This is a genomic window from Muricoccus vinaceus (genome assembly GCF_042433125.1).
GTDB lineage: Bacteria > Pseudomonadota > Alphaproteobacteria > Acetobacterales > Acetobacteraceae > Roseomonas > Roseomonas vinacea.
This window is the reverse complement of sequence record NZ_JBHLVZ010000094.1, coordinates 1-43,026: the sequence shown is the minus strand read 5'-3', so window position 1 is coordinate 43,026 and position 43,026 is coordinate 1. Positions and strand designations below refer to the sequence as shown.

Sequence of the window (43,026 nt, the reverse complement as noted above, 5' to 3'; positions counted from 1 at the left end):
AAGGTCACGCAAACTCCGCCTCGCGGTCAAACTTGCTCGGTCCCCAAACAACGTGACAATGCCCTGCCCCTGATTACGCCATAAGCATTGTAGAAGATGTCCGAGGCGCCAAAAACCGGCGCCTCTTTCCAGCCCCACTCATCCGATCGGGCAGCGGCAACAGGCACGTCAGCGCACGGTGCTGTCCTCGTGAGTCGCACCTCACCTAGCGTGACGAGGGCAGAACTGGGCCGTTGGCTCCGTCGCATGTCACTTGAAAGGACCCTGGATCGACGCTGGTTCTCAGCCTCGTCCACGCCAGTCCATCCGAGGCCGCCAGGGGTGCTATGGCTTAAATCGCGCGGATCCGCGGCTGAACCGAAGACATGGCCGGTCCAATCGAAGACGACGCCTGCAGGTATGCGGATAGGACCACGAGCGAAAGCGTCGCGAAAGTCGATCTCTCCGACGGGCGTCCGAACACGCTGAACGCAGATCTGAAAGATTGGGGCGGCATTGGGTGTTGCTGCTGCAACAGCAACGCCACTGGCAAGCAGCAAACCAGCGAGTACTGTTCTCATGGTTCGGTACCTTGCTTCGCGCTTGAACGCGCTGTGGGCGCCTGGAGCGAGCTCTCCCGGGGCTGCCGGATCAACCCGCCAGCCGCACCAGCCTATCCTGCCACTCAGCCAGCATCGATGCTTCACCCCGAACGTCTGAACACAAAAAACCCAGCCTCTGTAGAGACTGGGTTCCATGTCGTGCCGCTTAATCAAGCGCCAAAACGTTAAAATCCGCACCCGCAGAGGGTGAGTGTTGAAAACGCCTATTCGGCGTCAACACCCCTTTTATTGTAGATTTCAGCGCTCTGAGCAAGTAACGAAACGATACCAAGCCATTTGAATTGGCATGCTCGGAAAGCACAGTCCGCAACATGCCCTAGGTTTAGCCGGAGCGCCGGTGGATGGTGCGCGGGTGTGCGTCCAGATAGTCGGCAAAATCCTTGGCGACGGCCGCGAACAGCTTGGGGGGCACCAGCCCGTAGTCGAACGTTCCGGCGGCTCCTCCAGGCACCGTCTCCAGATCAAACGGCCAGTCATCCTCAACCGCGTATGAGGTGTAGAGATAGGACGTCTGGTACGTCAGGCCTAAATGCTGGGCGACGCGTGGCGGGATCGCGATAGCCGTCTCGCCGGCGCCGGGCGCCACGTGTGAGATCGGCAGATAGGTCACGCGCTGCACGACGCGGTTTGCGGGCGATGGCTCGGCCACCTCTTGCACGTCGACGACTAGGCACGGCCGGGATTTGTCGGCATCCGGCGGAGGCCGCCGGTTAGCCCCAGCCCAAACGAAGCCATACTGCACGACCAGACCCAGTTCGAGTTTTGGCAGCGGCAAAGGCTAGTCGTCCATCAGAGCATCGAGATCCGCATGCTCGGCCGACATCTTGTTGGCCGCGATTCGCTCGATCTTGGCCATAGGCATGTCCTGCCGCTGAAGGGACAGCCGTCGATTGGTACGCAGCAGGGCGTAGTCCTCGACGGACATCATCACCAGTTCGGCCCGGCCGTGATAGGTAATCTCGACCGGCGCCCGGCGGGCTTCGGCACGCACCTCACCACTAGCCCGCTGCAGGCGCTCACCTGTTACAGTGACCATGGCAGTGGTATCCTCCGTAATCTCTGTAGAATGCGTAATTTAGCTAGTCCGGCCCGAGCGGACAAGCATTGTTTCACCCCATGGCCAATGGGCATCTCCGCTCTACAATTGCTCCACACGTGGCGAATCGTTCGGCTTTTGTTCTACGAAGCGGGCCGGGGGAGCCACGCATGGCGGCAAATTACGGCAGGCCAAAGCCGGTTGACCCGCTCTGGTACCGCCGACGTCACTCAATCCGGGCTGTTTGCGGCTGCGGCCGAACCGTGTTCATTCCTGTTGAGGCGCTGATCCAGCAAGGCATCCCGGCCGGCACATACCTCTACCAGGTGATTTCTCGCCTCCGATGCTCAGAGTGTGGTGCTAGACCGTCGGCGTCTGTGTCGTAATGCTCACGCTCCCGCCACGAGGATGAGCCCCGCTCGTGTGGGGACAAGCGCCCCACCGGGCGTTGGTACGGTTCAGGTCAGCACCCGGACCGTGGTGCGCGAAGGGAAAACGCTGGGGCAGCAGAACTACACGACACCTCTCATGGAGCACCCTTCGCTTCAACCAGCAGCATCTCCAGCGTGGGCAACTGCTCGTAATTCAGCAACAGTGTTCCCGTTGCACTGGCGAGCGAGCGAGCAGCTGCGGTGTATGCACCAGTACTGACAACAACCTTTGCGTTCGCTCCATAGAAGGCTGCCCCAGCCTCTACCTCCTGAACTGCCGAGTTTGGAACAGAGCCCGAGTACCTCTTGCACTGTATGGCCACACGCCAAGCTCCCAGCGTGGCGACCAGATCGACCCCCTGATCACCAGTGACCTTGGTCCCGGTCACCAGCCAACCAGCGTCCCGGAGAGCGGCAGCGCAGAACTCTTCGTAGTCAATGCCAGTCATGGTGAGCGGATCCCCAAACTCAGGGGTCGCCATCGCTTCATCGATCAACACGGGCACTCGTTCGACAATACGAAAGTAGGCTGCCCCCAGAGCTGGCATGAGAATGGCCCGTGAAAAATCGGACTTTTCTGCCTCCCACTTCGCCAAGTCCAACTCGCCCCACTTTCCGACAGCCGCCGACCGCGCGCGCCTCAGTTCAGGAAGTTTGTTCAGCACCAACTCCCGTACGCGCTTTACATGAGCGTCGACATCGGCGAGGCGCCTCTTCTCCTCACTAGCGGCAGCCTTCTTCTCGAGTTTTGCCGCACTCGTTTTGCGCCGCTCCGAAGCGGCCCAATCCATGTACGCTTGGCTGGTATTCAGCCAGGGACCTACAACGGCCGCGGCTGCGATGGTCCAGAAAACGACGGCTCCCCAATTCGCCATGTCTTCGTACCAAAGCCAGTAGACCAAGGCAGCGATTGCCGCCGCCACACTCATCCCGGCGAAGGCTTGGCCGATGGTCAAAGCTTTGTTGGCGCCGAGATCGGGGGGCACTTGGCGCTCATCCGTCATAGACATCTCAGTCTGAACCCTTCCGCAAAACGCTCCCAACGGATTCGTCCCAGGCCAGGTCGGGATAACGCGAACCATCGAGTACGCGTAGGTAGAAGGTGCCATAGGCTAGTGATGTGATGTCGTGGTCGCTTCCTCCGAAAGCCGAAGGCATCCCAAGCATCATCCGAAAGCGCTCTTCCTCGACAGCGCACTGCGCGGCGACGAAGGGGCGGTACCAGTCCCGGCCTGCTGCCGGATTAGTGTCGTCGAGGGCTTGCCGTAGGCTGTGATGAAGATCAGCCCAGGCCCACATAATGCGGTATCTTAGAAGTATGCCGTCCCAGATATCGGTAGGCGCAAGCTCTTCGAATGACCCGACTGCATGGAAGAGTTCTCGAAGTTCTTTGTCGAGTGGCGCAATCTCAGCAACGCGGGCCTTCAGCTGGCCAGTGATCCCAGGTTGCCCTCGCAGACCTGATGGGTCTTCTTCGGGAGGAGGTGGCAGCACTAGCACCTGAAAGCGTGCCATTCCCAACACAGCTTCAACGAGAGCCTCCCTGTTCGCCATCCGACGATCAGGTGCAGCGGCCATCTGAAGCACTCGCCCCATCATGCCGTTGCGATGCGTTTCGATGGTTACCGGGCTGAACGACTGCAGGTCTGCCTTAGACCAGGTGGCGTCAATCACGTGTCGGCCGAGTATGACCAATGGGTCCTTACTGACCTGCCGGACCTTCACCGCAGTTGAGACTTTCTCTGCGATCCATCCCAAGACCATCAAACAGCTCCGTAGAACCGGTTCGGTTTAGCATGAAACAACAGGCTCGATACACTTCGCCAAGTTTAGCGGAAGGCTTCACTACCGGCCCGCTCCAGTAGCCCTTTGGCTGTGAGGCAAGCGCCGCCAGCGAACTCGCCATCCTGCCGCTATGGCGTGACTTTTGTGGAAGTGACCTAGGCGCGCACTCGCCTCAGTTCGACTTTGACAGCTCGACCAAGCGGAGACTTTGACGAAGCAAAGATGGCCGGTATCAGGACGCTCAGCCCGCCTGAGACCAACCAAAACACCAGAACCGCGGCGGCATACCCGCGATCCACAGGCGACACGATCAGGCTGATGACGAATCCCAGTGCAGACATCCAGCTGGTAACGCGAAGGACCTGGGAGGCCGCTACGATCCGCTCTGCCCGGAGGATGGTGAGGCCATTGAGCGGTTTCAGCTTGGCGATCCTCACGGAGCTTCCATGGGAGTTATGGGCTGCACCATCTCGCCGTCGGGCGAAAGCCACAATCCATCACTCGCTTCAACCCAACCACGGGGCATCACTGGCCTCATTGGGCCACCGCGCTCCGGAATGTCCCACTTCTCCACAACCAAGCGCCGTAAGGGGGAGTCTTCCTGACGGAGTGTTCGGGACTGTTCGTCTGGCATAGCGACAAACCTCTTTGATGGAGCACAGGAGGTAGTAGTCCTCCCCCTACCCCTCCGCCGCAACTTCAACTTAGCGCATTGATGCTCAAGCAGCTGCGGAGATTTTCACCGCAGAATATATCTAGATGCTAGTTTACATCTATCTTTTGGTCATCTATATGCTGTCTATCTTTCGGATCGGAGCTCGCCTGTGCCAGCCATCATCGCGCTCGTGAGCCAGAAGGGAGGGGTCAGCAAATCCACTCTCTCTCGCGCCTTGGCCGTTGAAGCAGCGCGGGCTGGCCTCTCAGTCCGGATCGGGGACCTGGACGCTTCCCAGCGGTCCACCGCCGACTGGCACGCCGATCGTGAAGCCGCCGGCCTCGAGCCATCTGTTGGGACGCAGGTCTACCGCAGCGCCGCTGCCGCTATTACCGACGCGGACAAAGTCCCCGACCTCGATCTGCTGGTGTTGGACGGACCGGCCAGAGCGGACGTGGAAACGTTGGCCATCGCCCGAGCCGCCAATCTAGTGGTTCTGCCAACGGGAGCCGGCCTAGATGATCTCCGGCCAGCTGTGCGCGTCGCCAACGGATTGGTCGAAAAGGGAGTGCCGGCTGGGCGCCTCCTTTTTGCTTTGTCCCGCATCGGGACAGACGCTGAGGCAGACGCAGCTAGAAGCTATCTAGAAGATGCTGGCTATCTAGTTGCTGCGGGATATGTTCCCGAGCGCCCAGCTTTCCGAGCCGCGCGTAACGGGGGGCTCGCCATCACGGAAGTCAGGTACGAGTCCCTGCGGAAGGCGGCGGAAGGAGTGATCCAATCGGTGATCGACGCCGCGATGACAGCGGCGGAAGGTGGGGAGGCGGTCTGATGGCTGTTGATGCGGCAAAACTGAGGGGCCTTACGCGCCGAGGGCTCGGCGCTCCTCCCAGGGAGGGCATGCCGGAGTTGGCGGGGGAGGGGGCTCCGCGCCAAACTGAGCAGCCGGCCGCCGCGCAGCCCACGGTGGATTCGGCGCCGCCCAGCCAGTCGTCACCTCCCGTGGAAGCGCCGCCCGCGGCAGAACCTCGGGTCATCGTGGACGGCCGCACGCTACGCAAGTCGGGTCGGACGGTGCAGTTGGGCACGCGTGTCACGGAGCGGTTCGCCGTCGACCTCAGAGCTGATGCGGCCGCTTCCAATCTGCTGATTGTCGAGATTCTGGAGGAGGCCGTCGCAGCGCGGCGCCGGCTGCTAGCTCTGGCCAAGCCAGGAGAAACACTGGATCAGATCGTCGAAAGACTTGCCTCTAGATAGATTATAGAAGACATCTATCTAGAAGGTACCTGTAATCTAGAGACTGAGTTTGATGGCAAGCGCCCGGCTCTCGTGAGCCGGGCTCCTATCGGCCGATGGGCGGGGTTCGCGCCAGTGCGAGCCAGAGTGGCACGGCCCCGTAAGGGCGGCCTGCGGGGTCGCTACCGCGATCTCGGGCCTTGCTCAGGGCCTCGCGGATCGCCGGGTTGGCCTTGATGAGCTGTGACCAAGCCTGCGCCTCCGCGACCGGCAGACTGGCCAGCGTTTCGGCGCCGAGAGAGATGTCGGCCCGCTGAGAGGCTACCCACGCCCGAGCTTCCCCCGTCGCAGACCAGCGGCCGGCGAAGAAGGCGCTCCCGCCGACAACTGCGAGGGACACCGATAGCGTTGCCGCCACCAGCGCCAGGCTGCGCCGATCAATGGCCCTCGGCAGAGCTAGCGAAGCGCTGCCGAGGCTCTCCTTGGCGGCCCGGTCGATGGTCGACACGACCTCCCGTGTGAGGATCGCGCGCTCCGCCTCCGTTAGGGGGTGGCGCATCGCGCGAACCAGTTCTGTTAGCTCTCCAACCACCCCGCTGAACGAGCCTTCCACGCGCCGCGCGAACCGGGGGAGAACACCGATTGTCGCGGACAGGCCGGCGAGTGCGAGCCGGTAGGGGTCGCGGGCGAACGCTCCCGTGCTGCCTGCCTCAGCGAGCTGGGCCTGCGCCTCCTTCACTGCCTCCCCCAGCTCGTCGGCATTCGCCGGCGGCCGGGCGCGGGGCACGCGGGCCTTCCCCGCCTTTTCCGCCGGTTGCTTGCTGGCCGGTCCCGCTTCGCCCGCACTGGCGTCCGGCGCGGCGGCGTCCTCTGGCGCCTCGGCTCCGGGTTTGAGGGGGGCGGCCTCGATGGTCGGAGGGAGGCTCGGAGCGGGAGGCTGGACCGGTCTTGTGCCCTGGGCCTCCACGACGGGCGGCGCATCCAGGATCTCTCCCGTCTCCGGGTCGAACGGCGGATCAGATCTCATACCGCCCCTCCCGCCTGCCGGGCACGCTGCCCGTTGCGGACGACGCCCCAGCCGACCAGGCCAAAAAACACCACGTAGAAGGCGACCCCGCCCCACCACTCTGGGCGGGGATCATCCGGTCCGAAGGCCAGGGCCAGGCAGAACGCGCAGAGGCCCGTGGCTACCAGTGCCGCTACGAAGGCGCCAACCACAGCCAGGGCCATCCAGACGGCTCGACGGAGCCGCTGGCCCCAAGGCCGGGGGCTCACCCCTGGGCACTCCCAGCGGTGCTCCAGGGCAGCCACCCCGCCTCGGCGATGGGACGCATTTCCACGTCCATTGCTTCCAGCCACTCGCGGACCAGCGTCCGCTCCATGCCGGCCGCAATCGGGGCATGGCGCGACCCCTCGGGCACGATACCGTCGCGCGCCTGGAAAAAATGGAATCGACGAGCTTCGATGCGGTTCGCCAGCGCGCGAGGCTCCAGCGCAGGGAGGATGATCTCCACCGCCCCTCGCGCGAGCGCAGCCTTGTAGTCGGCGTGCGCACGGACCGTGTCGTAAGCACGGGGGCTGTCGGCGAGGGCGAGGTTGCACACCAGGGCCGTGGCACGCGGGGCGAACCCGGCATCGGCATCAGCGCCGATCATGGAGGGATCGTCGGGGGAGGGACTGAGGAAATAGATCGCTCCCAGGCCGATGCCGCTCTCCTCGAGGTCCCTGACGATCGTGGGCCAGGAGCGGATCAGGCTGGAATACGAGGTGTCGCCCCCGCCAGTGTCCAGCAGGCCTGCCGCACGGTGCTTGCGCACCTGCTCAAGGAACGTTCGCAGCCACGCCACTGTCTCGCGCGGGTCCGTGGACGGCGGCTGCATTACGGCTTCGGCGAACTCGGCCAACAGCCGAACGCCCGGGTCCATCGCGGCGAGCACGAAGCGCGCGACCTCGCGCTCGAACAGCTCACTCGCGTACCAGCGCGCGAAGGTAGTTTTGCCGCTGCCTCCGCGGCCGCGCAGCACGAGGAACGGGGTGAGGCCCTGCAGGGCCGGGATCGGAAGTGATCGTGCCGCGCGCTTCACCGCAGCAAGGAGGGGCGGCATGGCCACCCGCGCGGGCGCCTCCTCCGCATCCATCTCCTCCCCAAACATCTGGGCAAGGGAGAGCAGCGGCTTGCCCTCCGGGAGGGTGAGCGCCGGGCTGCCCGCACCGGCACTGGCGGCCTTCTTTGTCGTCTCGGTCATGTTCGGTCGGGGTCCTTCCAACGTTTCGGGCCGCCGGCAAATCGGAAGCCATCATCGCCTCCGTCTGCCGGGGGAGCTGCGGGGAGGGCCGCTCGAACCGGCTTCGACGCCGGGGGAGGGGGCACATCCGCAGATTCTTTGGCGGCTGGACTGCGGCGGGTGCGTTTCACCCCCTGAGCCAGCCTTTCTTGGTCTCTGCCCACCTTCCACCAGGTCTTGCGAACGACCTCAGGGGTAGGCGCCGCGCCGAGGCTGTTGGTCAGTCCTCTGGCGGCAAGCTTGGCGGCGATCTCCGGCCAGTTTGGTTGGCGTGGAAAATCGAGGTGTGGCGCCAGATGGGCGCGGTGCTCCCACAGAGCCTCGTAGACAGGGGAGTGTCGCTTCTCCCTGGGAGGCGCTGTCGGCGGCTCCATTCCAGCAATGACCGCATCCAGGTCCATCCCTCGTGTCCGCATGTGTTGTCCCGTCCTTGTCTCAACCTAAGACCGTCAGTCTCAGGCAGATCGGATCGGGCACAACCGCCTCCTGGGTCAGGACCGTAGCAGAGGGGGCATTACCTGTCCCATCATTGTCTCAAGATAAGGCCAACACTAGGCCGTGATTAGGCCAAGTGGGAGAGCGGGAGTAAGTGGAATGAGGTCTTACAGACCAAGTGATGCCTGAAGGCATCAGGAAGCCGACCAGAGGGGAGGGCCATTTCATGACGACGAATGCGCGAGGAGACGTCCGGAAGGGCGTTGTCGAGGCACACTGCGCGGCTGTGGCTACCGTCCTGCGGCAGCGATTCCTGAACTGCCGGCGGGGCCTGCCCACTCCGATGGTCGCGCCGAGCCAGTCCGCCGAGCGGCCGGGCGATCCACAGCTCCATATCCACTGTCTGATTCCGAACCTGCCGCGGACGCGCCACCATGGCTGATGCAGCAGTGATGGGGGCCCTGACCGAGCTGCTCGCCGGGCAGACGCGGGCGGAGGAGCATCATGCGGCCCTCCTGAGGCGGCTGGATCAGTCCGACGAGGTGCAGCGCCAGGTCATCCAGGCACTATCTGGCATGACTGACGCGTTCCGCAGTCTGCGCGAAGCCGTCGACCAGATCACCCAGGCCGCGAACGGAGAGAAGCCCAAGAAGGGCGCGGATCTCGGCGTAGCCATCGCCGCACTTACCGCGGAGCTGCAGAAGCAGGGCAAGAGTTTGGACCGGGCCGTCCAGGGTATCGAGCGGCTGCCCGAATTGCTGTTGGGGCAAGGCTTTGCCGCGGAGGACCTGCGCCAGCCGAACGGCAGCGCCGACCCTGTCCGGCGGAGGGGAGGGGGCGGCAATGCTGACTAGCCCTGCCATCCGCCCTTGGGAACGGCCGTGACACCCGAGCGCCAGTTGGTGGCGCTACTTCCATGATGACGTATCGGACGGGAGTCGCCGGGGGCGTCGCTGCGGCGTTGGCCATGGCTGCGCACCTCAACCAGAAGACATTGCCGGCCGCCGACCTCACGCTGTCCGAGTATTATAGCGGCGGCCGGGAGCGGCAGGCTCGTGCCCAGGCGGCCGTTGATGCTGGGATGAATTCGCTCCCGGTGGTCCGTGTCGATATCGACCCGCGGCTTGCCGAGGCGCTCAAAATTGCAGGCGATCAGATCCTCAATAATGAGGAGTTGGCGCATGTCCTGCGCGGCCAGGCCGCCGACGGCGAGGACCTACCGGGGGCTAACCGCAAGCCGCGGGCCTACGAAGCCAAGGAAGGTGAGAAGCCGCGGCAGCGGATTAGCTACGCGGATTTCACGTTCTCGGCCCCGAAATCAGTCAGTGTCGCCTGGTACAAGGCAAAAACGCCGGCCGAGCGGAATAGCATTGTCCAGGCGCATCGAGCGGCTGCGGATGCGGCTCTGCGCTACATGGAAAAGGAAATCGCCTGCGCCGGCTTCGGGGATGGACACCGCCAGGGGGGCATTGAGCCTGCCAAGATGGCATGGATCCGGGTGGACCATTTCACCAGCCGCCCAACCGTAGCCATCACGCGCCCTGATCCCACAACCGGGGTGGTCGACACCGAACTGTACGACGTAGCCCCGAACGGTCTTATGCCGGGCGATCCCCAGCTCCACTCGCACTGTATCGTCCCCAATCTAATCGCGACCGAGAGCGGCCGGCTCATCGCGATGAATCGTGACCTGCTCGACGGGCGTGTTCACGAGTTCGGCGGGATCTACCAGATGATTCTCGGCGCCGAGCTACGGAAGCTCGGCATCGACGTGGAGCTCGACGAGCGCACGAACACGGTGCGGCTGCCCTGCATTCCCGAGGCTGTTTGCGAGGAGTTCAGCAAGCGCACGGCGAAGGCAGAGGAGGCTGCCCGCGAGATGGCGGCGGCTGAGGGCTTCGACTGGGATACGCTGGACGCGGATCGGCAGGTGGCTCTGCTCAAAAGCCGGGCGCAAGCCGGGCGGCGAGGGAAGGGCGATGACCTTGCATCCTGGGTGGCATGGGACGCCCAGAGCGAGAAGTTGATCCGAGAGGGGAAATGGTGGCGGCACGAAAGCGCGGTTGCCTACGGGCCGCCGGCGCCGGAGCGGAGCCGTGATGAGCGGTTTGACCACGCCTATGAGGTCGGGCTGCAGCTGCTCGAGCAGGACCTGATGAAGCGGGCCGTGGTCACAGGCGCGGAGGTTCGTTTGGCTTGTGCCCGCGCGTTGATCGCGGCTGGCGCCGAGGCAGTGGAGGACGTTGGGGTTCTCGCCCGCGGTCTCGTGACGCGAGGCGTGCGCCAGGCCGGCGAGATGACGAGACTGCTCTGGAGGGAATTGGATTTTGGGCGGGCCAAGGTAACGACCGAGCTGCACCGGGACCAAGAGGCGGAGGTTATTCGCCTTGCCCAGGCGGCCGCGGCGGATAAGCGGCGCGCCATCCCGGAGGACCTGCTTAACGAGACGTTGGCCGAGACTGCCCGGGAGTACCGGATCGATTATTCGTCCGAAGCCGGACGAAAGCAGGAGGAAGTTGCGCGGCGCGTTGCTGCTGGCGGCGAGGCGCAACTGTTCCTCGGCGTCGGCGGCGCTGGCAAAACCAAGGGAATTTTGCCACCGCTGGTCAAGGCTTGGCACGCTCAGGGCCGCGACGTCTGGGGGACGGCGAATGCTTGGAAGCAGGCTCGCGGGCTGAGTGAAGCCGGTATCAACCGCTTCAAGACCCGCGCTCTGCAGCCATTCGTGGATGGTCTGGAGAAAGGGGACACCAAGCTTACGGCCAAGAGCGTCGTGGTGGTGGACGAACTGAGTCAGGTAGGCACGCGGCAGCTGCTGACGCTCCTGCGCCTGCGCGACCGGATCGGCTTCTCGTTGGTGATGACGGGCGGGGAGCGCCAGTGCCAGAGCATCGAGGCCGGGCCGGTTATCGAACTGCTGCGCCGGGCGTTTGGGGAGGAGGCGATCCCGAACGCGACGATCACGATCCGCCAGAGGACGGAGCGCGAGCGGGAGATTACCGGCTACTTTGAGACGGCCACCGAGGCCGGCACCCGCCAGGCAATCACGATGAAGCGCGAGGATGGCAACGCTGTCCTCGTTCCCGGCGGCTACAACGACTGCGTTCGCCGTGTGGCGGCTCTCTGGTTGGAGCGGTGGAACGCGAACCACGACGATCCGGAATATGCGGTCACCATCGCCGCGCCGACGAATGCCGACGCACTGGCAATTAGCCGCGAGGTGCGGTCTCTGCTGCAGGCAGAGGGGCAGGTTGGGCGCGAGGGTATCGAGAGGGCGGCCACCGACAAATCCGGCAATCTCTACACCCTCGATATTGGGGTTGGGGACCGGCTGCGCCTTTTCCAGGTCACACGCGGCCTCATCACTGACGGCAAGGGCCGCCGCCGCGACGTGCACATCGGCGACAACGCCTCTGTGGTCACGGTTCGGGGCATTGAGGCCGGCGGTCTGACCCTCGAGACAGAATCAGGAACCAGGGCATTTGTCCGCTGGGATCGGTTGACCGATCGGAAAACCGGGCGCGTCAATCTCTCCTACGCCTATTGCATGACCATCGACAGCTCGCAGGGCATGACTTCCCACGAGCATATCCTGGCTATGCCCGGTGGCTCGAGTGGCCTGCAGGCATTCAAGCTCTACAGCGGGGCGAGCCGGCACCGGGTCAGCAGTTACATCGTCGGCAGCATGGCTGCCGAGATGGCGGAGGTCGGGCGCCGACGCCCAATTGGCCCACGGCAGCCGGTTGCTATCGAGGAGGCCTGGGAGAACGTCATTCGGAACTTCTCGCGGGCCGAGATGAAAGAGCTCGCGACTGACATGCTCGCCGAGGTTCAGCGCGAGGTGGAGGGGGCGGCCGACAGTCTGCGGCAGGTTCGGCGCAACCAGGAAACCCGCGAAGCAGCGGGCCACGACAAATCCACGCTCCGAGAGTCGATCGACGCCGAGCGGGAAGAGGCGGCCGTGGCGGACCTAGCTGCCGGCTTGGAGGAGGCCCTGGCGCAACGGGCGCCCCTCCTAGAGCGCATGCAGCAGGCCGTGGTGGATGTCCATGCGGTTCTGGGCCAGGCCAAGCTCGCGCAGCTTTACCGGGTCGTCACGCGCAGCATTGCCAGAGGCGTCACCTCGTTCGCCGACGGACTGGCGTCGCTGATTGGCGCGGAGCTACGTACCATGACGGAGCGGGCGGCGATCGACCCGGTGCACGATATCCCCAAGGCAGGCCTCACCGATGAGGAGATGACTGACCTGGAGGACCGGGTGGAGAGCCGACTGCTCGAAATGCTGGATGCTTACGAACAACAGGGGGAGCAGGCGTTTGATGCGAAGCTCAGTGATGCCGAGGTCCAGGCCACGCTGGAGGCAGCCCGGGCCGTTGCCGAAGGGCGGTTGCCTCTAGAGCGCGCGGACGCGGACCTCGAGCATTAGAGCACTTCAGAGATCGTGTTTCTCAACAATAGCCTCGGCAATCGAATATATTGTTTCAATCTGAATGGTCTGGTTGTCGATCGTTCTTGTGAGTTGATCAGTCAAACCAACAACTTCGTGGCTAACAACCAATTTGTCCTCATCGTAAAATTTGTCAGAAAAGGACTGCAAGCGGCGTGGCAAAGGAATGGCGGACTCGGAGGCCCTTATGATTTCCCCATCAGGCCCTTCAATGAACTGAGTTTTCCCATGCCACAACACTGATAAAGCGGCCTTCTTTGCGGCTTCCTTGTTCGCAAGGAACGGCTTGTAGCGGTCTAATACAGCATGACCAATCGAACTTCCTGTATTTGTTGATGCCGCGCTGTTGCTTGAGGCGCGACCAAATATTGTCTTCAGAAATCCCATATTGAGCCACGCCTCCCATAAAGCCCACTTCACATCGATCTTTAGCGACGCGAAACCAGTTTCACCCAACCATCAGAGTAGATCAATCATATCGGTGCTGAACCTGCGCGGCTGGATATCACCATCCCGCCCTAGCCTGCTGGAAGCGTTGCCACTCGGCTCCGATGCGATCCCAGATGCCAGGCCTGTGCTCGGTCCGACAGCCAACGCTCCACCACCTCGCATTCGGCTTCCTTCGGAACTGCTCTAGGACGGCGGCCCAGCCGACTCCTCAAGGAAAAGGCCCACTGCCGAAGCAGTGGGCCTGGAACACTCAGCAAGGCCGCTGGTGCGAGCGACAGGCGCTTCAGGCGGAATGCTGGAGCGATGTCTTGGCGTAGACATCGCCGATTCCGGCCGGGGATACCTTGTTGCTGACGACGCCCACCACGACGTCGGCGAAGGCGTGCACCCTTGGGTCGATCTCGAACAAATCCAGCGCAACGATCAAGCCGTCAAAGGCGGGAGCTACCAGCCTGTTGAAGACGTCGAAATCGGCGAACGATAGATTAGGGATAATGAGGTAGTCACCGGAGAGGCCCAGGGCCGCCCGAGCGATCTCCTCAAAGACGGTTCCGGGGGATTCCGGTACGTTGTAGTTCAGGATCGCCCGGTTCAGTGGCAGGTGCCGCGGGCTGAGCCTGGGGTCGCGTGTCTTCGCGTCCTCCATCACGAGCACCCGGCTGCGGGGCGAGATCGACCGCGCCATGAGCTCCACCAGCTCGATGCGCTCCCAAATACTCGGGCCGCAAATTGCGATGGTTTCTCTCGCCTTTACGGCTTCCGACAACCGTCGGGGAGCTTCCTGCTCGACTTTGGGCAGCAATGTATCGGCCATGGCTTCATCCATCTCGATCTTACAAGAAAAGCGCAGCGGATTCGGCTAGTGACGGGGGCTTGCTCAGGGAGAGAACGGCGCATCCCGGAGAGTGATCGAAAGCCCCGGCCGAGGCTGGATGGGACGCTTGTTGCGACCCACCCGCCGCAGAAGCTCAAACCCATAGTGAAACACCGTTGCGGAGACGGTGATCGCCGCGGCGCAGAGCAGCAGCGCCTTGGCGAAGGCGGCCCAAGCCCCCGGCTCGCCGCCCAGGACTCCGAGAAGCGACCACAGCATCCAGCCGAACGCAGCCGCGCCGCCGACGCCGGCGGCAGCCAGGATCAGCAGCACTGGGAAGACCACGAAGACGAAGCCGAGCACGGCACACAGCGCAGTAGCAAACATAGCTACAGGCGCCGGCACCCAGCGAAGCAGGAATCCCAGTCCCTTCATGGTACCCTCTCAATCATCCCGTCCCACCCTGACACAACCATCGAGGCGGTCATCGGGTTTACCGGCCGCTGCGGTGTAGGTGGCGGCGTCAGCGTCACCGTCAGTGTCCGGTGAAGCGTCTGCTGCCCCTCCGGGCTCAACGGCGGCAGGATACCGTACAATGAGATGTAACCGACGCGCACGCCCGTAATGCTGGGGCCTGCGTTGTAGCACGACAGAGCCCAGGCCAGGGCCGGATCACCAGCTGTCTTGCCGGCACGGATGGCCCGGTCGTAGCAATCCGCCAGGATTGAGGCGCCGCCAGCCAGGTTGCGGCACGGCTGCTCGAATGCCTCCCGGAGGGTCATGCGCAGGCCCGGCAGATTTCGGCTGTTAAGCTGCGATAGCCCAACGTCGACGGAATGGCCCGCGTTGATGAAGCGTTCAGCGACTGCCACGGCCTCGTCAACCGTCTGAGGCTGTGGAGGCCTGGGCGCCGTCGCCTGCCCCGGCTTCCGGTTGACGTTGATCGCCAGGACCCGCCCCCGGCTCTCGACGTGCACGACGGCGGCCATCGTCGTCGGGTGAACCTGCGGCGCGCATTCGCTGTAAAGGGCAGGGAGGTCGATCATAGTGACGGCCAATCCAGTCAGTGGCTGTGCGTGTGCTCGAGGTCGTCCGGGTCATCATGGCCGGGAGCCTCAGTCTCGCGTGCTAGGTGGAGGCTGGGCTCGGCGCGGGCTTGGTCCAGCCGATGCACGTACTCCGCGATCTCTGGCTCGTCCCCGCGGACGATAGCTCGCTTTTCGGCGGCGTCGGCCTCGCGCTCCGCCGCCTGGCGTTCACAGAACGCAGCGCTCCAGCGGAGCGGCTGGGGATCGGCACTCCGGCGGCGGACCTCGATCGCGTAGTGGTGGCCCTCATCCGACACACCAACCAGGGACCGGACCACCCGACCGTCCTCTGTAACCATCCATGGGCCATGAACCAGGATCTGAATGGGTTGATCGGTTCTGGCGGCCGTCTCGGGGGGAGCGTCCTCGGGAGGCCATTTGTCCGCGTCCATACGGTCGAATACCGCCGGCTCCTGATACGCCTCCTCGGCCGCGGCCACCTCGCCCCTTAGAACTGGCTGGCGCGACAGGACGTCCGGTGCCACGAGCGGCGGGGCGACGTTGCCCCGCCCGCCGAAATACGCGATCCAGTCTCGCAGCTGGCCCATGGTTGGTCGTTCCCTCAGTAGCCCAGGTCGTTGTCTTGGTCGGGGCCGCTCCTCCAGGCCTCTTGCTCCGCCTCTCGCGCCGCCGCCGCCCGGTGCCACGCCTTCACCTCCTCGGGGTCCGCACCGCCAAGCTTGCCAGCTGCCGCAAGCTCGTCGATGACGCTCTCCAGATTGGCCTGATCGGTACGCGTCGATGCTGCGATAGACCCGAGGTTGTCGTAAAATAGGTCGTTGGCCGGCATCTCTTTCCACCGCTCCAACTCTGCCATCTCGCGCTCCTCCCGGTGCCAAGCCTTCAGCTGCTCCACTGCGGTTTCCCCGAGTGCCCCAATGCCGGCGAGCTCATCAATGATCCGCTCCGTTTCCGGCAGCTCGATCTCTCCGATCGCGCTCGACATGGTCTCGCGATGGACCCGTGTGTGTTCGCCGACGTCGTCATCCTGCTCTGCGCCCAGAACGGACACGTCGATCAGATGCCGTGCGAGGCCATCCCTCGCCTGCGTGGCCGGCCCCTGAGGGGCGTTCCAATCGGTGATGACCGCGGCCAGGCGGTGCGCTTCGGCGAACTGCCGTAGGCGGGCGGCCGTGCTGTAGTTATCCCAGCCCGCTTCCACCGAGGCTTCCGCATCCAGCTCGTTCGCTCGGCCGAGCTTTTCGTCGGTGCTGAGAGTCTTGGGGACATGCTGTGTCAGGCGCTCAAGGGCGCGCGCGACGACACGGTCCAGCGTGGGGCACTCGCCGAGATTCGGCACCACAGTCGGTGGCTCGGGCGGCTCGGTGTCAAACAGGTCGAGGTCAGCGAAGGGTGGAAACTCCTCGCCCTCAAGCTCGACCGACACGTCCTGCGAGGGGTCAACCCGCGGCTCCGTCTGAATGCCGGATACGGTCTGCCCTGTGAGGCTGCTATCGGGAGCCGCCGCATTGGGTGGCATTCCGACCTGTGGCATTTCGTTGGTCATGTGAACGCCTCGGAGATAGTTGAGAGCATCTTTGAGCCGGCCCATGTCGATCCTCCCTGTCACTCGACGGTCCAGAGCGGTGTCGCTGTCCGCAGGACGCTGGAGCGCGGAACGGCGCCGTAATACCGGCTGTCGAACGACCGCCGTTCGTAGCCAGACAGCAGCCACACATCGCCCGGCTGCACGGCGTATCGGCCGGGTGCGAGAGGTTCCAACGGTCGTCCCTGGCTATCCTGAGTGAGCCCGCGAGGCACGACGGGAATGCCGTTCACCCGCACGCCGTCCTCGCCGATCTCCACCACGTCGCCGGGAATTGCGGCGACGGGCTTGAGGAGCGGCATCATCCCGTCGCCGCAAAGGCCATGGCCGAGATAGCCTCGGTCATATGCAAACACGGCCACATCGTGCGGCAGGCAGAACTCGACCACATCGCCACGCTGCAGTTCGGCGGGAGCCTCCGCAAGGCTCCAGAGGCCGCGAGGCAGCGATGGTGTGAGGTTGGGCCGCACGCCTGCGGCAAGCGCGCCGCACCACCCTGCGAGCAGAGCGGCGCAGGTCACCGGAAGCCAACGCCAGGACTTCATGCCGGAATCCTCCGTGTCACCGCTGGTGCTGGTGACGGCGGTGGGATGGACGCGCGATGCAGGAACACGGGATCGAAGAAGTAGAGAGCCTGCGTCGCCAGCACCGGCTTGCTGCCGCCAATCTTGATGAGCAGCTGGCCGGGCTCGAGGATCCGGCCCTCCTGATCCTTCTTCGGCTTCGGCAGACGGGAGATTTCGTCCGCCGTGAGCAGCGAGCGCGAGACCGTCGAATAGTGCATCGAGTAGCCACGCTTCGCCTCGCCGACGGTGCCGGAGGTCGATACGTCCTCAGTGACGATCGTCGTCCTTCCCAGCCAAGACTCGATCCACTCTGCGGTCTTGGTATTGTTCGGCGGGTAAGCGAGCATGACATGGCAGTGGCCGGTGACGGGCTCGTCCTGTCCGTACTCGCGCACGATCTGCTGGTAATCCTGCACAATGAGCATCGTGCGAAACCCCGCGCCCGACAGCCGCGCCATGTCGTCCAGAAACGCGTCCATCCGCTTGGCCTCGGCGAACTCGTCCCACAGCAGCTTGCAACGGAATTTGTGGGCCTTGCTGGTAGCCCCCGTGAATTCGCCCTCGAGCACCCGCTTGGTGAGCATCGACATGAAGAGCCTGAGCAGGGGGCGCATCCGCTGGGAGTGGGCCTCCCTCGGAATCACGTAGAGAGCCACGGGCCGGTCCCCGTCCATGATGTCCGCCAGGCGGAAATCCGAGCGGCACGTGTTCTGTGCCACCACCGGATCCCGAAACAGGCGCAGCATCCGGGTGCACGTCGACAGGACGCTGGCACGCTCCCGATCCGCCCGGCCGAGCTGGTCTGCTCCGCCCTGGGCGATGCCTGCATGTCGGCTGCCACCCGGGCCGCACGTGTTGTCCACCATGGCTTGGTAGAGGGCCTGCGGCGGCCGGTTAGGGTCCGACATGGCGTCCCGCACGGCGCCGAAACTGGCCCATTGATTCCGAGCGCGAGCCTCGTACAGACAGAACAGGGACAGGCTGACCAGGAAGTCCGCCGCGACTGGGGGAAAATGATCCCGGGGGTTGTCCAGCCCCTCGCCCTGAGGATCCGCGACAATCTCGATGATGCCGGCAACGTCCGCAAACTCGTGGTGCGTTCCCAGCCGGACCTCGCGGAGCGGATTCCAGCGCACGGCGCCGCTGCCGGAGGGCGCCATCATGTCCCACTTGAGGACGCGGTTGCCCTCGGCGTGGCGCCATCCGGCGGTCTTCTCGTAGACGTCGCCGCGAATGTCGTAGGTGATGACGCTCTCGTCGGCCTGCGAGAGGACGTTCATAATCACAGGGCCCTGCGTCTTGCCCCCTCGGGTCGGGCACGACACAAGGATGGGCTCCGGCCCCTCGTGGCGCAGATACGATCCATCCTCGGCAATGCCGAGATAGAGTCCTCGGTGCGGAGCATCGGGCACCGCAGGCAGCAGCCCGGCAGAGACCACTTCCGCGCGGTCCGCGAACTTCGCCGTTCCGTGCACACCCTCGTGCCGCTTGGGCCGCGACCGGCGCTGGGTGAGCCACGCGCCTGCTAGGGCGGGCGCCAGACAGACAGCCCCAAACAGGACGCTGTCCAGCAGCTCGAAGGTCGGCGCAGCGCCCGGCCAGCCTTTGCTGCGCCAGATCAGCCACTCCCAGGGCGCGTAGAGCCCGCGCACGTTCCACCCGAGCGCTTCGTGGTAGTGCAGTCGGGATGCGACCCACTGTGTGATCCCGGCATTCACGGCAACGACCGGTAGACCGACGTTGAGCAGCGCCCAGCGCAAGCGGCGTGGCGCCGGCTTGGCCTCAGCGCCAACAGTGGGGGTCCAGTCGCTCACTGGATCGCCGCCCCGGGAGCATTCCCGCAAAAGCCCAGGCCGGGCTGCCAGGGGCTGTCGAACGCGATGCTGCGGGTCAGCTGCAGCGTGCCACGGAACCCAGCGCGAACGGTGAATGTCGGGCCGGGGTCGGTCAGATTGCCCCCGACCGCATTGCCGCCCTGCATCGCCATCTGCGAGGCAATCGCCTGCCCTGGCCCGTAGCCCGCGCCGCCTCCTGCTAGGCCGGCGAGGGACGGGGCGGAACCGCCAATGCCGCGGATCAGCGCGTTGAACAGGCGCCGCCCGGTGTGCCGGGATACTTCGTCCGCCATGCCTGCGGTGCCGGCGCCGTCGCCGGCCGGCATGGAACCGATCGGCATTTCCTCGCCGCCAGGGCAGTACGGATTACCCGTCGGCGGGTAGGTGATGGAGACGATCGAAACCTTCATTCTCTCGTCGTTCGGCCCGGTGCCGTCCTCGTAGACACCGATGAGCCGCGCGCCGTCCGGCACCAGAATGTGGTTTCCGCTTGCGTAGTCCGTGACGTGGCCCTTGACCGTGGCCGAAAACTGCCCGGCCGCGCCGGTGGAAACGTCCTGATCGAGCTGGAACCGAATCACGCTGACGGCCCGCTTCAACTCGTAGGGGCTTTGGGCAGGAATCGGCGCCGTCATGGCGTAGAGCGTCGCGGCACTTGCCGGCCCCTGGTCGAGCGTCCCTGGGCGCGGCTGTGCCGCCACTCCACCGGCGGCGGCTGCACCCACGCCACTGCCACCAGCGCTTGCCTGCGTGGCCTGCTGCGGGGCCATGCTCGCGCCCATGGCCTCCATGGCGGAACGCCGGCGCTGATCCCGCATCTCGGCCAGCTGCGTGTAGTACTGCTGCCACGCCTGCAGCCGTGCCTGCTCGTGCACGTCGGGCTGGCGCTGTGTCGCGCCCGTGTTGGCGCTTGTATTGGTGCTGCGCGGGGTTTCGCTCGGTGTCGATACCCGGTCGGGCTCCGGCGTGCGCGCCGCTGCCCGGATGAGGGAAGGATCTTCGCCTGTCAGGAAGTCTCCAGCCGGCGCCGCACCGCCAAGGTCCGACGGCGGCGCACTGCTCGCGACCTGCTGCTGGCTGGCCACACCCACCAGAACCCAGGCGAGGACGCCCAGAGCGACGGTGCAGCTTCCTCCTGCGATGACCAGAGGCAGCTTGCCGAGGCGTCGCGGTTGCGGGCGGCCCGGGACATTGGCGATCCTCTGCGGATCGAGGGAACCGCTCATAGCGCGCCTCCCAGCGTCACGCTGTAAGGACCCGCCGGCGCCAGGCTGCCGTCCCTCGTGCGGGTGTAGGCACGGGCGCCCCGCGCGCCGTCGAGGACGACACGGACAAGCGCTCCGCCCAGCCGCACATCGATCTGATAGGAGAGGTGACGCTGCCCGTTCGGGGCGACGGTGATGCCAGCAGCGCGCACCGCGCGCTCCACCTGATCGGCAATCTGGCTATCTCCCGGCGGCGCCTGGATAGCCACGCTGCCCTCGCCACCCTGCAGGGTGACGAACCCGGCCACGCCCTGCGCGAGGACGGGCGCATCTCCCGCGCCCAGATCCGGGTTGATGTAGCTGGGCGGCAACGAAGCGCAGGCGCCCAGGCTGAGCGCCAGAGCGAGGGTCAGATTGCGCACGGTCATGCTCCTTTCCGCCGAATGCCGACGGCGACCTGATTGCTGCCGACGCCGACCACGAGATCGGCCCGCGTCAGCACTGCATCGACTTCCATTCGCCGCCCGATCACGCGGGCCGTCGTGAGCTGCTGGCCACCGTCGCTGCCCAGCACAACCAGCGTCGGCTCGACGCCGCCGCCGCTGGCCGGGAACTCGATGCACGTCTTGGTGCCTGCAGGCCCGGCTACGACGTAGGCCTGCAGTGGTGCCCAATCTCGTGCAGCCCGGGGCACGTCGATATCGAAGGCGCTGGACGGGATGATGGGCTGGCCATCGCAGGCGGACCTGCCACCAGCGCCGCCGGTCATCCCGGCGGCGTATGCCTGCGCCTGAAACTGGCGCCACTGCTGCGCCTGGGCGTAGGCCGGGTTGCCCAGCTTGAGAAACGGCATGTAATTGCGCTGCGTGCTGACGAGCCGCAGGCTGATAGTCCGCTGGGACGTGGTCAGGACGAAATTAGAGTCCAGGCCGGCGTCCGCCGGCTTGAACGCGATGTGCATCGTCCGCCGGCCGCCATCCATCCCGTTTCGGACCACCGCTTGCCAGCGGGGATCGCCAATGACGGGGGTGTCGATCGGGCTCTCACCCGGCTCGAGGGCGACGTCGCAGACCTTGAGAGGCGCGCAGACGAGTGTCGGCTCACAGGCCCCGTGCACGACCTGCAGGACACCGTCGGCGCCCATTGATGTGCCACAGGACCGCAGCCGCCAGCGGGTCGCCAAGTTGAGCGCACTGGCATCGCGTCGCGACAGGGGGGCGGACGGCGACATGGTCGGCAGCGTCGGCGGCATGTTCGCAGGAACTGGCGCCGCAGCTGTTGCGCCAGTCGGAGCCACCGCACCTCCAGCCGAAGCGGTCGACAGACCACCCGGCCCAGCACCCGCCATGCCGGGCGGCATGCCTGGAGGCACACCGGGCGGCATCCCGGGCGGCATCGAGCCGATCGGCGGCACCTGCTGCGCAACGGCGGGCAGGCTGATGGCTGCGGCGGTTGCCGCCAGGAGGAGGGCGCGCATCACCGGGTTGCCTCGGTCACGCGCGACCGCTGCGCCGTCGCGTTCTGGACGCTCTCCCACCGGAACGCCTCGACGTAAATGCCGTGCGGGTTGCGCCGCAGCTCGTCAGCCGTGGTCGGCGTCTTGACAATGAAAGAGACTTCCATGCGCCAGTCGGTGACGCCTGCGAGAGTGCCGTCGCGGCCGCGGCTCACTTCTCGCCACTCCAGCCGCCACGTGTTGGAGTTCGCGTCGCCGCCCGTGGGGAATGCAGTCTGACGATCCAGCTTCACGGTCTTGGAGCGCGCCGCCTCGTCGGGCTTGTTGGCCTCGTGATAGGCCCGCAGCATCGATTCAGCTTGGCTGCCGACCCGCGTCATCGCGTAGGTGCGCCACGCCTGCCGACGCAGAAAGTCGAGATCCACGCTGACCTCGCGGGCTCCGCGCGCCCACGCGTTCAGATCCTCGGCGATGTCCTCCAGAGCGGGCCTGCCCGTCGGGGTGTCGACGCTGCGGACCGCGAGCACGTCCGACCTGCACATTTCGGCCAGTAGCGGCGCCGGTCCGGGTACGACGATGCGGTACGCCATCATGCTGGCGCCGAGTGCGGCCAGCCCGACGCCGCCGCAGAGCATCATGAAGCCGCGCCGCTTATCGACGCGGGCATCCTCCATGTACGAATCGTGTTCCGCCATTCCCGCCCGGTTCGGCTCACCGGCTGGAATGGGATCTCCGTCCACTCGCTTCATGTGTTTGCATCCTGCGAAGCCGTGTCCCGCCCAGGAATCCACCGTTTTTGGCGGGATCACCGAAGGGCGGCGCGCAGGAACCTGCATAAACGGAATGACGAACTATCGAAAGGACGAAAAGACGGAAACTTGATTTTTCGTCTACACGAGAAAGAGAGCGGCGGTGCTCCCCCTGAGGATTGCCCCGCCGCTCGCTACGACCCCAGATCTGTTCGACGATGTGCGTCAGGCTGCGGCCCGATTGGCGCCCTTCTCAGCCGCCTCAGCCGCCGCACGGATGTCAGCGGCGTCCTCCCGCATCGCCGCAGCCATACGGTGCCCCAGGTGCCCGTGGGTGGCTCCGTAGTCGCCCGCCAGGCGCTTGCCGACGTCAGACGCAGCGGCCGCGCCCAGGTTCCGAGCGGCAAGCGCCGCGACACGAAGCGGGCTTGCGCCGCCGGCACTTCCGCCCGATCCACCGGAGCCGGAGCCGGAGCCGGAGCCGGAGCCGGAGGCGCTTGCGCCGGACGCTCCGCTTCCACCCGCGCTGCCAGAACCGCCCGAGCTAGCAGCCCCGCTCGCGCCAGCCACACCGCCGCCGGCACCCACACCCAGCTGTGTCTTAGCCAAGCTGGTGGCAGCTCCAATCGCGGCACCGGTACCGGTCATCGCCGCCGCCGTATTTGCCGCGGCACTGGCCGCACCACCCAGCAGGCGCGACGTCGGGCTGGCGTAATTGCCGGCGGTGTTCGCCCCGGTAATTAGGGCATTCGCCATGGCAGGAAGGGTCTTGGCCAAGCGCAGCATGATGAACGGTCCGATGATCACGGGAATAATCACCCTGATATCGAGGTTTCCGGCGCTCGCCTGGGCGATCCACCGGCGCATGAGAGTCTCGCCCAAGCCAACGATGGTCGTCAGGACGAACCGCTCGGCCCCGATTGCCATCGCAAGCCGGATCTGACCGATAGCAATGTCGCGGGTGTAAGAGTTCCCCCCGAACCCCATCAGCAGCGATGACCAGGCCGCAAAAACGTAGCCTTTGATGGTGACTTCAACGATCGCGCAGGTCAGTTCCGCAAACACGTAGAGCATCACCAAACCCGCGATGAGGAGTACGACGAACTTTTTGGGCGAGGTCCAATCCATCGCATCCCAGATCGTCACGACCATGTTCGACCCAAGGGCAATCACGTCGCCTGGCGAGAGGTTCTGCGAACCGCCCATCCCGCCTGCTGCCGTGTTGCCGGCATTCGTCCACCAGGTGACGATTCCCCGCGCCATGTCGGGCCCAGAGTTCACCAGAAAAACGAACAGACCAATCATGATCCCCTGTTTGACCATGATGCTGAGCAGATCCTGCAGTCCGCCGCCCTCCATGGCTTTGAAGCCAAGTGCGAACGAAAGCTCGATCGTGACGAGCCCGGCCAACAGGGCGAGCCCCATCGTCCGCAGTGGCCCCTCCATGCCGCGCACCTGCTGACCGAACGTCTGCGGGATCGAATTGACAGTCGCGGCCGCACTCTGTGCGAGTGCCGGACTGACGTAGAGGGCGGCTGCTACCAGCGCGAGGCCGGTGATCGTCCAGGTGCGCTGCATGGTCAGAACCTCGGGTTTCCGGTTTCGGGTTCGGGCACCCACCGCATGAAATCGGCATCGGCCTGTGCGGCGCGTGCCCTGGCCGCCAGGTCCTGGACGGACAATTCTGCCCGGCACTCGGTCACACCAACCGCCTTACCGACGTGGAACGCAAAGTTCGGTTGTGCGGCCAGCGCTACGGCCAGGCGCGCAACCACGACCCATGGCTCGATCATCATCAAAACCTCGGATTGCCGGTGTCGGGCTCGCGTGCCCACTGGAAGAAGAGCGCATCGCCAGCCATTCCGCGGTCCTGCCGCTGTTGCTGGGCGTAAATCCAGTTTGCGTGCATCTGCGTCTCGGCCATCATGAGCTCGCGGGTGCGATGCAGCTCATTCACCATCGCGCCGCCCATCTCAGTGTTGGCCTGCAGCGCTTGCAGGGCGCCTTGTGAACCGGCCGATTGTGTCCGGATACGGTCCACGACGGCCTGATCGGAAATCATTTGGCTCCGCATCAATCCCATGCCGGCAAGCGTACTGGAGAGATTGTCGCGGGATTCCGTGCTCCACTGAGAGAATGCGGACGCCTGGTTCCCCAGGTTCCCGAGATAGTAGCCATAGCCCCGCAGCTGATTGCTGACCGTGCCGGCGCTTGCAACGAGCTGCTGCCCGCGTTGAAACAGGCTCTGCGTTGCCTGGAAATTACCGTTGATGTTGTTCCAGACCTGCTCCGGCAGGCGGGTCATATTGGTCACTTGGTTCCGGAGCATTTCGGCCTGCTGCACGCGCATGGTGATCGTGTTGGTAACCTGCTCCACCTGCTGGACGTAGCTCTGCAGCTGCGTGAGCTTGTCCGCGCAGAACGGGCACTCGACGATCCATTGTGCCTGCGCTGGCTGGATGCGGAGCGGCGCACCGGGCACCGGGCCCAGGAGTACGGCGCCAGCGGCACAGGCGGTCACCGCCTGCCGGATGGCACGCCCAGCGCGGGAGGCTTCACCGCGGAATGCGAGGGCCATGCTTGATCCCCTTCGATGCGAGAAACGGAGCAATCCACTCAGCACCGTGCTGCTCGCGTAGAACGGTGACGCGGCCCACCTCCTCCTCGCTCGTCGTGCCGGCGAACGCGAGCATGAGAGGACCAAAGCCGAAATCGACGGCGCGGCTTCCCTCGGGAGACACGGCGTAGTATTCGCGCGCCTTCTGCAGCTGCGCGATGATCTGGCGCTGCCGCGCATTGAGCCCGAAGTTCGCGTAGAACTCGGCCGGCCCCTTCTCATCGCCATCCGCGCCCTGCTCGGCCGCCGGGTTCGCCCCGAACACGAGTGACGGGACGTTTTCGAGGATGATCGACAGCAGTTCCGGGGGCATATCGGCCAGATTCTGGGTCGCAATGCCGATCGCCACGTTTTTGGACCGCTTTGTTTTCCACCGGCGCCGAAGCCGCGGGCGCCAGAGCGGGTGAGACAGTGCGGCCCAGCTCTCGTCGATGGTCTCGAGGATCGGGCGCCCGTCCTGGATGCGGTCGAACCTCGCCTCAAGGCACATCAGCGACGGCAGGAGGAGCTTGTCGCCGGCCGCCATCAGGTCCGTGACATCGAACGCGTCCCAGTGCGTCTCGGTCCCGGCCTCGTCGGACTCCTCGCCGTCGAACAGCGCCCCAGCCGGACCATCCCACGAATAGTAGCGCAGTGCCTCCGACACCTCGTTGTCATGGCAGAGCAGGATGGCATGCGTGATGCTGCGATCCCGCTCCGTGGCCAACATCTCCAGCAGGTGGTGGATGACGTCGGTCGATTGGTGCGAGCTGGGTGGCCTGTTGTGCTGCAGGTGGAAAACAGCCTCCACCCACTCCTGAGCCATCAGACGATCGCGCGGTGACTCCAGATGCTGGAACGGGTAAAAAGCGGGTCCGCCCTCGCTGCCGAGCTCATAATAGGAGCCGCCCGCCGCGAGGCATGCGGCCTTCATCCCGCGCTTGTAGTCGATCGACCGGATCGCGGCCCGCGGATACCGCAGGAACTGAAGGCAGGTGGCATTGAGCAATGTGGTTTTGCCGCTACCTGGCGGGCCGAAAAAGGCGAAGTTGCCGTTGTCGCCGACGTGCACGTTGAACCGGAACGGCGTGCTGCCGACGGTCTTAGCGTGCATCAACGGAGGCGAATTCGGCGGATACAGCGGGTTCGGGTTCACCGTGTGGCCGGTCCAGATGCCAGAGGACGGCGCCAGGTCAGCCAGATTGAACGTATGCAGCATGGGCTTCCTCACGTTGTTCGTGATGTTGCCCGGCAATGTCCCGAGGAAGGCATCGGGAGCATTGTCCGTCTCGGTGCGAGGGACGAACCCGCTGGCATAGATCGCGCGCTCGGCGGCCTCCCGCATTTCATTCAGAACGCCGAGATCCCGATGCCTCAACACGAGCGATCCATTGTAATAGCCGTGCTTGACCAAATTGCCCTTAGACAGCGCGAGGGAGGTCACGCAGGCCGCGTGCATATCAACCGCGTCCTGGTCCGGCGCCCCGCCGCCAAGGCCGAAGATGGTCGCGAAGAAAGGGGACATCCGCTGGCGCCAAAACTTGCGCTTGTCCTCAAGAATCTTCTGAGCCTCAACCTCGTCGAACGGGATCCACCTCTGGGTGAATCGGTAGGGAATGCCCAGAACCGTCAGCGCGTCGGTAATCCCCGGGAAGCTCTCACCGGGGAACCCGTCGATGGTGACACAGCACACGTACTCGTTGTTGACGACCGGCGTATGCCCTGGGGTGAAATCCGCGGCCAAAAGCCCCGGCAGCGACATTCCCGCTTTGGGAAGGTTGATCTGCGCCGGCCGTCCGGAGAGGCAGTAATACAGGTAATTCACCAGCTCATCCCGGCGCACCGGATCCCCGGTGTACGGGTCTGCCACGTCATAGGATGCCATCCGGCGGAGCCGGAGAGCGCGACCAGCGGCGCTCTCAAATCGGTCGAGCATGCGAGCAAACGTCGCCTCGGCAGCCGCCTGCGGGCCAACCGCCATTCCATCACCGCTATACATGATCTGGCCAAGATTGTTGGCCAGTGCCGCGGGCGACTGGTACGCGACGACGATCACGCGCTCGTTTTCGTAGTGCGCACCCTCGGCCGAGAACTGCTGACGCCGCTCCTCCTCGATCATGCGGCTCACCGGGTCGGGAAAGTGCGACCGCCCTGCCGCCGGGTAGGAGGCAGCGGGCACCACCGCCACATCCGTCCACAGCGCAGTGCCCGTCCCGAAATTCAGTAGTCCCTGGTTGAGAGCGTGGGACGTCTGCTCCCGCTCCTCGGGCGTGGCCGAGGCCGCATCGGGAGGCGCGGCATAATATCCTGCCAGCAGCAGCCCGCGCTTGCTGGCGACCACCCCTGAGTGCGGCAACGTCTGCCACGGACACAGAGAACTCGTCGCGGGCCCGTTCGCCCGGTGGGATGCGATGTGCATGTGATGCCCCGTTAGGTTGGCCGAGCAGCCTTGCGCGCGAGCGGGATGCCGATGAGCGTGAGGACGCCCAAGCCGAAAATCATGACGCTGCCGAACAGCCAGCCTGCCGCTAGCAGGATGATGGCAGCCGTTCCGATCCAGCCCGCTGCGGACCCGCGCTGGCCCGCCTCAGGCTCGACGAGGTGGGCGGGTGTGCGTGCCGAATAGGAGGTACGGAACCCGAGATTGGCCAGGTAGACGCGGGTTAGCTGCGGATCGGCCTTTCCCATCCGCCGCACCGTCGGCAGGCCCACGCCAAAGCAGAGCGCGGCCATGACGGCGGCGGGGATCGACCAGAACCACCACCCAACCATGCCGAAGAGAATGCCGGATGTGACGACGACGCCTAGCGGCATTTTCTCACACCCGGCCACTCGTTCCGGCCGCACGAGCGCTTGGTTGATCGTGCGCGCCGCCATCTCAGAGCACCGCGGCCGTCATGCCAAACAGGCTGGCGAACGTGACGATTCCGCCCAGCATGCCGATGACGATGCCGGCCCGCCCAGCCAGTGTGAGCAGCATGGAAAGCTGGCCGTTGTTGATATACTCTGTGAAACCGCCCACGCAGCCCAAAATGATGAAGACAAAAGCCAATCCGCCTTTGGCTTCGTTGCTCAGCTGATTCATCCCGCTCGACCACGGCATGCCGGCGCTGGACGTGGCCCAGGCGTCACCCGGCGCGAGCGCGATCGCTGCGATGAGCGCGCCCATTGCCGCATAGCGCCCCAGGTGCAGCATCCTTTGCGTGCGATAGGTCATGTCAATGCGTCCTTTCCCGTGATGTATTCATTTCCGTCCCAGCCAAGGACCTCCCCGATGTAGCTGACGATGCGCCCGGCTGGATTCGCATCGGTGCGGCTGATGCAGACCACGAGATCGACGACCTCGCCGATCATGGCCTGCAGTCGGAGAGGGGTAGTGGTGGCCGCCAGGGCAGCCGCCTGCTCCAGCCGCAGCAGCGCAGCGCGCGGCGACGGCCGGGAGGTTTTGCTGTGGATCGTGCAGAACCCTCCGTCATGGCCCGTGTTCCACGCGTAGAGCATTTCGAGCGCCTCAGGCCCGCGCACCTCGCCCACCATGATCCTTGTGGGGTAGGCCCGCAGTAGATCCTGCAAAGCGCGCTGCGCCTGATAGGTGTCGCTGACCCGCAGGAACTCCTGGTCCGCAATCGTGCATTGCAGCTCACGTGTCCGCTCAACGCCACAAACGCGATCGTCCGGCGTCAGGCGCGCGACGCCCTCCAGGAGCGCGTTCATGAACGTCGTTTTGCCGGTGCCAGTGCCGCCGCAGATGAGGACGTTCTTGCGGTCTGCGATAGCAGCCTCAAAAAGCTCCAACTGCGGTGCGGTGATCACGCCCTGTTTGAGGTAGTCCTGCAGCGTGTAAATGCGCGATGCGGCTTTGCGGATGATGATCGCCGGAGCGCGCGTGGCTGGCGGCAGAAACGCCTGCACCCGTAGCTCGACATCATTGATCACCAGCTCAGCCGCGAGGCTTGGATTTTCCTTGGCAACGTGCTCGCCGGCAGACTTGGCGATCGCGTAGATGAGCTTCTCGGCGTCGAGAGAGTGAAGGACACCCGCAAGCCGCTTGCCCCGCCCGGTCTCCGTGACGAAAACCTTGCCAGCCGAACTGCAGACAATATCCGTCACGCCTTCCTGGGCGATCAGGCCGCCGATCAACTCGCCGAAGAGGTTGCGCAGCATCATCGCCCGCCGACGGGCGACAATCTCCCGCGGGGTTTCTGCCATCTTGAGGGCCGCCGACATCAGGCAGCCCCGTCAGGGATCAGTCCGGCATTAGACCGGGTGGGCGGGGATGCCGAGGCGGGTGAGCGTTGGCCAGTCCTCGGGATAGACATGGACCGGGCCGCGATAGCCGCCGGCCGTCGCGACGAACTTCTGCAGGTTGCGGAAGTCGTTCCAGGTCCGAACGCCCTCTCTCCTTCTCTTGAGGAGCGGCAGGTACCCCGAGCGGCCAGCGAGGCGGAAATAGAGCTCGTATTCGCCCGCGCGATCCAGGAGGACCACGACGACCCTAGATACGCGGGCCTCCCCGCGCTCGATCCCTGCGCGCAGTTCGGCCTCTGTGATCCCGTCCACCGCCGCCGCTTGCAACAGCCTACCGTCCCCAGCGCCCGTAAGTTCTTCCGGGTTAAGGGATTCACACGGTTGCGTAAAGGCGAATGGGCGAAAACGCGGAGGTTCGGTTTCTTGGCCCGGCTCGGCTCCCATCGCCCCCCCTTACAAAACTTCATGGCTACGTCCTTCCGCTACCGCTCGGCACACCGACGTTTGGCGGTGTCCGTAGGTAACCGGAAATTAGTAAAGTCGGAAGTTTGAAATGACGAAATATCGGTTTTTCGTCATCACGACGCCGAGAGGAGGCTGCCCTTACGTCCGATGCGACTCACCCCAGTGTCGATGGGCGGCGTGAGGCCAGCTCGCCAGCAGGCGAACCGGCCCAGTCACGCTGAGCCCTCTGCACCCGACGCTCGATCTCCTGGATCTCGGCTGATAGATCGCGCTGCCTGAGTTGGGAGAGTTCGGCCACCAGCCACGAGCGATCCAGCACATCGCGGATCTCGGCGGCGCCCTCCGGTGACGCTAAATGTCGCGCGCGCTCACGGTGGAAGGCCGCCGCCTCCTCCAGCGCTGCGACGGCAGCCTGTTGGCGGGTCTCCAGAGCCTCAGCGTTCCGGCGCCACTGCTCGCCGGCGCCGCCTAGATTCATCCACCTCGTGAGAGCACCTGGCCGCTCCGCCTGGTGCTCGGCCAAGGCTCGTGCTGAAGCGTGAGCGTCACGCTTTGCCTCGCGCAGCGCCGCCTCAGGCTCAGTCAGGAGGCGCCGCCGGGCATCGGAGGCCGTCAGTGGGGGGGCATCCTCTGCTGCCCTACGGAAGCGCTCGCGGGCATCCGTGGCTTGGCGGCTCATTGCTGCCAGCCATGAGGTTCGCTCTGCCTCAGACGCCTCCGGTCCCGGTATTGAGGCGATCTGCCGACTAGCGGGCGCTTGGCGCCGCCGCGCGAGTTCCTGAGCTCGTGCTTGGCCCAACAGTTCAACCGTCCGCGCGTCCGGAATGGGCGACCGGCGCAGCTGATCCACCGGATCGGCCTTCCTCTCCGGCTGCTCCTGCCGGACCTGGGTATCCGCGTCTGCTGGCGCAGGCTTGGTCTTGAGGGCATTGCGGCTGCCCTGCGCCGCTGCGGTCGTCGAGAGGACGTTTGCCAGGGACATGCGCGGCCGTCCCGCCGGCGCAGGAATGCCCGCTGTACGCTTGCGAGCCGCTTCTTCTCGTTCCCAGGCCGCCCGGACGGCAGCTGGAGGCTGCCAATTGGTTACCTCGATGCCGCGCCTCTGGGCGGCTAACCACATCGCCGCCTTGGCCTCTTCGTCGCCGTCGATGTCGATGTGCGTCCATCCGTGGGCGGATGCCAGCGCCATCATCGTGCGAGCGGCGGCGTCCGACATGTCGGACGCCTCGATCAATGCCCCATTGTCGCGAATGCAGGTGCCGTCGTGGAGTAGCGCTTCAACGTGGTCAGCGGCCGACCGGACCCATGCCAAATCGCCGGCAACAGTGGAGTCGATCTGCCCCGCGTAGAAGGCCGCGATAAGCGTCAGTTTATAGGTCTGCCGGCCGGTCGGTGCGGCTGACCGCACCACGGCGACGTCGGCCCAAGCCGTACGTGCCTTTAGTGGATCTCTGAGGTGTCTGGCGGCATCTCCTCGGACGTCTCGGGCAAGGCCGCGGAGGCGGTCGAGGGTGCGGCGGCGGCCTTGCTTGGCAAGCGCGTCTCTAGTGCGGAGAGTCTCAGTCCGAGCGCGGCGGTTTCCTCTCTGTGCAACCGGGTCGTTTCCACGATCGCCTTCTGCGTGGCCAGCATTTCCTCGAGCAACCGCAGCATCGTGTCGAGCGGGCTCTCCTCCCCGTCCCGCTCCTCCTCGTCCAGCAGCGCCTGCAAGCGATCTACGCCCTCGGCCGCTCGGCGCAGGATTGCCGAATCCTCCGGCGGCAACAGCGGTCCGGCCGCGTCCTCCATCGGCAATTCCTCCGGTTCCCACGGCACTGGTTCCCAGGGCTCTGGAGCTTGGGACGTGGATCCGGTCTCCTGGCTCCTGAGTTGATCCAGTTCGTCCAGGTCCCGTGTCTGATCTGCCGGCATTGGTAAAATCCTTTGAGGTGCTGAGGAGCGCGACCAGGCGAGCCGCGCGCGTGGGGTGGGACAAACCGTCGCGCAGCCGAACCTCGGCGAGGCGCGAGGCAGGAATACGGGGCTCCGCCAAGGTCGCTACCGGCGTTAGGGCGGCGCTTGCCAGCCGGCGGGTCTCTGCGGCAGCGGCCGCCAGTGAGGCCAGGTGCTGGGGATCCGCGCGCAGCAGGCTTCTCTCCGCCCGGCGCATCGCCCGTCGCCGCTTCCGCTCGTCCACAGCCTCGGGGGCAGCCGCGGCCGGAGGGGGCAGCAACGCTGCTGTGGCCAGGTCTCGCACCTCCGTCGCCTGCTTTGCCAAGGCAGCGAGGCGGGCTGAGGCCCCCCCTGCCAGGAGGCGCTCAGCGCGGCGTGTCGCCGCGCGGCCCGCCCTTCCCGGTTCAGCGCCGGAGCGGGGGTCCTGTGCCCCTTCAGCAGCTCGCCTGCCAGATGCCGCCTCGGCCGCGAGGCGCGCCAGGTGCTGGGGATCCGCGCGCAGCAGCTTCCTCTCCGCTCGGCGTACTGCACGGCGTCGCTTCCGCTCGTCCGCAGCCTCAGGGGCGGTCGCAACTGGGGGCGCCAGCAACGCTGTATTGGCAATGTCCCGCACCTGCGCCGCCTGACCTGCCAGAGAGGCCAGGCGGGCGGGGTCGGCTCCTGCCAACAGGCGCTCAGCGCGGCGGGTTGCCGCCCTGGAACGCCTGCCTGGCGCCGGCGCTACGGCATCGGGTGCCAACGGCTGCGGCTGGTGCGCGCGCTGCATCGCCTCATCGACGGTCGCCCGCCACGCCTCAGCCGAGAGGCCGGCTTGCTGGCGAGCCTCCCGCAGGTACCGGTCCAGGGCCCCGAGGTCCTGCCCCCCCACGGAAACCGTCCAGACGCCCGCCTTGCGCCCCTGCTGAATGGTAACCCCAGCATCGCGGAGAGCCGCCAAGCGGGCGGCATCTCCGTCCGCGCTTGCCCACGCGGAGGCGACGACAGCCCTGGCTTGGGCGACGGATAGCCCCTCCCGCTCTGCCCGCTGGTGCTGAGCAGCCGTGAAGCTCGATGTAGGGCGCGGGGACCTGGCGGTTGCGGCAACCTGGGCTGCTAGGTCGTCCCGGCCTTCGGCGAGCAAAGCCCGCTCAACCGCGCGCCCCCACCGGCCCGTCACCAGACCATGTCCCAACCGGATTTCCGCCATCCTGGCGATTTTTTCCTGGCGCGGGCGCAGCCAGCTACTGTCCAGCACGCGCCCGGCAACGGGATCATATTCTGGCACCAGCACGTGCCAGTGGCGGCCGTGCGCCTGGCCGTTTGGCCCACGGGCCCGGCGCTTGGCATGTTCGATGATGGTGGCCCTGGCGGGGTCGAACGCAAATTCCTGCGCTAGTGCGTCGACAACTTGAAGGGCCTCCTCTCTGGTTGTCGCCTCCCGCGGGGATACTTTGAAATGGCGCACGCCATATTTGACCTGAGCAGCCATGGCGTCAGCGACCATGTCGGCGACGTCCTCGCGGCCGCCGCGGAGGACAACCACCTCCTCGTTTTGCGCGCCCTCGAAAACATGGGCGACGACGGACTTGCGGCTGGCTGGATTGGCAAGCAGTCGGCTGGCCTGGATAATCACGGCGTGCGCCGCGGGGCCAGCACCGCGATCCCCTTGGTGATGGCCGCCCGCAGGTCGGCCAGTTCCCCCCTCGCTTGAGCCAACGTAGCATCAACCCCATCCACGTCCGGCGCTCGACCCGCGAGGGCATCGACGTGCAGCCGAGTGGCAACCTGGTCCAACAGGTTGCCAATCCCTCGGTTCAGCTCGGAGCGGAGGCCAGCGAGTTCCGCACGCAGAGCTGCCGCTTCTGCGGAGCGCGCGGGCAGAGATGGAGCACCTCGAGCAGCGTCATCGAGGATGTCCCGCGCCCACGCCGAGAATGCCCGCCCACCTCCGCCGGCAGCCGTGCGCCAGGCCGCACGCTGCTCCGGGGTCGTGCCCGAGATCTTCGCGATGTCTGCCCGACTAGGCATCTGACATCCTCAGACCGGCGCCCCAGGGGGCGACGGAGGCCCGCAGGAAGCGGGCCGGGGGTGGTGCAGGAGGGGGTCTCCCCCACCTGCTGGGGTCCACGGGGCGAAGCCCCTGGCCGGGCTGGCGAGTGTGGTCACAACGGAGTTGTGGCCACACTCGCCACGCCTGGCTAATCGGATGATGCCCGAAAAGAATGAAACTCGGGTCAACCCGAGACGAACGGCTAGACTCTGCGCCCATTCTGACCCGAGGCCGCCGGCCTATGCCGGCGCCCTCGGGCGCCCGGGCTCAAGGCTGCAGCGCTGGTGGCGAGGGCAGTCCGGGCGCGCTGCGCTGGGTTTTCACCCAGCGCTCCCCGCGCGCACGACCGATCCGCCTGCTGCAAAAGAAGGGGCATTGAGGAGGCGCTTGGGGCAAGACCAGCCCTACCTAGCCCCACGGTGTGCCCATCGTGGTGCCGGTGCGTTCCCACCCGTTCTACCCCCTCCGGTGCACCCCACCCTACGTCGTTTCGGTTGTGATTCGCGCCACAGGTGCATTGGTGTATGCGAAGTGGTTGGCGGGACTTTTACGGACAAATGGCGGGCAAATGGCGGACCAAATGCAGCCAAACGACGGACTGAATACGGACAGGCGGAAGCCAAGGGGCGGAGGCTTAGCCTGCCAACGCGCCTGCCACGAACGTGCCGGCGGCCAGGACTGCACCCGCGATTAGGAAGGCGGCCCCTTCGGTCTGGTCGTCGTATGCGTGCCAAGCGGCAGCGCCGACGGCGAGGAGCAGCGCGAATGCAAACTTGGTCTCAGTTTCGATGTGGGAGGCGATGACGAGGACCAATCCGCCGACCGCGACCAGTGCAGCGAAGCCGCGAATTTTGGCCTTGATCTCGTCTGGGATCTGGGGGGCAACGATTAGGAGCCCTACAGCGGCCGCGGCCGCGAGCATTAGACTGAGGCTGGGCATGGTATCTCCGTGGGTGCGTGTGAAACGGGAGGGAGGTCACCCATCACGGGGCGCCTATCATCTCACTTCGCTGCGGAGGCCTCTTCTGCCAAGGCAACTCCAGGGCGCCCGGCAATGAAGGTCCTGCGCCCTTGGCGGGCCCGCCTGAGTCTCCGTTGCCGAACCTGGGTCAACTGCTAGGGGGCAGAAGCGGAGCCACTCCTTCCCTCTCAGAGAGGCTGCGACCCGCTTTTGCGGGCGCGCAGCCTCTCTGTAGAACCTCTTAGAGAGGTCTACAGAGTCTATTAGGTTGGCGCGAAAAATCTCCTCGAAGGGCTCTTTAAACCCCTGAAATCAGATAGTATTTTGATGTTCGTTGCGTTCCGGGAACGTGCCTGCCTTGACGGGAAAACGTCCCTGCCTTGACGGGAAGACGTCCCTGCTTTGACGGGAAAACGTCCCTGCCTTGACGGGACAAACGTGCCTGCCTTGACGGGACCGACGCGCCTGCCTTGACGGGAAAACGTCCCTGCCTTGACGGGACATGCTAGAGAAAACGAACGCATCAAGAACTTTGCTGACCAGGACAACTCAGTACCGCCAGCACACTACCAGGAGGCCTTCCTTACCGGCCGCTGGGGCCCTCGAGTAAGAGCAAGAATGCCATATTTTTCAGTGAATTGCACAAGATGTCCCTGCCTTGACGGATGGTGAAGCTGTGCAAATCGCTGGGCGAGCGATGGATTGTCTTGCACAATCAGTGCGGGCATATCATGCTGTCATGACACCATATGGACATGGCGGATGAACCGATCATCGACGACCGTCCCGTTCGCAACTCAACTAGATGTCGATCTGACTGAGGCTCTCCGGGTCGCTGCTTTTGAGGAAGGCCGGTCGATGAACGAGATCCTGGAGGAACTCGTGCGCCAGCACCTGCCTCACCAGTACCTGGTTGCTGGGCGGGATCGCGCTGCGCGGCTCCAGGCCGAGGGGCGAATGCCAGCTCGCACTCGAATTCGAGGGAAAACTGGCAGTCGCCAGGAGGTCGCTGCTGCCCAAGGTTGCGCGAGGCCGGCAAGCGGTTAGCTCAACGAAAAGGCCCAGCGCTGCAGCGGGAACTGCGGCGCCGGGCCTTCTGTGACAAAAGCGGACGGGTGGCTCCGTCCGCGGCGCCAGAGGGATGGAGATATCTCCTAAGCGCCGAACAAACAACGGGAATCGGCGCCAGTGCCTACACAACAATTCGATCATTCTGTTATCGACCTTAAAATGGTCTTTGACCCCCTTTGGGAGGTTGCGGGCCGCTACGTCCGGCTCCAGCGGGGAACCAAGGAAGCGCGTGGACTTTGCCCGTTCCATGCCGAGAAGAATCCCAGTTTTTACGTCTACCGAATTGACCAGGGCGCCGCCCATCAGAGGTTCGTCTGCTTCGGATGTGGAGCCCGGGGCGACGTTATCGATTTCCTGTGCCGGATTGAGCACCGCGAAACCAAGGACGTGATCCGCGAGATCCGTGACCAGGTCGGACTATCGCGCGCCCCATCGCGGGAGGCGCTAGAGCGGATCGCGCGGCGCAGGCAGGAGGCAGACGCCCTCCCTCCACCGCCAGCACTCTACGAGTTCGCGGAAGAAGTGCCGGCTGGGGTGCCGGATCTGTGGAACCCAGCCGGCGGAAAGACCGCGCCTATCTTTGCGCCAAAGAACGATCCTCGGGAGCCAGGTGGCAAGCCGTGGCGCATGGAGTTGCCGGTTGACAGGGTTCATGAATACCGCGGCTGGCGCGGCGAACTGCTTGGGTATGTTGTTCGTACCCCGGCGAAACCCAGCACCGGCAGGAAAAAGTCCACTCCTCAGGTCGGCTGGGCTCGAAACATCAAGCTCGCGGATGGCAGCGTCAACGAGGGGTGGTGTTTCGGGTCTTTTCCCGTTCCTCGTGCTGTATTTGGCGCGTCCGCAGTCTCTGCTGCACGCGACGAAGGCCGCCCGCCTCGTTACCTCATCGTCGAGGGCGAAAAAAACCAGGAGGACGCTGCACGAGTACTGTCAGGTGACGACGATCGCACCGTTGTCAGTTGGGTCGGAGGAGGCCAGGCCTGGGCCAAAACCGACTGGGCGATCATTGCCGAGGGTGACGTGGCCCTCTGGCCTGATAACGATCCAGAGGGCGACGCAACAATGGCCGCTCTGGGTGCCCATTTGTGGTCACTAGGCTGCAGATCCCTGAGTTGGATCCGGCCGGCCGCTGGCAGGGGCAAAAAGTGGGATGTGTCCGACGCGCTGACAGCGGAGAAGTGGTCACCTGACCGACTGAGAGCCTTCATTGCCGACACCGCATACCCGTGGTCACCTGCTCTGGCCGTGTCCGTGGGGACTGCGGAAGGAACAACGCCGGCCGTGGTCGCCCAGATCTCGTCCGACCAGGCGATCGCAGATCGCCGCTTGAGCAACGCAGAGCGCGCCACCTTCGGTGCAACGCGCAAAAACGCTCTTCTCATGTTCGAGAGTGTACCGCCAGAGCCGGACGATACCCTGCCTGGTCTGCGCAGGAAGAGTGTTGGATCAATCATCGGCGCCGGAGGGGTGGGCAAATCCTACGCTGCGCTGCAGACCGCATTGAGCATCGCTGTCGGCTGCGATCTGTGGGGACTGTTTGGGCCAGCCATGTCACCCTTGAAGCAAGGGCGAGTGCTCTACGTGAACGGTGAGGACGACGAAGAGGAGATTTGGCGCCGCGCTTACGCCATGAAAGCTGATCTTGTGCGCCGATATGGTGACGTTCAGTGGGAGGCCTTGGTTCCTTACATTGAGCAGAATCTGGTCGTTCACTGCACTGTCGGGACAGACCTAACGCTCGCCGAACTCAATACGCTCCAGCGGCTAGCCATGGTCCAACAGGGCGCACTCTTTCCGGCATTGATGGAAGTTGCCGAGGGTACTCGGCTCATCATTCTCGATACCACGAGTAAAGTCGCTCCAGAATTGGATGAAGCAGACTCCGTGCATATGACGGCTTTCATGCGCTACTTGGATCGCTTGGCGCGCAAGACGGAAGCTGCCGTCATTTTCGTCCACCACATGAACAAATCCTCCCAATCTGGCAAAGGGGCCCAAGGGCAAGGTGCTGCTAGCGGGTCTCACAAAATCACCAACAATGCGCGTTGGCAGCTCAACATGTGGGGCATGTCGGAGGAAGACGCCTTAGATCGTGGCGAGGATCCGGAGACGGCCTGGTCCTGGGTGGGAACTAAGCGGGTTAAGGCCAACTACGTCCGCGGATCTGCGGCGCTGTGGTGGCGCCGAACTGACTGCGGATTGCTTGAAGGCAGCGAACCTCCGCCGCCTACAACACAGGAACGCACGGCCGCAGAGAAGCGCTCCACGTTGCTGCAGCATGCAGTGTCCCCAGCGCATGTCACTGGGGCCAAGGTGTCGACCTTGAAGCCGTCGGGCGGTAGCAAGGCAGGATTCACCTCGATGCGGGGAGGGGTGTTCAGTGAGTGAGGTCGTCGCCCTACCACCACTGCCACGCAAAGACCCTTTCGCGAAGGTTGAACGGGGTATCGCTCTAGTCGACGGCCTGTTCCGCCCATTGAAGGACAGGAATACGCGGGCGGAGCCCCTGTTCGTCGTCTATGAGGGCGAGCGCTACCGCTTTGAGTTCCGCGGACACGAGGCATTAGACATCCTAGATGAATCCGTGCTCTGGGCCGTAGTCAGTGAGTGCCACAAAGGGCAGGAGCTTCCCGCTGGCGCGACGGGCGAGGTCGGAAGGACCTTGCGCGAGGGTCAGCAGGCATCAGGCTTTGCAGTAAACCGCTCCTCGCTGGCAGTTGTGACGACGGACAACGCCTTACTAGAGCTGCTGGGTCTCTCTGATACAGGAGGCAACCACAAGACGCTCCAGCGGTCGCTTAAACGGTTGAGTGGCGTGACCGTCTGGGTTGAGGACAAGGTTTCTGGTGATCAGGGATCGATGCTCCTTTTGTCAGTCGCTATGAGGCCGAAGCAGCGCAAGGTTTACCTAGCGTTGCATCATGCTCTCGCCGAGGCTGTGCTGGGTGACGCGAAATCTGTACGCTTGAGCTTGCGGGAACGTAACCTGCTCCAAGCGGATGCTTCCAAAGCCTGTCACCGGTGGGTGGCGGCCTGGCTCTCAGGTACGCCGACGTGCGCTCGAATTAGTATTTCGAGGTTGGAGAAACACGTCTACGGCAACGAGCTGGAGGAAGGGGCCCCGGCCAAGCGGAAGCGCTATCTAAAGTTGCGCGCGGCTCTTGAAGAGATTGGCAAACTACCGGGCTGGATGGTCGTGCCCCTGGGGGTCCGTGGCAACGTCACCTACGCGATCTATCGGCCTGACGCAGTCGTTGCACTCGATGTCGCCGAGGGGCGAGCTGAGCCACCGAAGATCCCGAGCGAAATGGTGGGTTGGGTGAGGGCAGCAGGCGTTCCGTTCCTTGAGAGGAGTGAAGATCTGCTTGGGACGACACATTTGGTCGGCGTTAGACGCCCAGCACGTAAACCTGTCACCCCAAGGCGGACAAAGGGGCGTGCGACGGCATCATAGTTGGCAGATCTCCGGAATGCCGCGCATCCTAGATCACCCCGCCAACAGGCCGTGCAGCGGCTCTTTAACGGCGGCTGCGAGCCGCGACATTGTTTCGATAGTGCTGTTGGCAACACCTCGCTCAACCGCACTTAGCTCCGATTGCCCGATGCCGGTTAGGCGGGCGAGCTCTACCTGAGTGAGCCCGCGCCGTTCCCGCGCTTTCCTCACGTTCATGCCGAAGATCACCTTCTCAGGGTGCTTTGACCGCCGAGGGCGGCGTGCAGGCGTGCTTACCTGCACTGCAGGCTCTGGCACCTTATCAACCGGTTTGCGTTGAGGTCGGCGCGCAGGTGCGCTTACCTGCACTGCAGTCTCAGCCACTTCACCAATCAGGCTGCTGGCGTCCAGGGCCTCTTGCGGCTGTGGCGGTTGTGGGTTCGAGGCGGGGGCGCCGGCATTAGCAGCCGCCAGGACGATCTGCTTCCGCTCAATCAGCCGCCCCCACACCTGGCTGAAGCTGGGGCCCGGGTACGGGCTACCATCCGCCCGGGCAACACCCACCTTAGCGGCTGCTAGGGCGATATCGTCCCAGGTAAGCCCCTCCTCCTGGCGCCCATGATCTACGTCGGCGGCCTCGCGCCGCAAGAAGCGGGCGATGTCGCCCAAACGGCCGCGCCCTCCCCTACCCCGCGCCACTCTCTTCCCCTGTGCGAGCCAGGTGCGGATGGCGCCTGTGCTAGGTGCTGGCTGAAGTCCAGGCATGATCTCGATCTTCCACGATGTGCTTGCGCATCTCAGTCGGCGCCAGATACGGCGCGAGCGTCAGGCTGGTATTCGGGCGAGGACGCGACGCACTGTCTCGGGACGCCACGGCGAAACACGTCCAGAGGGCAGAGGTACGCCACGAGCAGTAAGTGCACCGGCGAGATCCCGCAGCGTGGAGGCGCCGGCCCCGCGAGCTGCATCTAGATAAGGACGCACCTCAACTGCGCGTCGGTGGGCCATGGCTGACCAGGCGCTGCGAGCATCAGCTGCGGTCGCGCTATTACCCGGTTGCAGATGAGGGTTACCGAGCCTCACGCCCCGTGCCTTTGCGGCAGCGAGGGCAGCCTTGGTCCGCGCCGAAGTGGCGCGTGCTTCTTCCTCGGCGACGAGCGCCATGACGCCAATGGTGAGGCGATTTGCATGGGGCATGTCGGCCGCGACGATCTCGACGCCAGCCTTCTCCAGGCCAAGGAGAAAATGGGCGTCGCGTGCTAGGCGGTCGAGCTTGGCGATCAGCAGCACGCATCGGCGCAGTCGGCACTCAGCGAGCGCCAAGAGAAGCTGTGGCCGGTCGCCCCGACGGCCGCTCTCCACCTCCTCGAACGCCGCGAGGACGATGCCGCCGTGCCCCGAAGCGTGCCTGGTGACGGCCTCGCGCTGAGCGTCCAAACCCAAGCCGGAGCGTCCCTGCTTGTCGGTGGAGACACGGTAGTAGGCAACGTAGCGGGGAGATGAGGCGGCACTCATCCCTCCACCATGCCCTTTTTACCCAAAATTCACAATCTGAAAGGAGCGTTTGATAAAATGTGACTCCGAGGTTAAAGCCTAGAGGCCCGGTCTGTTCGGATAGATAGCATATAGATAAGCAATAGTTGGTTAGTTTGCCGGTTGGTTGGTTGGTTGGTTGCGAAGTTGGTTTATTGGTGCTTTCTTCAAACCTGCGGGGTAACGTAGCCGTGAGGGCGATGAAGGGGGTGACCATGAGCGAGATAGCTAGTGAGGTGCGCGGACGGGGCGGGCGCCGGCCGGAGGTGACAGACGAGCAGATCCTGGATGCCGTTCGACGGCTCAAGGACGCCAATGCGCCTGTAAACGGATGGTCGCTCCGCCGGATGATCGGGCGGGGCGGGCCGGACTATCTAGACACACGCGCTAGCCAATTGGCTGATGCCGATAGGCAAAACAGTCAGGACGAAACAGCTAACGACCACCTTCTGCCACCAGGCCTGGGCGAATTGACGGACCAAGCCATTGCGTCCGTCGCCACACACGTCCGAGGCGCGCTGCTGGCAGGCTTCCGGCAGATTCAGGCCGACCTGCACGCAAAGTTCCAGAGCGAATTCGACCAGTTGCGTGTTGAGCGCGCGGAGCACGCCCAAAAGCTGTTGGATGCGGGGGACGCTCTGGAGAGAGCGGACGCTGAGCGGACGGAGTGGGAGAGCCGAATTGCCGCGCTCAGCCAGGCCGCTACCGACGCAGCCCGAGAAGCGGCCGTGGCAGCCGCTGGCATTAAGCGCGCTGAGGGTGAGGCAGCCCATCTGCGTTCCGAGTTACACGAGGCGACGCACAAAAGGCTGACTGCCGCGCAGGCAGAAGCCGAGGCGCGAACTGAGCTCAAGGCAGCGCGGGCTGAGATCGAGCAGCTGCGGCAGGAGCGAGCGGAGAGCGCTCGGCGCATCGAGGAACTCGCCTCCCGTGCAGGCGCGGGTGATGCGGCGCCCGCAGTGCGGTCTAGCCGGAAAACCGCACGTTGACCTTTCAGCGTGGCCCATAAGAGGACTACCGGTGGGGCGGCTTTTTCTTCTCGTCAGAAGGCCACCAGCAGTTAGGTCCCGTTAGCGCCTGAATCCTTCACACGATGGCTACGTTCTCTGGCTTTTGGAGAACGGGACGGCGCTGACAAACGAGCAGTGGGCTATGGCCTACGGTCGACAGCCCCCAGAGAGGGGGACATCGCCATCGTCTCCCATGGCGGCGTTGGGGCGCTGCTGCTCTGCCACCTCAAGGGCGTGCCGATCAGCCGCGCCGAGGACCAGCCCGGAGCCGGGGGAGGCTGCGTCTACTCCTTCGACCCTGAAACCCCGCCCTGCTCTCCGGCTTGCGGCTGATCGAAAATTAGAGGTTTTGCTGGTTATCGAACCCGTAGTTAACTCTGCAACATACTCTAGCTTTATGAGTGAGCTAAGACCAGTCGCATAAAAGTTCGGCGGAGGGTGGTGCGCTCTGGATCCGAGAGAGAGCTTTGTCCGTAGTGAAGGCGGCCAATCCTTAGCAAGGGGCGATCATGTTCGGACGGCACTTGGCTGTTCGATGCGAAATGGGACTTTAGTGTTGCAAGAGTTCCAGGATCAAAAGCGGTAATCATAGGCTCAATGAGAGCTTCCAAGCCACTATTTGCAACTGCGCTATTGGCTGTGGGCGATGAAGGTGGCGAGTAGGCAAGGAATGACCGAATTGCCGACACGTCCCACTCGGTGGTCGTATCAGCTTCTTGCATAAGGGAACGAGATTGATTCGCCCTGGATGGTTCAATTCCGACAAGATGAACCCGGACACCAAACTGCTGTGCCAGTACCACTCCTACCCTTACATCCTCATCGCCTGATAGGAGAACGGCATCAGTGATGGCGTGGTTACGGGCTAGCTCAGCAAGGTCTGTGATAATAAGGGCATCCACCCCTTTTTGTTCACCGGCAGAATTTATTTGACCAAGCCTGACCTTAATATCATTGGAATCGGCAAGGGCAGATTGTTCTGGGGTGGGACGGCCGAGGCGCATGGCGTCGTACCAGTAGATCCGCAGAAGAGGCAGATCACAGGTGGTTTTAGCGACCGTTCTTAGCTCGAATTTGGCCATTTGAGTCGGGGAGAGGCGGCGGAGCGGGCTGACCGGCTAGGG

43 protein-coding genes are annotated in these 43,026 nt (G+C 64.5%); 10 read left to right on the top strand and 33 right to left on the bottom strand.

All coding sequences use genetic code 11. The features are described 5' to 3' along the window. Positions 1–924 precede the first annotated feature (924 nt). From ACFFIC_RS26945 to ACFFIC_RS26925, 5 genes are all read right to left on the bottom strand, one after another. The gene (locus ACFFIC_RS26945) at positions 925–1,377 is read right to left on the bottom strand and encodes a hypothetical protein (RefSeq protein ID WP_377056271.1); all 453 of its coding nucleotides are present in this window, start codon (positions 1,375–1,377) and stop codon (positions 925–927) included. 3 nt (positions 1,378–1,380) lie between these two features. Continuing rightward, positions 1,381–1,638 carry a type II toxin-antitoxin system prevent-host-death family antitoxin gene (locus ACFFIC_RS26940; RefSeq protein WP_377056269.1) on the bottom strand — a complete coding sequence of 86 codons (258 nt, stop codon included), beginning with the start codon at positions 1,636–1,638 and terminating at the stop codon, positions 1,381–1,383. Positions 1,639–2,164: 526 nt separating this feature from the next. Continuing rightward, the gene (locus tag ACFFIC_RS26935; RefSeq protein ID WP_377056267.1) at positions 2,165–3,073 is read right to left on the bottom strand and encodes a restriction endonuclease; all 909 of its coding nucleotides are present in this window, start codon (positions 3,071–3,073) and stop codon (positions 2,165–2,167) included. Positions 3,074–3,080: 7 nt separating this feature from the next. Then, a complete protein-coding gene (locus tag ACFFIC_RS26930) occupies positions 3,081–3,833 on the bottom strand; it encodes a hypothetical protein (RefSeq protein WP_377056265.1) in 753 nt (250 codons plus the stop codon). Positions 3,834–4,009: 176 nt separating this feature from the next. Further along, entirely contained in the window at positions 4,010–4,291 is a 282-nt protein-coding gene (locus ACFFIC_RS26925; RefSeq protein ID WP_377056263.1) for a hypothetical protein, read from the bottom strand. Between the two features lie 387 nt (positions 4,292–4,678). On the opposite strand from ACFFIC_RS26925, the gene ACFFIC_RS26920 reads away from it, so the two are divergent. Both ACFFIC_RS26920 and ACFFIC_RS26915 read left to right on the top strand, forming a co-directional pair. After that, positions 4,679–5,341: a nucleotide-binding protein gene (locus tag ACFFIC_RS26920; RefSeq protein ID WP_377056261.1), complete on the top strand. Its 663-nt coding sequence runs from the start codon at positions 4,679–4,681 to the stop codon at positions 5,339–5,341. Between the two features lie 206 nt (positions 5,342–5,547). Continuing rightward, entirely contained in the window at positions 5,548–5,766 is a 219-nt protein-coding gene (locus ACFFIC_RS26915) for a hypothetical protein (RefSeq protein ID WP_377056259.1), read from the top strand. Positions 5,767–5,851: 85 nt separating this feature from the next. Here ACFFIC_RS26915 and ACFFIC_RS26910 read toward each other — a convergent pair whose 3' ends face one another. Beyond that, a complete protein-coding gene (locus tag ACFFIC_RS26910) occupies positions 5,852–6,772 on the bottom strand; it encodes a hypothetical protein (protein WP_377056257.1) in 921 nt (306 codons plus the stop codon). 244 nt (positions 6,773–7,016) lie between these two features. Beyond that, complete coding sequence (locus ACFFIC_RS26905) at positions 7,017–7,991, bottom strand: P-loop NTPase family protein (RefSeq protein ID WP_377056255.1); 975 nt, start codon at positions 7,989–7,991, stop codon at positions 7,017–7,019. Between the two features lie 908 nt (positions 7,992–8,899). Between ACFFIC_RS26905 and ACFFIC_RS26900 the strand changes: the two genes are divergently transcribed. Next, positions 8,900–9,319, top strand: a complete 420-nt coding sequence (locus ACFFIC_RS26900) for a hypothetical protein (RefSeq protein WP_377056254.1) — start codon at positions 8,900–8,902, stop codon at positions 9,317–9,319. 113 nt (positions 9,320–9,432) lie between these two features. Continuing rightward, on the top strand, positions 9,433–12,891 hold the full coding sequence (mobF, locus tag ACFFIC_RS26895; protein WP_377056252.1) for a MobF family relaxase: 3,459 nt from the start codon (positions 9,433–9,435) through the stop codon (positions 12,889–12,891). A gap of 6 nt (positions 12,892–12,897) precedes the next feature. Here the strand turns inward: mobF and ACFFIC_RS26890 are convergent, their stop codons facing one another. From ACFFIC_RS26890 to ACFFIC_RS26785, 22 genes are all read right to left on the bottom strand, one after another. Continuing rightward, positions 12,898–13,299 carry a hypothetical protein gene (locus tag ACFFIC_RS26890; RefSeq protein ID WP_377056250.1) on the bottom strand — a complete coding sequence of 134 codons (402 nt, stop codon included), beginning with the start codon at positions 13,297–13,299 and terminating at the stop codon, positions 12,898–12,900. A gap of 346 nt (positions 13,300–13,645) precedes the next feature. Continuing rightward, positions 13,646–14,176 carry a hypothetical protein gene (locus ACFFIC_RS26885; RefSeq protein ID WP_377056248.1) on the bottom strand — a complete coding sequence of 177 codons (531 nt, stop codon included), beginning with the start codon at positions 14,174–14,176 and terminating at the stop codon, positions 13,646–13,648. 63 nt (positions 14,177–14,239) lie between these two features. Then, on the bottom strand, positions 14,240–14,539 hold the full coding sequence (locus tag ACFFIC_RS26880) for a hypothetical protein (RefSeq protein ID WP_377056246.1): 300 nt from the start codon (positions 14,537–14,539) through the stop codon (positions 14,240–14,242). A gap of 68 nt (positions 14,540–14,607) precedes the next feature. Beyond that, positions 14,608–15,222, bottom strand: a complete 615-nt coding sequence (locus tag ACFFIC_RS26875; RefSeq protein WP_377056244.1) for a lytic transglycosylase domain-containing protein — start codon at positions 15,220–15,222, stop codon at positions 14,608–14,610. Positions 15,223–15,239: 17 nt separating this feature from the next. Continuing rightward, on the bottom strand, positions 15,240–15,812 hold the full coding sequence (locus ACFFIC_RS26870) for a hypothetical protein (RefSeq protein ID WP_377056242.1): 573 nt from the start codon (positions 15,810–15,812) through the stop codon (positions 15,240–15,242). 14 nt (positions 15,813–15,826) lie between these two features. Then, complete coding sequence (locus ACFFIC_RS26865) at positions 15,827–16,771, bottom strand: hypothetical protein (protein WP_377056240.1); 945 nt, start codon at positions 16,769–16,771, stop codon at positions 15,827–15,829. Positions 16,772–16,830: 59 nt separating this feature from the next. Next, positions 16,831–17,355: a conjugative transfer signal peptidase TraF gene (gene traF, locus ACFFIC_RS26860; protein WP_377056238.1), complete on the bottom strand. Its 525-nt coding sequence runs from the start codon at positions 17,353–17,355 to the stop codon at positions 16,831–16,833. Then, positions 17,352–19,190: a type IV secretory system conjugative DNA transfer family protein gene (locus ACFFIC_RS26855; RefSeq protein WP_377056236.1), complete on the bottom strand. Its 1,839-nt coding sequence runs from the start codon at positions 19,188–19,190 to the stop codon at positions 17,352–17,354. The genes traF and ACFFIC_RS26855 overlap by 4 nt, the downstream gene beginning before the upstream one ends. Further along, positions 19,187–20,437 (bottom strand): TrbI/VirB10 family protein, encoded by a 1,251-nt coding sequence (locus tag ACFFIC_RS26850; RefSeq protein ID WP_377056234.1) that lies wholly within the window; start codon positions 20,435–20,437, stop codon positions 19,187–19,189. Before ACFFIC_RS26850 ends, ACFFIC_RS26855 begins: the two co-directional genes overlap by 4 nt. Continuing rightward, positions 20,434–20,844, bottom strand: a complete 411-nt coding sequence (locus ACFFIC_RS26845; RefSeq protein WP_377056232.1) for a hypothetical protein — start codon at positions 20,842–20,844, stop codon at positions 20,434–20,436. Before ACFFIC_RS26845 ends, ACFFIC_RS26850 begins: the two co-directional genes overlap by 4 nt. Beyond that, on the bottom strand, positions 20,841–21,893 hold the full coding sequence (locus tag ACFFIC_RS26840) for a TrbG/VirB9 family P-type conjugative transfer protein (RefSeq protein WP_377056230.1): 1,053 nt from the start codon (positions 21,891–21,893) through the stop codon (positions 20,841–20,843). Before ACFFIC_RS26840 ends, ACFFIC_RS26845 begins: the two co-directional genes overlap by 4 nt. Next, on the bottom strand, positions 21,893–22,621 hold the full coding sequence (locus ACFFIC_RS26835; protein WP_377056228.1) for a type IV secretion system protein: 729 nt from the start codon (positions 22,619–22,621) through the stop codon (positions 21,893–21,895). Before ACFFIC_RS26835 ends, ACFFIC_RS26840 begins: the two co-directional genes overlap by 1 nt. 225 nt (positions 22,622–22,846) lie before the next feature. Continuing rightward, a complete protein-coding gene (locus ACFFIC_RS26830) occupies positions 22,847–24,199 on the bottom strand; it encodes a type IV secretion system protein (protein ID WP_377056226.1) in 1,353 nt (450 codons plus the stop codon). 2 nt (positions 24,200–24,201) lie between these two features. Next, complete coding sequence (locus tag ACFFIC_RS26825) at positions 24,202–24,417, bottom strand: hypothetical protein (protein WP_377056224.1); 216 nt, start codon at positions 24,415–24,417, stop codon at positions 24,202–24,204. Then, positions 24,417–25,199, bottom strand: coding sequence for a P-type conjugative transfer protein TrbJ (gene trbJ, locus ACFFIC_RS26820; RefSeq protein ID WP_377056222.1), 783 nt, complete (start codon positions 25,197–25,199; stop codon positions 24,417–24,419). Before trbJ ends, ACFFIC_RS26825 begins: the two co-directional genes overlap by 1 nt. Next, on the bottom strand, positions 25,177–27,558 hold the full coding sequence (locus ACFFIC_RS26815) for a VirB4 family type IV secretion/conjugal transfer ATPase (RefSeq protein ID WP_377056220.1): 2,382 nt from the start codon (positions 27,556–27,558) through the stop codon (positions 25,177–25,179). The genes trbJ and ACFFIC_RS26815 overlap by 23 nt, the downstream gene beginning before the upstream one ends. Before the next feature lie 89 nt (positions 27,559–27,647). Further along, positions 27,648–28,094 carry a VirB3 family type IV secretion system protein gene (locus ACFFIC_RS26810; RefSeq protein WP_377056218.1) on the bottom strand — a complete coding sequence of 149 codons (447 nt, stop codon included), beginning with the start codon at positions 28,092–28,094 and terminating at the stop codon, positions 27,648–27,650. A gap of 1 nt (position 28,095) precedes the next feature. Beyond that, the gene (locus ACFFIC_RS26805; RefSeq protein ID WP_377056216.1) at positions 28,096–28,434 is read right to left on the bottom strand and encodes a hypothetical protein; all 339 of its coding nucleotides are present in this window, start codon (positions 28,432–28,434) and stop codon (positions 28,096–28,098) included. Further along, on the bottom strand, positions 28,431–29,444 hold the full coding sequence (locus ACFFIC_RS26800) for an ATPase, T2SS/T4P/T4SS family (RefSeq protein WP_377056214.1): 1,014 nt from the start codon (positions 29,442–29,444) through the stop codon (positions 28,431–28,433). The genes ACFFIC_RS26805 and ACFFIC_RS26800 overlap by 4 nt, the downstream gene beginning before the upstream one ends. A 30-nt stretch (positions 29,445–29,474) precedes the next feature. After that, positions 29,475–29,777 carry a hypothetical protein gene (locus ACFFIC_RS26795; RefSeq protein ID WP_377056212.1) on the bottom strand — a complete coding sequence of 101 codons (303 nt, stop codon included), beginning with the start codon at positions 29,775–29,777 and terminating at the stop codon, positions 29,475–29,477. Positions 29,778–30,084: 307 nt separating this feature from the next. Then, complete coding sequence (locus ACFFIC_RS26790) at positions 30,085–31,341, bottom strand: LPD7 domain-containing protein (RefSeq protein ID WP_377056210.1); 1,257 nt, start codon at positions 31,339–31,341, stop codon at positions 30,085–30,087. A gap of 29 nt (positions 31,342–31,370) precedes the next feature. After that, positions 31,371–31,718 (bottom strand): hypothetical protein, encoded by a 348-nt coding sequence (locus ACFFIC_RS26785; protein ID WP_377056208.1) that lies wholly within the window; start codon positions 31,716–31,718, stop codon positions 31,371–31,373. 1,579 nt (positions 31,719–33,297) lie between these two features. Here ACFFIC_RS26785 and ACFFIC_RS26780 point away from each other — a divergent pair. Further along, complete coding sequence (locus tag ACFFIC_RS26780; protein ID WP_377056206.1) at positions 33,298–33,552, top strand: hypothetical protein; 255 nt, start codon at positions 33,298–33,300, stop codon at positions 33,550–33,552. A 973-nt stretch (positions 33,553–34,525) separates the two neighbouring features. On the opposite strand, the gene ACFFIC_RS26775 is transcribed toward ACFFIC_RS26780, so the two are convergent. Further along, positions 34,526–34,831, bottom strand: coding sequence for a hypothetical protein (locus ACFFIC_RS26775; RefSeq protein ID WP_377056204.1), 306 nt, complete (start codon positions 34,829–34,831; stop codon positions 34,526–34,528). 783 nt (positions 34,832–35,614) lie between these two features. On the opposite strand from ACFFIC_RS26775, the gene ACFFIC_RS26770 reads away from it, so the two are divergent. From ACFFIC_RS26770 to repC, 3 genes are all read left to right on the top strand, one after another. Further along, complete coding sequence (locus ACFFIC_RS26770; protein WP_377056202.1) at positions 35,615–35,899, top strand: ribbon-helix-helix protein, CopG family; 285 nt, start codon at positions 35,615–35,617, stop codon at positions 35,897–35,899. Between the two features lie 183 nt (positions 35,900–36,082). Then, positions 36,083–38,314, top strand: coding sequence for an AAA family ATPase (locus ACFFIC_RS26765; RefSeq protein ID WP_377056200.1), 2,232 nt, complete (start codon positions 36,083–36,085; stop codon positions 38,312–38,314). After that, positions 38,307–39,380: a replication protein C, IncQ-type gene (gene repC, locus ACFFIC_RS26760; protein WP_377056198.1), complete on the top strand. Its 1,074-nt coding sequence runs from the start codon at positions 38,307–38,309 to the stop codon at positions 39,378–39,380. The genes ACFFIC_RS26765 and repC overlap by 8 nt, the downstream gene beginning before the upstream one ends. Positions 39,381–39,413: 33 nt before the next feature. On the opposite strand, the gene ACFFIC_RS26755 is transcribed toward repC, so the two are convergent. Together ACFFIC_RS26755 and ACFFIC_RS26750 are read right to left on the bottom strand one after the other, a co-directional pair. Next, entirely contained in the window at positions 39,414–40,028 is a 615-nt protein-coding gene (locus ACFFIC_RS26755) for a helix-turn-helix transcriptional regulator (protein WP_377056196.1), read from the bottom strand. A gap of 156 nt (positions 40,029–40,184) precedes the next feature. Continuing rightward, the gene (locus ACFFIC_RS26750; RefSeq protein ID WP_377056194.1) at positions 40,185–40,874 is read right to left on the bottom strand and encodes a recombinase family protein; all 690 of its coding nucleotides are present in this window, start codon (positions 40,872–40,874) and stop codon (positions 40,185–40,187) included. Positions 40,875–41,107: 233 nt separating this feature from the next. On the opposite strand from ACFFIC_RS26750, the gene ACFFIC_RS26745 reads away from it, so the two are divergent. Then, positions 41,108–41,881 (top strand): hypothetical protein, encoded by a 774-nt coding sequence (locus tag ACFFIC_RS26745; protein WP_377056192.1) that lies wholly within the window; start codon positions 41,108–41,110, stop codon positions 41,879–41,881. A gap of 156 nt (positions 41,882–42,037) precedes the next feature. Beyond that, positions 42,038–42,235: a histidine phosphatase family protein gene (locus ACFFIC_RS26740; RefSeq protein WP_377056190.1), complete on the top strand. Its 198-nt coding sequence runs from the start codon at positions 42,038–42,040 to the stop codon at positions 42,233–42,235. Between the two features lie 62 nt (positions 42,236–42,297). Here the strand turns inward: ACFFIC_RS26740 and ACFFIC_RS26735 are convergent, their stop codons facing one another. After that, positions 42,298–42,984: an NYN domain-containing protein gene (locus ACFFIC_RS26735; RefSeq protein ID WP_377056188.1), complete on the bottom strand. Its 687-nt coding sequence runs from the start codon at positions 42,982–42,984 to the stop codon at positions 42,298–42,300. Positions 42,985–43,026 lie beyond the last annotated feature (42 nt).

What these genes read in the sequence shown, in the direction of transcription:
- ACFFIC_RS26940 (WP_377056269.1), bottom strand. Translation starts at nt 1,638, where the DNA reads ATGGTCACTGTAACAGGTGAGCGCCTGCAGCGGGCTAGTGGTGAGGTG.
- ACFFIC_RS26935 (WP_377056267.1), bottom strand. Translation starts at nt 3,073, where the DNA reads ATGACGGATGAGCGCCAAGTGCCCCCCGATCTCGGCGCCAACAAAGCT.
- ACFFIC_RS26930 (WP_377056265.1), bottom strand. Translation starts at nt 3,833, where the DNA reads ATGGTCTTGGGATGGATCGCAGAGAAAGTCTCAACTGCGGTGAAGGTC.
- ACFFIC_RS26910 (WP_377056257.1), bottom strand. Translation starts at nt 6,772, where the DNA reads ATGAGATCTGATCCGCCGTTCGACCCGGAGACGGGAGAGATCCTGGAT.
- ACFFIC_RS26905 (WP_377056255.1), bottom strand. Translation starts at nt 7,991, where the DNA reads ATGACCGAGACGACAAAGAAGGCCGCCAGTGCCGGTGCGGGCAGCCCG.
- ACFFIC_RS26900 (WP_377056254.1), top strand. Translation starts at nt 8,900, where the DNA reads ATGGCTGATGCAGCAGTGATGGGGGCCCTGACCGAGCTGCTCGCCGGG.
- mobF (WP_377056252.1), top strand. Translation starts at nt 9,433, where the DNA reads ATGGCTGCGCACCTCAACCAGAAGACATTGCCGGCCGCCGACCTCACG.
- ACFFIC_RS26890 (WP_377056250.1), bottom strand. Translation starts at nt 13,299, where the DNA reads ATGGGATTTCTGAAGACAATATTTGGTCGCGCCTCAAGCAACAGCGCG.
- ACFFIC_RS26885 (WP_377056248.1), bottom strand. Translation starts at nt 14,176, where the DNA reads ATGGCCGATACATTGCTGCCCAAAGTCGAGCAGGAAGCTCCCCGACGG.
- ACFFIC_RS26875 (WP_377056244.1), bottom strand. Translation starts at nt 15,222, where the DNA reads ATGATCGACCTCCCTGCCCTTTACAGCGAATGCGCGCCGCAGGTTCAC.
- ACFFIC_RS26870 (WP_377056242.1), bottom strand. Translation starts at nt 15,812, where the DNA reads ATGGGCCAGCTGCGAGACTGGATCGCGTATTTCGGCGGGCGGGGCAAC.
- ACFFIC_RS26865 (WP_377056240.1), bottom strand. Translation starts at nt 16,771, where the DNA reads ATGACCAACGAAATGCCACAGGTCGGAATGCCACCCAATGCGGCGGCT.
- traF (WP_377056238.1), bottom strand. Translation starts at nt 17,355, where the DNA reads ATGAAGTCCTGGCGTTGGCTTCCGGTGACCTGCGCCGCTCTGCTCGCA.
- ACFFIC_RS26850 (WP_377056234.1), bottom strand. Translation starts at nt 20,437, where the DNA reads ATGAGCGGTTCCCTCGATCCGCAGAGGATCGCCAATGTCCCGGGCCGC.
- ACFFIC_RS26845 (WP_377056232.1), bottom strand. Translation starts at nt 20,844, where the DNA reads ATGACCGTGCGCAATCTGACCCTCGCTCTGGCGCTCAGCCTGGGCGCC.
- ACFFIC_RS26840 (WP_377056230.1), bottom strand. Translation starts at nt 21,893, where the DNA reads ATGCGCGCCCTCCTCCTGGCGGCAACCGCCGCAGCCATCAGCCTGCCC.
- ACFFIC_RS26835 (WP_377056228.1), bottom strand. Translation starts at nt 22,621, where the DNA reads ATGAAGCGAGTGGACGGAGATCCCATTCCAGCCGGTGAGCCGAACCGG.
- ACFFIC_RS26830 (WP_377056226.1), bottom strand. Translation starts at nt 24,199, where the DNA reads ATGCAGCGCACCTGGACGATCACCGGCCTCGCGCTGGTAGCAGCCGCC.
- ACFFIC_RS26825 (WP_377056224.1), bottom strand. Translation starts at nt 24,417, where the DNA reads ATGATGATCGAGCCATGGGTCGTGGTTGCGCGCCTGGCCGTAGCGCTG.
- trbJ (WP_377056222.1), bottom strand. Translation starts at nt 25,199, where the DNA reads ATGGCCCTCGCATTCCGCGGTGAAGCCTCCCGCGCTGGGCGTGCCATC.
- ACFFIC_RS26810 (WP_377056218.1), bottom strand. Translation starts at nt 28,094, where the DNA reads ATGGCGGCGCGCACGATCAACCAAGCGCTCGTGCGGCCGGAACGAGTG.
- ACFFIC_RS26805 (WP_377056216.1), bottom strand. Translation starts at nt 28,434, where the DNA reads ATGACCTATCGCACGCAAAGGATGCTGCACCTGGGGCGCTATGCGGCA.
- ACFFIC_RS26800 (WP_377056214.1), bottom strand. Translation starts at nt 29,444, where the DNA reads ATGTCGGCGGCCCTCAAGATGGCAGAAACCCCGCGGGAGATTGTCGCC.
- ACFFIC_RS26785 (WP_377056208.1), bottom strand. Translation starts at nt 31,718, where the DNA reads ATGGAGGACGCGGCCGGACCGCTGTTGCCGCCGGAGGATTCGGCAATC.
- ACFFIC_RS26780 (WP_377056206.1), top strand. Translation starts at nt 33,298, where the DNA reads ATGGCGCACGCCATATTTGACCTGAGCAGCCATGGCGTCAGCGACCAT.
- ACFFIC_RS26775 (WP_377056204.1), bottom strand. Translation starts at nt 34,831, where the DNA reads ATGCCCAGCCTCAGTCTAATGCTCGCGGCCGCGGCCGCTGTAGGGCTC.
- ACFFIC_RS26770 (WP_377056202.1), top strand. Translation starts at nt 35,615, where the DNA reads ATGAACCGATCATCGACGACCGTCCCGTTCGCAACTCAACTAGATGTC.
- ACFFIC_RS26765 (WP_377056200.1), top strand. Translation starts at nt 36,083, where the DNA reads ATGGTCTTTGACCCCCTTTGGGAGGTTGCGGGCCGCTACGTCCGGCTC.
- ACFFIC_RS26750 (WP_377056194.1), bottom strand. Translation starts at nt 40,874, where the DNA reads ATGAGTGCCGCCTCATCTCCCCGCTACGTTGCCTACTACCGTGTCTCC.
- ACFFIC_RS26745 (WP_377056192.1), top strand. Translation starts at nt 41,108, where the DNA reads ATGAGCGAGATAGCTAGTGAGGTGCGCGGACGGGGCGGGCGCCGGCCG.
- ACFFIC_RS26735 (WP_377056188.1), bottom strand. Translation starts at nt 42,984, where the DNA reads ATGGCCAAATTCGAGCTAAGAACGGTCGCTAAAACCACCTGTGATCTG.